The organism is Pedococcus sp. P2_E2 (genome assembly GCF_056403955.1).
Window position 1 is genome coordinate 283,401 of sequence record NZ_JBFUEM010000006.1, and the last position, 57,671, is coordinate 341,071.

At 69.3% G+C, this 57,671-nt stretch carries 52 protein-coding genes and 3 rRNA genes (2 of these 55 cut by a window edge); 48 read left to right on the forward strand and 7 right to left on the reverse strand.

The features are described from left to right. Nucleotides 1–218 carry the 5' portion of a DUF952 domain-containing protein gene (locus AC1DWR_RS14585; protein ID WP_477624709.1) on the reverse strand. The gene continues 112 nt to the left of window position 1, outside the view, so only the first 218 of its 330 coding nucleotides appear in the window; its start codon is at nt 216–218; its stop codon lies off the left edge, out of view. A 143-nt stretch (nt 219–361) separates the two neighbouring features. On the opposite strand from AC1DWR_RS14585, the gene AC1DWR_RS14590 reads away from it, so the two are divergent. Continuing rightward, a complete protein-coding gene (locus AC1DWR_RS14590; RefSeq protein ID WP_477624710.1) occupies nt 362–1,639 on the forward strand; it encodes an MFS transporter in 1,278 nt (425 codons plus the stop codon). A gap of 49 nt (nt 1,640–1,688) precedes the next feature. Here the strand turns inward: AC1DWR_RS14590 and AC1DWR_RS14595 are convergent, their stop codons facing one another. Further along, nucleotides 1,689–2,072: a DUF1844 domain-containing protein gene (locus AC1DWR_RS14595; protein WP_477612653.1), complete on the reverse strand. Its 384-nt coding sequence runs from the start codon at nt 2,070–2,072 to the stop codon at nt 1,689–1,691. A 354-nt stretch (nt 2,073–2,426) separates the two neighbouring features. On the opposite strand from AC1DWR_RS14595, the gene infC reads away from it, so the two are divergent. From infC to AC1DWR_RS14635, 8 genes are all read left to right on the forward strand, one after another. Continuing rightward, nucleotides 2,427–3,233: a translation initiation factor IF-3 gene (gene infC, locus AC1DWR_RS14600; RefSeq protein WP_477624711.1), complete on the forward strand. Its 807-nt coding sequence runs from the start codon at nt 2,427–2,429 to the stop codon at nt 3,231–3,233. Nucleotides 3,234–3,305: 72 nt separating this feature from the next. After that, nucleotides 3,306–3,500, forward strand: a complete 195-nt coding sequence (rpmI, locus tag AC1DWR_RS14605; RefSeq protein WP_179422513.1) for a 50S ribosomal protein L35 — start codon at nt 3,306–3,308, stop codon at nt 3,498–3,500. Nucleotides 3,501–3,577: 77 nt separating this feature from the next. Further along, entirely contained in the window at nt 3,578–3,964 is a 387-nt protein-coding gene (gene rplT / locus AC1DWR_RS14610) for a 50S ribosomal protein L20 (RefSeq protein ID WP_140737333.1), read from the forward strand. 62 nt (nt 3,965–4,026) lie between these two features. Beyond that, complete coding sequence (locus AC1DWR_RS14615) at nt 4,027–4,815, forward strand: TrmH family RNA methyltransferase (RefSeq protein ID WP_477624712.1); 789 nt, start codon at nt 4,027–4,029, stop codon at nt 4,813–4,815. A 10-nt stretch (nt 4,816–4,825) separates the two neighbouring features. Beyond that, nucleotides 4,826–5,941: a sensor histidine kinase gene (locus AC1DWR_RS14620; protein ID WP_477612656.1), complete on the forward strand. Its 1,116-nt coding sequence runs from the start codon at nt 4,826–4,828 to the stop codon at nt 5,939–5,941. 338 nt (nt 5,942–6,279) lie between these two features. Further along, nucleotides 6,280–7,386 (forward strand): phenylalanine--tRNA ligase subunit alpha, encoded by a 1,107-nt coding sequence (gene pheS / locus AC1DWR_RS14625; RefSeq protein WP_477612657.1) that lies wholly within the window; start codon nt 6,280–6,282, stop codon nt 7,384–7,386. Continuing rightward, nucleotides 7,386–9,941: a phenylalanine--tRNA ligase subunit beta gene (gene pheT / locus AC1DWR_RS14630; RefSeq protein ID WP_477624713.1), complete on the forward strand. Its 2,556-nt coding sequence runs from the start codon at nt 7,386–7,388 to the stop codon at nt 9,939–9,941. Before pheS ends, pheT begins: the two co-directional genes overlap by 1 nt. Next, entirely contained in the window at nt 9,938–10,675 is a 738-nt protein-coding gene (locus AC1DWR_RS14635) for an SDR family oxidoreductase (RefSeq protein WP_477624714.1), read from the forward strand. The genes pheT and AC1DWR_RS14635 overlap by 4 nt, the downstream gene beginning before the upstream one ends. Nucleotides 10,676–10,716: 41 nt before the next feature. Here AC1DWR_RS14635 and AC1DWR_RS14640 read toward each other — a convergent pair whose 3' ends face one another. Further along, nucleotides 10,717–11,094, reverse strand: coding sequence for a hypothetical protein (locus AC1DWR_RS14640; protein WP_477624715.1), 378 nt, complete (start codon nt 11,092–11,094; stop codon nt 10,717–10,719). A gap of 362 nt (nt 11,095–11,456) precedes the next feature. Between AC1DWR_RS14640 and argC the strand changes: the two genes are divergently transcribed. From argC to AC1DWR_RS14795, 31 genes are all read left to right on the forward strand, one after another. Continuing rightward, entirely contained in the window at nt 11,457–12,515 is a 1,059-nt protein-coding gene (gene argC / locus AC1DWR_RS14645) for an N-acetyl-gamma-glutamyl-phosphate reductase (protein WP_477624716.1), read from the forward strand. After that, complete coding sequence (locus AC1DWR_RS14650; protein ID WP_477612661.1) at nt 12,512–12,922, forward strand: ACT domain-containing protein; 411 nt, start codon at nt 12,512–12,514, stop codon at nt 12,920–12,922. Before argC ends, AC1DWR_RS14650 begins: the two co-directional genes overlap by 4 nt. Then, nucleotides 12,919–14,070 carry a bifunctional glutamate N-acetyltransferase/amino-acid acetyltransferase ArgJ gene (gene argJ / locus AC1DWR_RS14655; RefSeq protein ID WP_477624717.1) on the forward strand — a complete coding sequence of 384 codons (1,152 nt, stop codon included), beginning with the start codon at nt 12,919–12,921 and terminating at the stop codon, nt 14,068–14,070. The genes AC1DWR_RS14650 and argJ overlap by 4 nt, the downstream gene beginning before the upstream one ends. Continuing rightward, on the forward strand, nt 14,067–15,011 hold the full coding sequence (gene argB / locus AC1DWR_RS14660) for an acetylglutamate kinase (RefSeq protein WP_477624718.1): 945 nt from the start codon (nt 14,067–14,069) through the stop codon (nt 15,009–15,011). The genes argJ and argB overlap by 4 nt, the downstream gene beginning before the upstream one ends. Continuing rightward, nucleotides 15,011–16,216: an acetylornithine transaminase gene (locus tag AC1DWR_RS14665; RefSeq protein ID WP_477624719.1), complete on the forward strand. Its 1,206-nt coding sequence runs from the start codon at nt 15,011–15,013 to the stop codon at nt 16,214–16,216. Before argB ends, AC1DWR_RS14665 begins: the two co-directional genes overlap by 1 nt. Further along, the gene (argF, locus tag AC1DWR_RS14670; protein ID WP_477624720.1) at nt 16,213–17,166 is read left to right on the forward strand and encodes an ornithine carbamoyltransferase; all 954 of its coding nucleotides are present in this window, start codon (nt 16,213–16,215) and stop codon (nt 17,164–17,166) included. Before AC1DWR_RS14665 ends, argF begins: the two co-directional genes overlap by 4 nt. A gap of 4 nt (nt 17,167–17,170) precedes the next feature. Beyond that, nucleotides 17,171–17,683: an arginine repressor gene (locus tag AC1DWR_RS14675; RefSeq protein ID WP_477624721.1), complete on the forward strand. Its 513-nt coding sequence runs from the start codon at nt 17,171–17,173 to the stop codon at nt 17,681–17,683. Beyond that, nucleotides 17,680–19,107 (forward strand): argininosuccinate lyase, encoded by a 1,428-nt coding sequence (argH, locus tag AC1DWR_RS14680; protein WP_477624722.1) that lies wholly within the window; start codon nt 17,680–17,682, stop codon nt 19,105–19,107. Before AC1DWR_RS14675 ends, argH begins: the two co-directional genes overlap by 4 nt. 104 nt (nt 19,108–19,211) lie before the next feature. Then, nucleotides 19,212–19,502 carry a hypothetical protein gene (locus AC1DWR_RS14685; protein ID WP_477612668.1) on the forward strand — a complete coding sequence of 97 codons (291 nt, stop codon included), beginning with the start codon at nt 19,212–19,214 and terminating at the stop codon, nt 19,500–19,502. 1 nt (nt 19,503) lies between these two features. Then, nucleotides 19,504–20,319 carry a hypothetical protein gene (locus AC1DWR_RS14690; RefSeq protein ID WP_477612669.1) on the forward strand — a complete coding sequence of 272 codons (816 nt, stop codon included), beginning with the start codon at nt 19,504–19,506 and terminating at the stop codon, nt 20,317–20,319. Nucleotides 20,320–20,329: 10 nt separating this feature from the next. Continuing rightward, complete coding sequence (locus tag AC1DWR_RS14695) at nt 20,330–22,252, forward strand: fumarate reductase/succinate dehydrogenase flavoprotein subunit (protein ID WP_477624723.1); 1,923 nt, start codon at nt 20,330–20,332, stop codon at nt 22,250–22,252. Then, a complete protein-coding gene (locus tag AC1DWR_RS14700) occupies nt 22,249–23,001 on the forward strand; it encodes a succinate dehydrogenase/fumarate reductase iron-sulfur subunit (protein ID WP_477624724.1) in 753 nt (250 codons plus the stop codon). The genes AC1DWR_RS14695 and AC1DWR_RS14700 overlap by 4 nt, the downstream gene beginning before the upstream one ends. After that, entirely contained in the window at nt 22,965–23,627 is a 663-nt protein-coding gene (locus AC1DWR_RS14705) for a DNA-3-methyladenine glycosylase (RefSeq protein WP_477612672.1), read from the forward strand. Before AC1DWR_RS14700 ends, AC1DWR_RS14705 begins: the two co-directional genes overlap by 37 nt. A gap of 63 nt (nt 23,628–23,690) precedes the next feature. Next, entirely contained in the window at nt 23,691–24,953 is a 1,263-nt protein-coding gene (gene tyrS / locus AC1DWR_RS14710) for a tyrosine--tRNA ligase (protein WP_477624737.1), read from the forward strand. A 692-nt stretch (nt 24,954–25,645) separates the two neighbouring features. Then, nucleotides 25,646–27,171: ribosomal RNA gene (locus tag AC1DWR_RS14715) — 16S ribosomal RNA — on the forward strand. A 352-nt stretch (nt 27,172–27,523) separates the two neighbouring features. After that, nucleotides 27,524–30,636: ribosomal RNA gene (locus AC1DWR_RS14720) — 23S ribosomal RNA — on the forward strand. 78 nt (nt 30,637–30,714) lie between these two features. Then, nucleotides 30,715–30,831: ribosomal RNA gene (gene rrf, locus AC1DWR_RS14725) — 5S ribosomal RNA — on the forward strand. Together the 16S, 23S and 5S rRNA genes form the textbook arrangement of a ribosomal RNA operon. A 445-nt stretch (nt 30,832–31,276) precedes the next feature. After that, entirely contained in the window at nt 31,277–32,023 is a 747-nt protein-coding gene (locus AC1DWR_RS14730; RefSeq protein ID WP_477612673.1) for a tetratricopeptide repeat protein, read from the forward strand. A gap of 1 nt (nt 32,024) precedes the next feature. Beyond that, nucleotides 32,025–33,038 carry an HAD-IIA family hydrolase gene (locus AC1DWR_RS14735; RefSeq protein WP_477612674.1) on the forward strand — a complete coding sequence of 338 codons (1,014 nt, stop codon included), beginning with the start codon at nt 32,025–32,027 and terminating at the stop codon, nt 33,036–33,038. A gap of 48 nt (nt 33,039–33,086) precedes the next feature. Then, nucleotides 33,087–33,872 (forward strand): hypothetical protein, encoded by a 786-nt coding sequence (locus tag AC1DWR_RS14740; protein ID WP_477612675.1) that lies wholly within the window; start codon nt 33,087–33,089, stop codon nt 33,870–33,872. Next, the gene (locus tag AC1DWR_RS14745) at nt 33,869–34,180 is read left to right on the forward strand and encodes a hypothetical protein (protein ID WP_477612676.1); all 312 of its coding nucleotides are present in this window, start codon (nt 33,869–33,871) and stop codon (nt 34,178–34,180) included. Before AC1DWR_RS14740 ends, AC1DWR_RS14745 begins: the two co-directional genes overlap by 4 nt. Beyond that, nucleotides 34,177–34,983, forward strand: coding sequence for a TlyA family RNA methyltransferase (locus AC1DWR_RS14750; RefSeq protein WP_477612677.1), 807 nt, complete (start codon nt 34,177–34,179; stop codon nt 34,981–34,983). The genes AC1DWR_RS14745 and AC1DWR_RS14750 overlap by 4 nt, the downstream gene beginning before the upstream one ends. 25 nt (nt 34,984–35,008) lie before the next feature. Beyond that, entirely contained in the window at nt 35,009–35,971 is a 963-nt protein-coding gene (locus tag AC1DWR_RS14755; RefSeq protein ID WP_477612678.1) for an NAD kinase, read from the forward strand. Between the two features lie 55 nt (nt 35,972–36,026). After that, nucleotides 36,027–37,760 carry a DNA repair protein RecN gene (recN, locus tag AC1DWR_RS14760; protein WP_477612679.1) on the forward strand — a complete coding sequence of 578 codons (1,734 nt, stop codon included), beginning with the start codon at nt 36,027–36,029 and terminating at the stop codon, nt 37,758–37,760. A gap of 111 nt (nt 37,761–37,871) precedes the next feature. After that, nucleotides 37,872–39,056, forward strand: coding sequence for a putative cytokinetic ring protein SteA (gene steA / locus AC1DWR_RS14765; RefSeq protein ID WP_477612680.1), 1,185 nt, complete (start codon nt 37,872–37,874; stop codon nt 39,054–39,056). Continuing rightward, on the forward strand, nt 39,053–39,994 hold the full coding sequence (locus tag AC1DWR_RS14770) for a copper transporter (protein WP_477612681.1): 942 nt from the start codon (nt 39,053–39,055) through the stop codon (nt 39,992–39,994). The genes steA and AC1DWR_RS14770 overlap by 4 nt, the downstream gene beginning before the upstream one ends. A 5-nt stretch (nt 39,995–39,999) precedes the next feature. Further along, a complete protein-coding gene (locus tag AC1DWR_RS14775; RefSeq protein WP_477612682.1) occupies nt 40,000–40,827 on the forward strand; it encodes a hypothetical protein in 828 nt (275 codons plus the stop codon). 13 nt (nt 40,828–40,840) lie between these two features. Further along, complete coding sequence (gene murJ / locus AC1DWR_RS14780) at nt 40,841–42,493, forward strand: murein biosynthesis integral membrane protein MurJ (protein WP_477612683.1); 1,653 nt, start codon at nt 40,841–40,843, stop codon at nt 42,491–42,493. Next, complete coding sequence (locus AC1DWR_RS14785) at nt 42,490–43,629, forward strand: glycosyltransferase family 4 protein (RefSeq protein ID WP_477612684.1); 1,140 nt, start codon at nt 42,490–42,492, stop codon at nt 43,627–43,629. The genes murJ and AC1DWR_RS14785 overlap by 4 nt, the downstream gene beginning before the upstream one ends. 11 nt (nt 43,630–43,640) lie before the next feature. Continuing rightward, entirely contained in the window at nt 43,641–45,347 is a 1,707-nt protein-coding gene (locus AC1DWR_RS14790; RefSeq protein ID WP_477612685.1) for a CTP synthase, read from the forward strand. Next, a complete protein-coding gene (locus AC1DWR_RS14795; RefSeq protein ID WP_477612686.1) occupies nt 45,344–46,006 on the forward strand; it encodes an NUDIX domain-containing protein in 663 nt (220 codons plus the stop codon). Before AC1DWR_RS14790 ends, AC1DWR_RS14795 begins: the two co-directional genes overlap by 4 nt. A gap of 85 nt (nt 46,007–46,091) precedes the next feature. Here AC1DWR_RS14795 and AC1DWR_RS14800 read toward each other — a convergent pair whose 3' ends face one another. After that, the gene (locus AC1DWR_RS14800) at nt 46,092–46,304 is read right to left on the reverse strand and encodes a hypothetical protein (RefSeq protein WP_477612687.1); all 213 of its coding nucleotides are present in this window, start codon (nt 46,302–46,304) and stop codon (nt 46,092–46,094) included. On the opposite strand from AC1DWR_RS14800, the gene AC1DWR_RS14805 reads away from it, so the two are divergent. From AC1DWR_RS14805 to AC1DWR_RS14820, 4 genes are all read left to right on the forward strand, one after another. Next, nucleotides 46,303–46,611 carry a YchJ family protein gene (locus AC1DWR_RS14805; protein ID WP_477612688.1) on the forward strand — a complete coding sequence of 103 codons (309 nt, stop codon included), beginning with the start codon at nt 46,303–46,305 and terminating at the stop codon, nt 46,609–46,611. The two genes, AC1DWR_RS14800 and AC1DWR_RS14805, sit on opposite strands and share 2 nt — an antisense overlap. Before the next feature lie 90 nt (nt 46,612–46,701). After that, nucleotides 46,702–48,531, forward strand: coding sequence for an aspartate--tRNA ligase (aspS, locus tag AC1DWR_RS14810; RefSeq protein WP_477612689.1), 1,830 nt, complete (start codon nt 46,702–46,704; stop codon nt 48,529–48,531). Between the two features lie 22 nt (nt 48,532–48,553). Then, nucleotides 48,554–49,090: a helix-turn-helix transcriptional regulator gene (locus AC1DWR_RS14815; RefSeq protein ID WP_477612690.1), complete on the forward strand. Its 537-nt coding sequence runs from the start codon at nt 48,554–48,556 to the stop codon at nt 49,088–49,090. Further along, nucleotides 49,087–49,515, forward strand: a complete 429-nt coding sequence (locus tag AC1DWR_RS14820; RefSeq protein ID WP_477612691.1) for a VOC family protein — start codon at nt 49,087–49,089, stop codon at nt 49,513–49,515. The genes AC1DWR_RS14815 and AC1DWR_RS14820 overlap by 4 nt, the downstream gene beginning before the upstream one ends. Before the next feature lie 22 nt (nt 49,516–49,537). Here AC1DWR_RS14820 and AC1DWR_RS14825 read toward each other — a convergent pair whose 3' ends face one another. From AC1DWR_RS14825 to AC1DWR_RS14835, 3 genes are all read right to left on the reverse strand, one after another. Then, a complete protein-coding gene (locus tag AC1DWR_RS14825) occupies nt 49,538–50,362 on the reverse strand; it encodes an alpha/beta fold hydrolase (RefSeq protein WP_477612692.1) in 825 nt (274 codons plus the stop codon). 82 nt (nt 50,363–50,444) lie between these two features. Then, a complete protein-coding gene (locus AC1DWR_RS14830; protein WP_477612693.1) occupies nt 50,445–51,194 on the reverse strand; it encodes a GNAT family N-acetyltransferase in 750 nt (249 codons plus the stop codon). Continuing rightward, a complete protein-coding gene (locus AC1DWR_RS14835; protein WP_477612694.1) occupies nt 51,191–53,416 on the reverse strand; it encodes an MMPL family transporter in 2,226 nt (741 codons plus the stop codon). Before AC1DWR_RS14835 ends, AC1DWR_RS14830 begins: the two co-directional genes overlap by 4 nt. A gap of 82 nt (nt 53,417–53,498) precedes the next feature. On the opposite strand from AC1DWR_RS14835, the gene AC1DWR_RS14840 reads away from it, so the two are divergent. The 4 genes from AC1DWR_RS14840 to alaS form a co-directional block, all read left to right on the forward strand. Beyond that, a complete protein-coding gene (locus AC1DWR_RS14840; RefSeq protein ID WP_477613410.1) occupies nt 53,499–54,833 on the forward strand; it encodes a replication-associated recombination protein A in 1,335 nt (444 codons plus the stop codon). 38 nt (nt 54,834–54,871) lie between these two features. Then, nucleotides 54,872–55,255: a DUF948 domain-containing protein gene (locus tag AC1DWR_RS14845; RefSeq protein ID WP_477613411.1), complete on the forward strand. Its 384-nt coding sequence runs from the start codon at nt 54,872–54,874 to the stop codon at nt 55,253–55,255. 5 nt (nt 55,256–55,260) lie between these two features. Beyond that, nucleotides 55,261–55,575, forward strand: a complete 315-nt coding sequence (locus tag AC1DWR_RS14850) for a DUF6167 family protein (protein WP_477612695.1) — start codon at nt 55,261–55,263, stop codon at nt 55,573–55,575. A 112-nt stretch (nt 55,576–55,687) separates the two neighbouring features. Then, nucleotides 55,688–57,671 carry the 5' portion of an alanine--tRNA ligase gene (gene alaS, locus AC1DWR_RS14855; RefSeq protein ID WP_477612696.1) on the forward strand. 761 nt of this gene lie beyond the right edge of the window, so only the first 1,984 of its 2,745 coding nucleotides appear in the window; it begins with the start codon at nt 55,688–55,690; the stop codon falls past the right edge of the window.

Genomic DNA, 57,671 nt, shown 5'->3' on the forward strand with positions numbered 1-57,671 from the left:
GGGGGCTCGGTGAGTCGGGACGGGTCGATCTCGAGCAGCAGCAGCGTCCCCGGGTAGTCCGCATAGAACGAGCGGCGCACGACGGGCCACTGCTGCTCGGAGGAGCAGTGGATGAAGCCTTCTTGCGCCAGGGTCCGAGCTCGCGTCGACTCGGTGTAGCTCCCCGACCTGCGGGCCTGCTCCCACTTCTCCGGCTCGGCAAGGTGGTAGATCGTCATGGTCGGCAACCTAGTCGTCGGCAGTGGCCCGGGGGAGCGCTGCGCGGGTCTGCCGCCTGCGGACTCCCGCCGCTGGGCGACAGGTTCATGACAGGAGCAAAAAGGGTTTGGCCACTGTCAGTGCGGGCTGGCACAGTGGGTGGGTGCAGCTCGCCAACGCCCGTTACCGCCGCGTCCTCGCCAGTGCCGCCCTGCGGCGGGCGCTGGTGCTGGGCTTCCTGGTGCGCATGCCCATCTTCGCCGGCGGAGTGGTGCTGACCCTGCACGTCGTCTCCCACCTCGGGCGGTCCTACGCAGCAGCCGGTCTGGTGTCGGCCGCGGCGACCATCGCCATCGCCATCAGCGGGCCGTGGCGTGGCCGCCTCCTCGACCGCAGAGGCCTGCGCCGCGTGGTCCTGCCCTCCATCGTCGTCGCGGCCGTCTGCTGGTCCATCGCGCCCTTCGTCTCGTACTGGTGGCTCCTGGGGCTCGCGGCACTGGCCGGGCTCTTCGTCATCCCCTCGTTCTCGATCATCCGCCAGGCGGTGATCGCCGCCGTGCCCGAGGACGACCGGCGCACGGCCATCTCCCTGGACTCCGTGGCCGTCGAGCTGTCCTTCATGGTCGGCCCGGCTGCCGGGGTCTGGGCCGCCACGCTCTGGCCGACCCAGTGGGTGCTCTTCGCCATCGAGATGCTCGGGGTGCTGGCCGGTGTGCTGCTCTGGTTCGCCAACCCCGTCATGCACGACGAGGCGGCCGAGCCGATCGACGAGGGACTGGTGGACGCCCGGCTGGTGGACGCTGGGCTCGTGGACGACGAGGGCGTCGGCGCTGCGGTGCCGCGCGTGGCGCGATCGGACTGGTTCCGTGCACCCTTCATCGTCATCTGCCTGGCCGCCGCGGCCACGACCGTCGTGCTCGGCGGTACCGACATCGCCATCGTTGCCGCGCTGCGAGACTTCGACGCCCAGTCCTCGATCGGCTGGGTGCTGGCCGTCTGGGGCTTCGGCTCCCTCCTGGGCGGCCTGGTCTACGGCGGGCTGCAGAAGTCGGTCTCAGCCTTCTGGCTGCTCGGCGGGCTCGCGCTGGTCAGCGCACCGATGGCGCTGGCCCACGGCGTGCCCTCGCTGGCAGTCCTGTCCTTCGTGGCCGGGTTGTTCTGCGCCCCGACCATCACGGCGACCGTGGACCAGGTCAGCCGGGTGGTCCCGGGGGCCGCGCGCGGCGAGGCGATGGGGTGGCACGGCTCGTTCATGACCGGAGGCATGGCGCTGGGCGCACCGATGGCGGGCGTCGCCATCGACCACCAGGGCTGGCAGGCGGGCTTCCTCGTCGTCGCGGTGATCGGGCTGCTGGTCGCCCTCGTCGGCGCCGTGGCCACGTCAGGGCGAGCCTCGCAGCGCCGCGCCGCTCAGCGGCTGAGCGCCACCGCCGACGCCTGAGCGCTCGGGCTGGCGGTCCCGGCCCTTCGTCGGGGAGGGCCGGCCCGGGTCACACGACCGAACCGGTGAGCTTCTCGCCCGGCCCCTGGCCCGGCGGGTCCTGGATCACCGAGGCCTCGCGGAAAGCCAGCTGCAGCGACTTCAGCCCGTCCCGCAGCGGGGCGGCGTGCTGGCTGCCCAGGTCGGGGGCTGCCGCGGTGATGAGCCCGGCCAGGGCGCTGATCAGTCGCCGCGCCTCGTCCAGGTCGAGGTGCTCGCCCGCGTCCGGCCCCTCGGCCAGCCCGCACTTGACCGCAGCTGCGCTCATCAAGTGGATGGCCGCGGTGGTGATGACCTCGACAGCCGGCACCTCGGCGATGTCGCGGGTGGCCTGCTCGTGACTGGTGGCGGCGAGGTCGGGGCCTTCGGGGGAATTGGGAGATTCGGTGCTCACGCTGGTAGCCTTGCAGATCGACCGGCCGTGTCCATCGTCGGGTGACCTGAGAGGGTGACCCAGCACCGGGCCCGGTGTGCAAGTGAAGCAGCACCTGCTTCCACCCGCGTCAACCTCACGGTTGCCGGGTCAACGAGGTCACGCAGGGCGTATGCCGTGGGCGCGAGCCACGCGGCATACCTGCCCTTGGTGAACTCGTGAACCGGATCAGGTGAGGCTTCCCGCGCAACGGCGACGGGGAGCCTTTCTTCGTTGCAGCGGCCGGACAGTGAACTTTCACGGGCAGTGAACTTCCAACAGAGGAGCACCAACATCAGCGAACCTCGCATCAACGACCGCATTCGGGTTCCCGAAGTGCGGTTGGTTGGCCCCAACGGAGAACAGGTCGGCATCGTGCGCGTCGAAGACGCGCTGCGTCTGGCCGCCGAGGCTGACCTCGACCTCGTCGAGGTTGCCCCGATGGCCAAGCCTCCGGTCGCCAAGCTCATGGACTTCGGCAAGTTCAAGTACGAAGCGGCACTGAAGGCTCGCGAAGCGCGCAAGAACCAGGTCAACACGGTCATCAAGGAGATCAAGCTCCGCCCGAAGATCGACCCGCACGACTACGGCACCAAGAAGGGCCACGTCGAGCGGTTCCTCAAGGGCGGCGACAAGGTCAAGGTGACGATCATGTTCCGCGGACGCGAGCAGTCGCGCCCGGAGCTCGGTTTCCGGCTGCTGCAGCGCCTCGCTGAGGACGTCATCGAGCTGGGCACGGTCGAGTCGGCCCCCAAGCAGGACGGCCGCAACATGATCATGGTGCTCGGCCCGACCAAGAAGAAGTCCGAGGCGATGGCCGAGCAGCGCCGCGCCCGGTCGGCCACCCCCGCTCACGCGGACGACGCCGCCCAGGTGCACGACGCCCCGCCGGTCGACCAGGTACAGGACGTCTCGGTCGAGACAGCCGCGGAGCCCGCCGCCCCTGAGGCTGAGGTCCCCGCCCCCGAGGCAGAGGCCCCCGCCGCCCCCGAGGCAGAGGCCCCCGCCGCCCCCGAGGCTGAGGTCCCGGCCCCTGAGGCAAAGCCCGCTGCGAAGCCGGCCGCCACGGCGAAGCCCGCTGCGAAGCCGGCCGCCACGGCCAAGCCCGCGGCCAAGCCAAAGGCCACCGAGCCGACCAGCTGAGGCCCGTTCCACCCCTGATCCACAACGCACGAACGACACACGGCTACACACCAACACAAGGAGATCGGCCCCATGCCGAAGATGAAGACGCACTCTGGCGCGAAGAAGCGCTTCCGCCTCACCGGCACCGGCAAGGTCATGCGTGAGCAGGCCAATGGCCGTCACCTGCTCGAGCACAAGTCCTCGCGGTACACCCGCTCGATCGCGAACGACGTCGAGGTGTCCAAGCCGGACGCCAAGAAGGTCAAGAAGCTCCTCGGCAAGTAGCCGAGCCCACCCATCCCATTGTTTGGCCGGGCTCAGCAAGCAGCCTCGCAAGCAGTTAGACAGCAAGGAGAACTCACGTGGCACGCGTGAAGCGGGCAGTCAACGCCCAGAAGAAGCGCCGGGTCGTCCTCGAGCGCGCCAGCGGTTACCGCGGACAGCGCTCGCGGCTCTACCGCAAGGCCAAGGAACAGGTCACCCACTCCCTCGGGTACGCCTACCGTGACCGTCGCGCCCGCAAGGGTGACTTCCGTCGCCTGTGGATCCAGCGCATCAACGCCGGCGCCCGCGCGAACGGCATGACCTACAACCGGTTCATCCAGGGCCTCAAGGCCGCGGAGATCGAGGTCGACCGTCGCATGCTGGCCGAGCTCGCCGTCAACGACGAGGCGGCGTTCACCGCCCTTGTCGAGATCGCCCGGGCCAACGTGCCGGCGACCACGGAGACCGCGGCCGCGTCGGCCTGATCGACCAAGCACCCTCCGAGCGCCGGGACATGCCCCCGCCGACCCACCGTGAACCTCCCGTGATGACCAATCCGGGAGCCGACCGGGTGAAGTCGGTGCGGGCACTGTCCCGGCGCTCCGTGCGTGACAAGACCGGCCGGTTCCTCGTCGAGGGGCCGCAGTCGGTCCGCGAGGTGGTCGTCCACCACCCCGAGCGGGTGGTGGACCTGTACCTCACCGCCGAGGCCCGCGCGCGACACGCCGACATCGTGGCCGGAGCCGAGGAGGCGGACCTCTACCTCCACGAGGTGACCGAGGACGTCCTCGCAGCGATGTGCGACACCCCTGCCCCCCAGGGGATTGCCGCGGTATGCCGCGTGGTCACCGCCAGCCTTGACGAGGTCCTCGCTCGGAGGCCCCGACTACTCGTCCTGCTGACGAATGTCCGGGATCCGGGCAACGCGGGGACGGTGATCCGCGGCGCGGACGCGGCTGGTGCCGACGCCGTCCTCGTGAGTGACGCGTCGGTCGACGTGCACGCGCCCAAGGTGGTGCGGTCGACCGCCGGCTCACTGTTCCACCTGCCCCTGGTGACCGGGCTGCCGGTGGAGGAGACGCTGGCCAGGCTTCGCGCGGCCGGCATCCGTGTGCTGGCAGCCGACGGCGTCGGCACGACGATGCTGCCGGACGTCGACCTCCTGCCTGCCCACGCCTGGGTGATGGGCAACGAGGCCTGGGGGCTCGAACCCGAGATCCGCGACCTGTGTGACGAGGTCGTGCGCGTGCCGATCTACGGCAAGGCCGAGTCGCTCAACCTCGCGATGGCCGCCACGGTCTGTCTCTACGCGTCCGCGGGCGCCCAGAACCACTAGGGTCGGCGGCATGGACTTCCGGCCCGGTTCCATCCTGCCGCCCGAGCAGGCTGCATTGGCCAGTGAGCTCCTGCCTGACGGCATGGTCGCGGCCGAGGCGGATGCGAAGGTGAGCTTCGTCAACCGTCGAGCCGTCCAGATCCTCGGCATCGCCCGCAGCGAGCTCGTGGGCCGCGACATCCGCACCGCGCTGGTGCTGCGCGACAACGACGGCACCGACTGGTGGGACGTCACCGACCCCTGGAACGGCCTGGACATCCGGACCGGCCATCGCGAGAAGTACCTCATGGTCGACGGTGGCGCCGAGGTGCTCGTCACCGCGAAGTACCTCAGGCCGGGGCGCAACAAGCCGGTCAACCGCGTCATCCTCATGCTGCGTGATGCGGAGGCACGCCGACGGCTCGAGGCCGACCACGCAGCGCTCATCTCCACCGTCGCCCACGAGCTGCGCTCGCCGCTCACCTCGGTCAAGGGATTCTCCTCGACGCTGCTGCGTCGGTGGGACCGCTTCACCGACGACCAGAAGCGACTCATGCTCGAGACCATCGAGGCCGATGCCGACCGGGTGACCCGCCTGATCACCGAGCTGCTCGACGTGTCCCGCATCGACTCGGGACGACTGCAGATCCGGCCCCTGCCGATCGACGTCGCCGCTGTCTACGGCCGCCACGTGGAGCGAGCCGTGGCCAGCGGCCAGGAACGGGACCGCTTCTCCATCGAGGTACCCGAGACCCTGCCCGAGGTGTGGGCGGACCCAGACCGGCTCGACCAGATCCTCTCCAACCTGATCGAGAACGCGTTCCGACACGGCGACGGCATGGTGACCCTCGGGGCGCAGCCCACGACCGGAAACGGCCAGGAGGCGCTGGAGTCCAAGGGGCACAGTGCCACCGGTGTCGACCTGGTCGTCAGCGACGAGGGAAAGGGCATCGCGGCCGACCACCGGGACCTGGTGTTCAGCAGGTTCTGGCACGGTTCGGGCAGGGGGAGCACGGGGCTCGGCCTCTATGTCGTCAAGGGTCTGGTCGAGGCGCACGGCGGGCGGGTCCAGGTGGAGTCGGCGCCGAGTGGTGGCGCGCAGTTCCGTCTCAGCCTGCCATCCGAGCCGCCCGACTACCTCGCCTGAGGGTGTTCCGAGAACCAGCCTGGGCCGCGACCGTCAGCAGTGCTCGGTCGCCGAAACCAGGTTGCGCGGACCGTGTGCCGCAGGTCAGGCTGGACCCGTGAGCCACCTCGTGCAGCGATTTACCGTGCCTTCGGGCGCGGTCGCACCGCTGCACTGAGGGCCACCGACGCAGCCGTCCCGGTGCGTCACCACGCCGGCCGACCGGCATACCTCATCGCAGTTGCCGCTCCGTCCCGAAGGCCGAACCCAGCCCCGAGGGCGCAGCCATGCGGCCCCTAGACTTCGGTGCGCCGCCTCCGGTGCGCCGTGCTGACCAGCCGATGAGCAGAGTGGAAGACATGTCAGGACCGAACAAGCAGTACGACCCCGTCGAGGTCGCAGCGCTCGATCCCGCCGTGGTGGAGCAGGCCGTCGCCGATGCCCGGCAGGCCATCGCCGCCGCCGCGGACCTCGACGAGCTGAAGGCCGCTCGACTGGCGCACCAGGGCGAGAAGAGTGCCCTGGCGCTGGCCAACCGCGAGATCGGTGCGCTGCCACCCAGTGCCAAGGCCGAGGCCGGCAAGCGCGTTGGCCAGGCCCGCGGCCAGGTGGCCCAGGCGCTCGCCGCACGGCAGGCGGAGCTCGAGGCCGAGCGCGACGAGCGCATCCTGGTGGACGAGACCGTCGACGTGACGGTGCGGGTGCCGCGCAGGCCGATGGGGGCCCGCCACCCGATCAGCCTCGTCTCCGAGCGCGTCGAGGACATCTTCGTCTCCATGGGCTGGGAGATCGCCGAGGGACCCGAGGTCGAGTCCGAGTGGCTGACCTTCGACGCCTTGAACATCCCGGCCGACCACCCTGCCCGTCAGGAGCAGGACACCTTCTTCGTCGAGCCGGCCGGCTCCGGGCTCGTCCTGCGCACCCACACCTCGCCGGTGCAGGTCCGCACGATGCTCGACCGCGAGCCGCCCATCTACGTCCTGTGTCCCGGCAAGGTGTTCCGCACCGACGACCTCGACGCGACCCACACGCCGGTGTTCCACCAGTTCGAGGGACTGGTGGTCGACGAAGGCATCACGATGGCCCACCTCAAGGGCACCCTGGACGCGTTCGTCCAGCGGCTGTTCGGCGAGGGCATCGTGACCCGGCTGCGTCCCAACTACTTCCCGTTCACCGAGCCGAGCGCCGAGATCGACTGCCGTTGCTGGATCTGCGGCGGGTCGGGCTCGCTGGACGGCGACAAGTGCCGCACCTGTGGTGGCACCGGCTGGATCGAGCTCGGCGGATCGGGGATGGTCAACCAGCGCGTGCTGCGGGCGGCGGGGGTCGACACCGACCGCTACACCGGCTTCGCGTTCGGGCTCGGCATCGAGCGCTCGCTCATGCAGCGCCACAACGTCGCCGACATGCACGACATCGTCGAGGGAGACGTCCGCTTCTCCCAGCAGTTCGGAATGGAGATCTGATGCACGCGCCCGTGTCCTGGCTGCGCGAGCTCGCCGACGTCCCCGCGGACGCCACCGGTGAGGACATCGCTGCTGCGCTCGTGCGCGTCGGCCTCGAGGAGGAGGGCCTGCACGGTGGCGACATCGCCGGTCCCCTCGTCGTCGGCCGGGTGCTGTCGGTCGAGCCCGAGCCGCAGAAGAACGGCAAGACGATCAACTGGTGCACCGTCGACGTCGGCGAGCACGGCCAGCGCGTCTCCGAGGGCAAGGCCCAGGAGATCGTCTGCGGGGCGCACAACTTCACCGTCGGTGACCTCGTCGTCTGCGTGCTCCCCGGGGGGGTGCTGCCGGGCGGGTTCGAGATCTCCGCACGGAAGACCTACGGCCACGTGTCCAACGGCATGATCTGCTCGGCCCGCGAGCTCGGGCTCGGTGAGGACCACGACGGCATCATCGTGCTGTCGGAGCTGTTGGGTGCCGAGGCTGCCGCCACCCTCACCCCTGGTGACGACGCCATCGCGTTGCTCGGCCTGGCCGACGAGGTCGTGGAGGTCAACGTCACCCCCGACCGCGGCTACTGCTTCTCGATGCGTGGCATCGCGCGCGAGTACGCGTTGTCGACCGGCGCGACGTTCCGCGACCCCGCCGAGATCACGTCCCCGGAGCCCACCGACGCYGGGTATGCCGTGGAGCTCGCCGATGCCTCGCCGCTCGAAGGCGTGCCGGGCTGCGACCGCTACGTCGCTCGCGTCGTGCGCGGCGTCGACGTCACGGCGTCGAGCCCCCGCTGGATGCAGAAGCGGCTCACGCAGGTCGGGATGCGACCGATCTCGCTGGCGGTCGACGTCACCAACTACGTGATGATGCTGCTGGGCCAGCCGCTGCACGCCTTCGACCTCGACACCCTGTCGGGTTCGATCGGGACCCGTCGCGCCCGGCCGGGGGAGAAGCTCACCACGCTCGACGACGTCGCGCGCGCGCTCGACCCCGAGGACCTCCTCATCGTCGACGGGGCCGACACCCCGCTGGCCATCGCGGGGGTCATGGGTGGCGCTGCCTCGGAGGTCACCGAGAGGACCACCAACGTCCTGATCGAGGCGGCCCACTTCGACCCGATCACCGTGGCCCGGTCCTCGCGTCGGCACCGCCTCACCACCGAGGCGTCCAAGCGGTTCGAGCGCGGCGTCGACCACGCCGTCGCCGCAGCTGCCGCGCAGCTGGCGGTCGACCTGCTGGTCGAGCACGGAGGTGGCACGGCTGACGCCGGCGTCACCGACGTCGACCACCGCGCGCCGGCCCAGCCGTTCGACTTCGACACCACCCTGCCGACCCGCTACATCGGGCTCGACTACCCCCGTGAGGAGGTGCTCGCGACGCTTCGCGCCATCGGCTGCGTGGTGACGGCAACCGAATCCGGCGCCGGCGCCGGCGCAGACCTCGTCAGCGTGCTGCCGCCCTCCTGGCGGCCCGACCTCACCAACGGACCCGAGCTGGTCGAGGAGGTCGCGCGGGTGCGTGGCTACGACCAGATCCCGTCGGTCCTGCCCCAGCCCAAGGCAGCCGGCCGCGGCCTCACCCATGGCCAGCGAATCCGTCGGGTCGTCGCCACGACCTTGGCCCACCAGGGACTCACCGAGGTGCTGAGCTATCCGTTCGTCTCCCGGTCGCTGTTCGACCGGCTCGGCCTGCCCGCTGACGACGAGCGCAGGCACGTGGTCTCGCTGGTCAACCCGCTGTCCGACGAGGCGCCCGTCATGCGCACGTCGGTGCTCGACACCCTGCTCGAGACCCTGCGCCGCAACGTCGCTCGTGGTGCGCGAGACATCGCCGTCTACGAGATCGGCCTCGTCACCCGCGCCCAGCAGGACCCCACGAGCGCGCCGGTCCCCGGCATTGAGTCGCGTCCCGACGACGAGACGCTCGCCGCCATCCTCGGTGCCGTGCCGGCGCAGCCCCGCCACGCGGCATACGCGGCTGCTGGTGAGGTCGAGCACGGAGGGCCTTGGGGGCCGGGTCGCAAGGCCGACACCTCGGACGCCGTGGCGTGGGCGCTGGCGGTGGGCCGGTCCGTGGGCCTGGACCTCGTGGTCGCGTCCGTCGTCCGTGCCCCGTGGCACCCCGGGCGCTGCGCCGAGCTGGCCCTGGCCGACGGCACAGTGGTGGGCTACGCGGGTGAGCTGCACCCCAAGGTGACGGCCGCCCTCGAGCTGCCCGCGCGCACCGTCGCCGGCGAGCTCGACGTCGACGTGCTCGTCGCGGCGACGGGCACGCCCCTGCAGGCGAGTGCCCTGTCGACCTATCCGTTGGCCCACACGGACGTCGCCCTCGTGGTCGACGAGACCGTGCCGGCAGCCGCCGTGGAGGCAGCCCTGCGCGAGGGCGCGGGGGAGAGCCTCGAGTCCGTGGCGTTGTTCGACGTCTACCGCGGCGAGCAGGTCGAGTCGGGCAAGAAGTCGCTGGCCTACCGCCTGACCTTCCGTGCCACCGACCGGACGCTGACCACCGACGAGGTGAGTGCGCTGCGCGACAGGGCCGTCGCCGCGGCCGCGGCCCGCACCGGCGCGATCCAGCGGTGAGCGCTGCTCCCGTCGCCGTGGTGACCGGCGCCTCCCGCGGCATCGGTCAGCACCTCGCCACCGCCCTCGAGCAGGCCGGGTATGCCGTGGAGCGCGGTTCGCGTTCGGTCGCGCCGGTCACCGACCGGTCGGCCGTCGAGCGTTGGGTGGCTGAGATCATCGCTCGCCGTGGGCGGATCGACCTGCTGGTCAACAATGCGGGTGTGATCGACGCCGAGGTGTCGCTGGCCGACAGCGACCCGGACGAGTGGTGGCAGACCGTCGAGGTGAACCTGCGCGGTCCCTACCTCATGACCCACGCGGTGCTCCCGCACATGGTGGCGGCGGGGTCGGGCCGGATCGTCAACATCAACTCGGGGGCGGCCTACCGCAACGGCGACAGCGCCACCGCCTACAACGTCGGCAAGGGGGCCCTCGCCCGCCTTACCGCCGCGACGGGCCTGAGCTCCGTCCACGGCGTGCGCGCCTTCGACCTGGCCCCCGGCGTGGTTCGCACCGACATGACCGAGGCGATGGACGCCCATCGCGACCGCACCGACTGGACCGAGCCGGCTGTCGTGGCGGAGCTGCTGCTCGCCATCGCTGCTGGCGAGCTCGACGACTGGAACGGTCGCATGGTCCGCGCCGGCGTCGACACCCCTGAGTCCCTGCGCGCCCGAGCCGGTCGTGGGCTCGGCGAGGCCGACCGCACCTTGGGCCTGCTGCGCTGGGGCGAGGACGATCCGCTGACCTGAACGAGCCGGGGTCGTCCATGCTTCGCGGTAGACCCGAGCCCCTAGCCGGGAGGGCCGCACGTGCAGAGTGACACCCTCGGCGTCAGGGTGAGAGTGCCGGACTGCTCGCTATCTCGGAGCGCGAGGGTCGCAGTCGGAACCTTGACGGGTTCGTCACCGGTCACCGCAAACCGCCCGACGACCTGGACCGTGCTGCCAGCAGCGACGCGGAACGGCTCGAACGGGGGCAAGGCCCGAGGCGACGAGGCCACGGCGGCGAATACCTGATCGGGACGAAGGGCGACAGACGCCCCCTGTCCCGCAACTCCCATCGCTGCGCCGAGCTCCACCCCCACGACGTCGATGGCGTGGGCGCAGGGGTTCTGGAGCATCCCCAGGGTGACGTCCCAGAACCGGGCCTTCCTGACGCTGTACTGCACGAACGCAGCGGAGTCGGAAACGTCGACGAATCCGCGGCATGGTGTTGCCTGCGGAGGTCTGGTATCGGCGCCGCGCCCGCCCGCCATGAGGACCGCCAGGAGTGCGAGCCCCGCTACGTGATGCCGCACGTTGACCCCCAGCCGCTGAACGCGGGCGAGTCATCGCGGGCAACGCAGTAGGTGCTGTTGGCAGTGGGCACTCATGCGCACCCCTCCGTTCGTCAGCCTCCCCCCTTGGGCGACTCGAGACAGCACCGTACGAGAAGGTGGCTAGACAAGCCAGAAGACTGGTCAGACCTTTACCCGTCATTCGCCGCCCACGAGTTGTGCATGAGTGTGCACGCTCGTGTATGTTTATGCACATGGTGAGAGCGGCAGTGGCAGGGGCGAGCGGGTATGCCGGAGGCGAGATCCTCCGGTTGCTGCTCGGGCACCCCGAGGTCGAGATCGGCGCGCTGACGGCGGGTTCCAGTGCCGGTCAGCGTCTGGGGGACGTCCACCCCCACCTCACCCCGCTCGCCGACCGGGTCATCGAGGACACCACGCTCGAGGTGCTCGCCGGGCATGACGTGGTGTTCCTCGCCCTGCCTCACGGCCACTCGGCCGCGCTCGCCGCGCAGCTGCCCGACTCGGTCACGGTGATCGACTGCGGCGCGGACTTCCGGTTGCGCGACGAGTCGGCGTGGACGACCTTCTACGACACCCCCTATGCCGGGTCGTGGGCCTACGGCCTGCCCGAGCTGCCCGTGGGCGGTGGCAGCCAGCGCGAGGCGCTCGTGGGGACCAGCCACATCGCAGTACCAGGCTGCTACCCGACTGCCGTCTCGCTGGCCCTCGCCCCCGGGTATGCCGCCGGGTTGCTGTCGGGGGAGGACGTGGTCGTCGTGGCGGCATCCGGCACCTCGGGCGCCGGCAAGTCCCTGAAGCCACACCTGCTCGGCGCCGAGGTGATGGGGGCGATGTCCCCCTACGGCGTTGGTGGGGTCCACCGGCACACCCCCGAGATCGAGCAGAACCTCACGGCGGCCGGGGGAGTGGACAGCACCGACGTCCGCGTGTCCTTCACGCCAACGCTCGCGCCGATGCCACGGGGGATCCTCGCGACCTGCACCGCCCGCCTGGCCGACGGCGTGAGCGACACCGACGCACGCCGCATACGGGAGGCGTGGGCGAAGGCCTATGCCGACGAGCCGTTCGTCCACCTCCTGCCCGAAGGGCAGTGGCCGTCCACCGCGAGCGTCCTGGGCAGCAACTGCGTGCACATCCAGGTCACGTTCGACGACAGGACCGGGCGGGTCATCGCCGTCGCGGCGGTGGACAACCTCACCAAGGGAACGGCAGGTGCCGCTGTGCAGTGCATGAACCTCGCCCTCGGGCTGCCCGAGACAACCGGCCTGCCGATCGCAGGGGTGTCGCCATGAGCCTGCCGTTGCACCTGATGCGGCACGCCGAGCCGGTCGCCTTCGTCCGGCTGCCGGCCGGCCAGGAGCCCGCGTGGGACTGGCGGACCGGCCCGCTGGCCTCGATCACCTACACCGACAGCGAGACCTCGGTGGTCTGCGCGTTCGACTCGGTGCCCAAGGACGCTCGGGTGCAAGGACCGCTGACCGCGTTCGAGATCGCCGGGCCGCTGGACTTCTCGACGGTCGGTGTCCTGTCGGGCCTGCTCGAGCCGCTGGCCAAGCAGGGCATCAGCATCCTCGCGCTCTCGACCTACGACACCGACTGGATCCTCATCGGTTCCGAGCACGCCGACGAGGCGATGGCCACCTGGAAGCGTGGGGGCAACACCGCGGCACCGGCCAGGCTCTCGGGAGGCACCTCATGAGCGTGACCGCAGCGCAAGGTTTCCGGGCGTCCGGCGTCGTCGCCGGCCTCAAGGCCAGCGGAAACCCTGACCTCGCACTCGTCGTCAACGACGGCCCGGACCACCACGGCGCGGCAGTGTTCACCAGCAACAGGGTCGAGGCCGCCCCGGTCACCTGGTCGCGCCAGGTCGTCGGTGACGGCCGGGTCGATGCGGTGGTGCTCAACTCCGGTGGTGCCAACGCGTGCACGGGTGCCCAGGGCTTCGCCGACACCCACGCCACGGCCGAGAAGGTCGCCGAGGTCCTCGGCGTCTCCGCTGGTGACGTCGTCGTCTGCTCGACCGGTCTGATCGGCGAGCTGCTGCCCATGCCGTCACTGCTCGAAGGAGTCGAGCGGGCAGGTGGCGCGCTCGCACCAGAAGGTGGGGTGGACGCCGCGATCGCCATCAAGACCACGGACACGGTCCACAAGGTGGCGCAGGCACAGCGCGACGGCTGGGTCGTGGGCGGGATGGCCAAGGGCGCCGGCATGCTCGCTCCGGCGCTCGCCACGATGCTCGTCGTCGTGACGACCGATGCCGTCGTCGCGCCCGCGGAGCTGGATGGCGTCCTGCGCGCCGCCACGGCCGTGACCCTTGACCGCATCGACTCCGACGGCTGCCAGTCCACCAACGACACGGTCCTGCTGCTGGCGTCGGGCGCCTCCGGCGTCACCGTCGATGCAGCCGAGCTCAGTGCGGCCGTCACCGAGGTCTGCGCGAGCCTCGCCAGGCAGCTCATCGCCGACGCCGAGGGCGCCCGCCACGACATCGCCATCGAGGTGCGGACCGCTGCCTCTGTGGACGACGCGCTCGAGGTGGCTCGCTCGATCGCCCGCAACAACCTGTTCAAGTGTGCGGTCTTCGGCAACGACCCCAACTGGGGGCGCGTGCTCGCCGCCGTGGGCACCACCAAGGCTGCCTTCGCCCCCCACCAGCTCGACGTGTCGATCAACGGCGTCGAGGTATGCCGCGCGGGCGGCGTGGGCGAGGACCGCACCCTCGTGGACCTCACCCCCCGCGAGGTCCACGTGGTCGTCGACCTCCACGCCGGAGACCGCTCGGTCACGGTCTGGACCAACGACCTCACCCACGACTACGTCCACGAGAACTCGGCCTACTCCTCATGACCCCACCGCCCAGCCGTGCGACCAACACCGTTCGCGGCCACATCGGGGCCGCCGCCCTGCGCGTCGCCCAGGGCAAGGCCCAGACGCTCGTCGAAGCGCTGCCCTGGCTCGAGCAGTTCCGAGGCGCCCTCGTCGTCGTCAAGTACGGCGGCAACGCGATGGTGGACGACAAGCTCAAGGCCGCGTTCGCGCAGGACGTGGCCTTCCTGCGGTACGCCGGACTGCGCCCCGTGGTCGTCCACGGCGGCGGTCCCCAGATCGCGACCATGCTCGACCGGCTGGGTCTGCAGAGCGAGTTCCGGGGCGGCCTGCGCGTCACGACGCCCGAGGTGATGGACGTCGTGCGGATGGTCCTCACGGGTCAGGTCGGTCGCGAGCTCGTCGGGCTGCTCAACCAGCACGGTCCCGTGGCCGTGGGGCTGTCCGGCGAGGACGCCGCCCTCTTCGGCGCCCGCCGCCGCGGCACCCGCGTCGACGGTGAAGAGGTCGACCTCGGACTGGTCGGGGACGTCGAGACGGTCAACCCCGGGGCGGTGCAGGACATCCTGGACGCCGGGCGCATCCCCGTCGTGTCCACCGTGGCTCCCGACCTCGACGTCGAAGGCCAGGTCCTCAACATCAACGCCGACACGGCCGCCGCAGCACTGGCCGTCGCGCTCAAGGCCCACAAGCTCGTCATGCTGACTGACGTGGAGGGCGTGTACGCCGACTGGCCGGACCGCGACTCGCTGCTGTCGTCGCTGACCGTGAGAGGGGCGCAGGAGCTGCTCGCCAACGTGGACGCGGGCATGATCCCCAAGCTCGAGGCGTGCATCCGGGCGGTTGAGGGTGGCGTCCCCCAGGCGCACGTCATCGACGGACGCCAACCCCATTCCCTCCTCCTGGAGGTCTTCACCTCCGAGGGGATCGGCACGATGATCGTCCCGGACGAGGAGTCCTGATGGGGGCGCGCAACGACGAGCTGTTGGCCCGCTACCAGCGCTCGGTCATGGGTGTCTTCGGACTTCCGCCTCTGGTGCTGTCGCACGGCAGCGGGTGCCACGTCTGGGACGTCGACGGCAACCGCTACCTCGACCTCGTCGGCGGCATCGCCGTAAACGCGCTGGGCCACGGCCACCCGGCGCTGGTGAGTGCGATCAGCAAGCAGGCTGGCGAGGCGATCCACGTCTCCAACCTCTTCACCTCCGAGGGGCAGATCGCCCTGGCGGAGCGGCTGATCGAGCTCGCCGGCGCCCCAGAGGGCTCCGCCGTCTTCTTCGCGAACTCGGGGGCCGAGGCGATCGAGGCCGCGATCAAGCTGAGTCGCCGCACCGGCCGGTCGGGCATCGTCGCCGCCGAGGGAGCCTTCCACGGACGCACGACGGGTGCCCTGGCGCTGACCCACAAGCCCGCGTACCGCGAGCCCTTCGAGCCACTCATCGCCGGCGTCAGCCACGTCCCGTTCGGCGATGAAGCCGCCCTCCGTGCCGCCGTCACGTCCGAGACCGCCGCCGTCGTCCTCGAGCCGGTGCAAGGTGAGGCCGGCGTGCTGAGCCCCGGCACGGCATACCTCCAGCTGGCCCGTGAGCTGACCCGGGAGCATGGCGCCCTGCTCGTCCTGGACGAGATCCAGACGGGCATCGGCCGCACCGGGACGTGGTTCGCCTTCCAGCAGGCGGGCATCGTCCCCGACGCCATCACCCTCGCCAAGGGGCTCGGCGGGGGAGTCCCCATCGGCGCGCTCGTCGCCTTCGGTCCCGAGGTGGCGGGGCTGCTCACGGCCGGTCAGCACGGCAGCACCTTCGGCGGGAACCCGCTCGCGGCGGCCGCCGGGCTGGCGGTCCTGGAGACCATCGAGGACCAGGGGCTGCTCGCCCACGCCGCGCAAGCCGGACAGCACCTCGCGGATTCCGTTCTCGCGCTTGGTCATCCGCTCATCACGGAGGTGCGCGGGGCCGGACTCCTGCGCGCCATCGTGCTCTCCCGGCCGGTGGCCGCGCAGGTGGCGTCCCTAGCACGCGACGCGGGGTTCATCGTCAATCCCGTTGCGCCGCAGGCGATCCGGCTTGCGCCACCCTTGGTCATCAGCACCGAGGAGCTGGACTCCTTCGTCAACGCCCTGCCCGCGCTGCTCGACGCAGCCACCAACTCCGAGGACACCGCATGAGCCTTCGTCACTTCCTGCGCGACGACGACCTGACCGCCGAGGAACAGGCGCTGGTCCTCCAGCGGGCGCTCGAGCTGAAGGGAGCGCCGTTCTCCCGACGTCCGCTCGAGGGCCCGCGCACCGTGGCCGTGGTGTTCGACAAGCCGACGCTGCGCACCCAGGTGTCCTTCGCCGGCGCCATCACCGGGTTGGGCGGCTACCCCCTCGTGGTGGACGGCAACCTCGCGCAGATCGGGGTCCGCGAGTCCATCGCCGACACGGCGAAGGTACTGGGCCGTCAGTCCGCAGCCATCGTGTGGCGCACCTTCGGCCAGGACCGCATCGAGGAGCTCGCTGCCCACGCCGGTGTCCCGGTCGTCAACGCGCTCACCGACGAGTTCCACCCGTGCCAGATCCTCGCCGACCTCGTCACCGTCCTCGAGCACAAGGGCGCCCTGCCGGGCCTCACGCTCGGTTATGTCGGGGACGGCGCCAACAACATGGCCCACTCCTACCTCCTCGGCTGCGCCCTGGCCGGCATGCACGTCCGCATCGGGACGCCCACCAGTCACCAGCCCGACCCAGCCATCCTCGCGCGGGCGACCGAGATCGCCGCCGCGCAGGGTGGCTCGGTGCTGGTCACCGACGACGCTGCGGCAGCGGTCAAGGGTGTCGACGTCGTGGTCACCGACACCTGGGTCTCGATGGGGATGGAGGGGGAGAAGGGCGAGCGTCAGGGGGCGGCCAGCCCGTTCACGCCGTACGCCGTGACCCAGGAGCTCATGGCCCAGGCGGCGGCCGACGCCATCTTCCTCCACTGCCTGCCGGCCTACCGGGGCTTCGAAGTCGAAGCGGCGGTCATCGACGGACCCCAGTCCGTGGTCTGGGACGAGGCCGAGAACCGCCTCCACGCACAGAAGGCCCTCCTGTCGTTCCTCCTCGAGGGCGCCGAAGGCACAGAGGAGGCCTGAGCCGATGAGCCTCGCTGCCACCCGGACCGGTCGCCAGCAACGGATCGTGACCATCCTCGGGCGCACCGAGGTCCGGTCGCAGAACGAGCTGCTCGACCTGCTCGCCGACGACGGGATCGACGTCACCCAGGCCACCTTGTCGCGTGACCTCCTGGAGCTCGGGGCCGTCAAGGTCCGCTCCGGACGCACGCTCGTCTATGCCGTGCCGGGGGAGGGTGGCGACCGCACCGCTCGTCCGGCGCCCGACCGCACCCAGCTCACCGCCCGACTACGGCGCGTGTGCGAGGAGCTGCTCGTGACGGCCGAGCCGTCGCACAACCTCGTCGTGCTGCGCACTCCTCCGGGGGCGGCGAACTACCTCGCCTCGGCCATCGACCACGCGGCACTGGCGGGGGTGCTGGGCACCATCGCGGGCGACGACACCATCATGGTCATCACCACCGGGACCGCGGCCAGCCGCAAGGTTGCCACCGACCTGCTCGGCCAGGCCACCCCCCACACGGAGGAGAACGAGTGAGCGAGCAGAAGGTCAGCCTCTGGGGCGGACGCTTTGCGGGAGGGCCGGCCGATGCGCTGGCCGCGCTCAGCAAGTCCACCCACTTCGACTGGCGGCTCGCGCAGTACGACATCGCCGGGTCACGAGCCCACGCCCGGGTGCTGCACTCCGCGGGCCTGCTCGACGATGACGGCCTCGACGCCATGCTCGCGGGGCTGGCCCAGCTGGCCGACGACGTGCGCTCCGGGGCGTTCCGGCCGGCCGAGGACGACGAGGACGTGCACACCGCCCTCGAACGCGGCCTGCTCGACCGGGCGGGAGCCGACATCGGTGGGCGGCTGCGCGCCGGCCGGTCCCGCAACGACCAGGTGGCCACCCTGTTCCGGATGTACCTGCGCGACCACGCCCGGTCGGTGGCGGCGTTGGTGCTCGACGTCGTCGACGCGCTCGTCGGCCAGTCCACCAGGAACGCCGACGTGCCGATGCCGGGGCGCACCCACCTGCAGCACGCCCAGCCGGTGCTGCTCGCACACCACCTGCTCGCCCACGCCTGGGCCCTGTTGCGCGATGTCCAGCGGCTCCAGGACTGGGACGCGCGGGCTGCGGTCTCGCCATACGGCTCCGGCGCCCTCGCTGGCTCCTCGCTCGGCCTCGACCCCGAGGCGGTCGCCGCAGACCTGGGGTTCACCACATCGGTCGAGAACTCCATCGACGGCACCGCCTCCAGGGACTTCGTCGCCGAGTTCGCCTTCGTCGCCGCCATGACCGCGGTCGACATCTCACGGCTCGCCGAGGAGGTGGTGATCTGGGCGACCAAGGAGTTCTCCTTCGTCAGGCTCGACGACGCCTACTCGACCGGGTCGAGCATCATGCCGCAGAAGAAGAACCCCGATGTCGCCGAGCTGGCGCGCGGCAAGGCTGGTCGCCTCGTCGGCGACCTGACCGGCCTGATGACCACCCTCAAGGCGTTGCCGCTGGCCTACAACCGCGACCTCCAGGAGGACAAGGAGCCGGTGTTCGACGCCGTCGACACCCTCGAGGTCCTCCTGCCGGCGTTCAGCGGGATGGTGGCGACGATGGTGTTCGACACCGACCGGCTCGCCTCGCTGGCGCCGCAGGGCTTCTCGCTGGCCACCGACATCGCCGAGTGGCTGGTCCGTGAGGGAGTGCCGTTCCGGGTGGCCCACGAGGTCGCCGGCGCGTGCGTCAGGGTCTGCGAGGACCGGGGGATCGAGCTGTGGGACCTGACCGACGCCGACCTGGCGGAGGTCTCGGAGCACCTGACGCCGGGAGTTCGCAGCGTCCTGTCCGTCGAAGGCTCGCTGGCCTCGCGGAACGCCAAGGGAGGCACCGCACCGGAGCGGGTCGCGGAGCAGCGGAACCGGGTCGTGGAGGCAGTCAACGCTGCCCGTGCGTGGGCCAGTGAGCCCATCGTGGTGCGCTGACGGCATACCCATCGGCCGGCTTCCGAGAAATCTCGGGAGCCACGCGATAGGTTCGTGACGCGGGTCACAGGCGATCCGCATCCTCCTTGCGAAGGGAAGGTGTCATGGGCGTCAGCGACGACCTCACGGCGGCTGCGGGACACGTGGCCGGGCTCCGACGGGCGGTGACCGCGCTCTCCAAGGAGCTCGGCAACACCATCGACATCCAGCGGCTGCGCGACGACGTCGTGCGCCTTGCCGACGACGTCGACCTCGTGGCCCGAGGTGCCGGAGTGGGCTCCCAGGACCGCGCCGGAGGCCCGGGCGAGATCGTCTTCATCACGGACGAGGAGTACGACCCTTCGCTGTGGTCCGACGCCGAGGACGAGGGCGTCGGCCCCTCCAGGGACCACTGAGGTGGCCTACGTCCCCTTCAGCGGAGGCGTTCATGCACCAGGCCGGGCCCGCATCGCGGCTCGCACGCTGCGCGAGGACCGCTGGTGGCTCCAGCCGTTCGTCACCTTCGTCTGCTTCACGGCCTGGCTCCTCTATGGCCTGGTTCGCGCGAGCCTCCAGAAGGACTACTTCGTCGCCGACTACGGCTACCTCACGCCGTTCTACTCGCCCTGCCTGTCCACCTCGTGCGTCCCCGGGTCGACGCACTTCGGCACGCCCTTCGGCGAGTGGCCCGCGCTCATCCCGTTCGCTGCGCTGACACTGCCGTTCCTGCTGCTCTTCCGGCTGACCTGCTACTACTACCGCAAGGCCTACTACCGCTCGTTCTGGGTCAGCCCGCCCGCGTGTGCGGTTCCCGAGGCGCACCAGGCCTACTCCGGGGAGACCCGGTTCCCGCTCATCATGCAGAACCTGCACCGCTACTTCTTCTACGCCGCCGTGGTTATCTCGCTCATCAACACCTACGACGTGCTGCACGCGTTCCGGGGCAGGGACGGCGGCTTCGGGCTGGGTCTGGGCACCTTGATCCTGCTGGCCAACGTCGTGCTGCTGTGGTGCTACACCCTTGGCTGCCACTCGTGCCGCAACATCGTCGGAGGGCGGCTCAACCACTTCAGCAAGCACCCGCTCCGCTACAAGGCCTGGGGCCTCGTGGGCAAGCTCAACGCCCGCCACATGACCTTCGCCTGGGTGACCCTCGGCAGCCTCGTGGTGACCGACGCCTACATCGCGCTGGTGGCTTCCGGCTCGATCTCCGACCTCCGCCTCATCAACTAAGGGACCGCCTGTGACCGACCTCGAACGCCACGAGTACGACGTCATCGTCATCGGAGCCGGCGGTGCCGGGCTGCGGGCGGCGATCGAGGCTCGCGAGCAGGGGCTGCGGACCGCTGTGATCTGCAAGAGCCTGTTCGGCAAGGCGCACACGGTCATGGCCGAGGGCGGCATCGCGGCGTCGATGGGCAACGCCAACGCGAAGGACAACTGGGAGACCCACTTCCGCGACACGATGCGTGGCGGCAAGTTCCTCAACAACCCGCGGATGGCCGAGCTCCACGCCAAGGAAGCCCCCATGAGGGTGTGGGAGCTCGAGACCTACGGCGCGCTCTTCGACCGCACTCCCGACGGCAAGATCAGCCAGCGCAACTTCGGGGGCCACGAGTACCCCCGGCTCGCGCACGTCGGCGACCGCACCGGCCTGGAGCTGATCCGCACCCTCCAGCAGAAGATCGTCAGCCTCCAGCAGGAGGACCACCGCCAGACCGGCGACTACGAGAGCCGGCTCCGGGTCTTTGCCGAGCTCACCATCAGCGACATCCTCAAGGGCGAGGACGGCGCCGTCTCGGGTGCGTTCGGCTACTGGCGCGAGTCAGGCCGCTTCGTGCTGTTCTCTGCGCCGGCCGTCATCCTCGCCACGGGGGGTATCGGCAAGTCCTTCAAGGTCACCAGCAACTCGTGGGAGTACACCGGCGACGGCCACGCGCTGGCCCTGCGCGCCGGCGCCTCGCTCGTCAACATGGAGTTCATCCAGTTCCACCCCACGGGCATGGTCTGGCCGCCTTCGGTCAAGGGCATCCTCGTCACCGAGTCGGTGCGCGGCGACGGCGGAGTGCTGCGCAACTCCGAGGGGAAGCGCTTCATGTTCGACTACGTCCCCGACGTCTTCCGTGGCCAGTACGCCGACACGGAGGAGGAGGCGGACCGCTGGTACAAGGACCCCGAGAACAACAAGCGACCCCCAGAGCTGCTGCCGCGTGACGAGGTGGCCCGCGCCATCAACAACGAGGTCAAGGAGGGGCGCAGCTCACCCCATGGTGGCGTCTTCCTGGACGTGTCCACGCGCCTGCCCGCCGAGGAGATCCGCCGCCGGCTCCCGTCGATGCACCACCAGTTCAAGGAGCTGGCCGACGTCGACATCACGGCCGAGCCCATGGAGGTCGGCCCCACGTGCCACTACGTCATGGGCGGCGTCGAGGTCGACGCCGACACCGCGGCCACCAGCGTGCCCGGACTGTATGCCGCGGGCGAGGTTGCCGGGGGCATRCACGGTTCCAACCGCCTCGGCGGAAACAGCCTGTCGGACCTGCTCGTCTTCGGCCGCCGGGCGGGTGTTGGCGCGGCGGAATACGTTGGTGCACTGGGGAACTCACGTCCCGCCATCAGCGACGCCGACGTCGACCAGGCCGCCGAGACGGCACTGGCGCCGTTCCGGGAGGCCTCGGAGAATCCCTACACGCTCCACCAGGAGCTCCAGCAGAAGATGAACGACCTCGTCGGGATCATCCGGCGTGAGGGTGAGGTGCGCGAGGCCCTCGACATGCTTGACGACCTTGACGAGCGCGCCAAATCCGTTGGGGTGGAAGGCCATCGGCAGTTCAACCCCGGATGGCACCTCGCACTCGACCTCCGCAACATGCTCGCGGTGTGCCGCTGCGTCGCCCTCGCGGCACTGGAGCGCACCGAGTCCCGCGGTGGACACACCCGCGAGGACTTCCCGGCCATGGACCCGCAGTGGCGAGGGGTCAACCTGATCTGCACGCTCGACGAGTCCGGCGGCGTGCAGCTCAAGCGGCAGCCGGTGCCCGAGATCCGCCAGGACCTGCTCGAGCTCTTCGAGCGCACCGAGCTGTCCAAGTACCTCACCGAACCCGAACTGTCCCGCCTCGACGCGGGCGGAGCCGACAGCGCGCAGGGGAGTGATCAGTCATGAGCTACGAGGCGAAGTTCAAGGTGTGGCGCGGCGACGCCACAGGCGGTGGTCTGGAGGACTACGCGGTCGAGGTCAACGAGGGTGAGGTCGTCCTCGACATCATCCACCGGCTCCAGGCGACCCAGACGCCCGACCTCGCGGTGCGCTGGAACTGCAAGGCCGGCAAGTGCGGGTCGTGCAGCGCCGAGATCAACGGCATGCCGCGGCTGCTCTGCATGACCCGGATGAGCACGTTCACGGAGGACCAGACCATCACGGTGACGCCGCTGCGGACCTTCCCGGTGATGCGCGACCTGGTGACCGACGTGTCCTTCAACTACCAGAAGGCGCGTGAGGTGCAGGCGTTCTCCCCACCCGCGGACCTGCAGCCCGGCGAGTACCGCATGCAGCAGGTCGACGTGGAGCGCAGCCAGGAGTTCCGCAAGTGCATCGAGTGCTTCCTCTGCCAGGACGTCTGCCACGTGGTGCGCGACCACGAGGACAACAAGACGAACTTCGCGGGCCCGCGCTTCCTGATGCGGGTCGCGGAGCTCGACATGCACCCGCTCGACACGGCAGACCGCCGTCCGGCGGCCAAGGAGGAGCACGGGCTCGGCTACTGCAACATCACCAAGTGCTGCACCGAGGTCTGCCCCGAACACATCAAGATCACCGACAACGCGCTCATCCCGCTCAAGGAGCGCGTCGTCGACCGTCACTACGATCCCGTCGTGTGGCTCGGCAACAAGATCCGTCGACGCGGCGCCTGACGAGGTCCTTCTTCGCCGGCGACGTGCTCGACGTCGCCCCGGCGCTGCTCGGGGCCACCATCACGCACGCGGGCGTCACCGTGCGGCTTACCGAGGTGGAGGCGTATGCCGGGACGGCCGACCCCGGGTCGCACGCCTTTCGTGGGCCGACGCCGCGCACGGAGGTGATGTTCGGCCCGGCCGGCCACCTGTACGTCTACTTCACCTACGGCATGCACTGGTGCGCGAACATCGTGTGCGGCCCGCGCGGTGAGGCCAGCGCAGTCCTCCTGCGCGCCGGTGAGGTGGTGGCAGGCGAGGACCTCGCGGCTTCCCGACGCGTCGGGGTGGCGCGTCGCGACTGGGCGAGGGGTCCGGCCCGCCTCGCGACGACCCTCGCGCTGCGCGGCGAGCAGTCCGGCCTCGACGCCTGTATGCCGCGTGGCCCCGTCACGCTGGAGGGTCCGGCCCGCGGCGAGTGTGACTACCCCGTCCGGTCCGGTCCCCGCGTCGGGGTGTCGGGTGCAGGGGGTGACGACGCGGCATACCCCTGGCGGTTCTGGCTGGACGGTGACCCCACCGTCTCGGCGTACCGACCGGCACGGGATCGACCAACCACGTCCCGTGCACGCCGGCCACCGGCATAGGGCAGGCTGTGCGACGTGCCGCGACAGCGCGGCACGTCGTGCGACGCGAAGGAGCGACCCACCGTGAGCAACATCCTCGACGAGCTGCAGTGGCGGGGACTGGTGGCCCAGACCACCGACGAGTCCGCGCTGCGCGACGCCCTCGCCGACGGGCCGATCACGGCGTACTGCGGCTTCGACCCCACCGCACCGTCACTGCACTTCGGGAACCTCGTCCAGCTGGTGGTGATGCGACACCTGCAGCGAGCAGGCCACCGGGTCATCTGTCTCGTCGGTGGGTCGACCGGGCTGATCGGGGACCCCCGACCCTCGTCCGAACGTGTCCTCAAGACGAAGGAGCAGACCGCCGAGTGGGTGGCGAACATCGAGCGGCAGGTGCGTCCCTTCCTGTCCGTCGAGGGCGACAACCCCGCGATCTTCGTCAACAACCTCGACTGGACCGCCCCGATGTCGGCCCTGGACTTCCTGCGTGACATCGGGAAGCACTTCCGGGTCAACCAGATGGTGAAGAAGGACGCGGTGGCGGCCCGGCTGAACTCCGAGGAGGGGATCTCCTACACCGAGTTCAGCTACCAGCTGCTGCAGGGCCTGGACTACCTCCAGCTGTTCCGCGACTACGGCTGCACGCTGCAGACCGGTGGGCAGGACCAGTGGGGCAACCTCACCGCGGGGTCCGACCTCATCCACCGGGTGGAGGGCGAGTCGGTGCACCTGCTGACGACGCCCCTGCTCACGGATGCCGCCGGCAACAAGTTCGGCAAGAGCGAGGGCAACGCCATCTGGCTGTCCCCCGATTTGACCAGCCCCTACGCCTTCTACCAGTACTGGATCAACACCGAGGACGCCTCGGTGGTCACGCTGCTCAAGGTCTTCACCGACAGGTCGGCCCCTCAGATCGCGGGGCTCGAGAAGTCGCTGGCGGAGAAGCCGTTCCTTCGTGAGGCGCAGAAGGCCCTGGCGRCCGATGTGACGACGCTCGTCCACGGAGCGGCGGCGACGGCCGCTGTGCAGGCTGCCTCCGAGGCGCTGTTCGGCAAGGGGGACGTGTCGGCGCTCGATGAGCAGACCCTCGTCGACGCGACCGGCGAGCTGCCCGGGGGAGAGGTGGCCGTGGGGATGTCGGTCACCGAGGCCCTCGTGGCGGTGGGACTGGTGGACTCCCGCAACGCAGCCCGCCGGGCGATCGGTGACGGCGGCGCCTCGCTCAACAACGTCAAGCTGGCTGACCCGGAGCAGGTGCTGCAGGAGTCCGACTTCCTGCACGGGCGGGTGGCGCTGCTCCGCCGGGGCCGCAAGTCCCTGGCCGCAGGGCGACGGCGTTCCTGAGGCCCACAGGCCGCTGACCAGCGGATTTGTGTTTTGCAGCAGGCGCCGTCTACTGTTCTCGACGTCAGCCCGACAGGGAGGAACGGACACCACCGCGGTGAACGAAAGTTCACGCGAAGTAGGCCGGTCCCGGGGCAGACCCCACCGAACAGCAACTGGGAAACCAGGACGCTTCGGAGCGCCCGCAAGGGTGGTCAGGAGCGGGTCGAGAGACTGCTACAGTGGGCGCCCCGCCGCAAAGCAAGCGCTTCGCCGGAGGGCATCCGCACCGCCTGAAAGGGCAGTCGGACGCCGGACAGCGAGTTTCTGGAAACAGAGACAGCCTGCTAGAGTGGGACACCTCGCGGAGAGCCAAGCGCGCTCGATCCACCGCTTCCTGCTGGAAGCGCAAGGATTTGACGCCCAAGAGCGATGCGAGTAACTTTGAAGGGTTGCCCCGGAGACGGACCGAAAGGTCAGTCGATGGTGCGCGTCCGAACCTTGAGAACTCAACAGCGTGTCAAAAATCGATGCCAATTACCTCGTCTCGAGGTGGCAGCGAACCAGGCCTACGGCTTGGGGATGCAGTCACGTCGAACGAAAATCCTTTGGTTGACAATGAATTTCTAGCAATAGCTAGTTGTTCTTGCTCAGTCAGTGAAACAACCCTTCTTGGGTAGCAGTTTCGTGGTCTTCGGACCACGAGCTAAACATCAATGGAGAGTTTGATCCTGGCTCAGGACGAACGCTGGCGGCGTGCTTAACACATGCAAGTCGAACGGTGACGGTGGGAGCTTGCTCCTACCTGATCAGTGGCGAACGGGTGAGTAACACGTGAGTAACCTGCCCCAGACTCTGGAATAACCCCGGGAAACCGGAGCTAATACCGGATACGAGACGAAGCTGCATGGCTATCGTCTGGAAAGTTTTTCGGTCTGGGATGGACTCGCGGCCTATCAGCTTGTTGGTGAGGTAATGGCTCACCAAGGCGACGACGGGTAGCCGGCCTGAGAGGGCGACCGGCCACACTGGGACTGAGACACGGCCCAGACTCCTACGGGAGGCAGCAGTGGGGAATATTGCACAATGGGCGAAAGCCTGATGCAGCGACGCCGCGTGAGGGATGACGGCCTTCGGGTTGTAAACCTCTTTCAGCAGGGAAGAAGCGAAAGTGACGGTACCTGCAGAAGAAGCACCGGCTAACTACGTGCCAGCAGCCGCGGTAATACGTAGGGTGCGAGCGTTGTCCGGAATTATTGGGCGTAAAGAGCTTGTAGGCGGTTTGTCGCGTCTGCTGTGAAAATCCGGGGCTCAACCCCGGACTTGCAGTGGGTACGGGCAGACTAGAGTGTGGTAGGGGAGACTGGAATTCCTGGTGTAGCGGTGAAATGCGCAGATATCAGGAGGAACACCGATGGCGAAGGCAGGTCTCTGGGCCACTACTGACGCTGAGAAGCGAAAGCATGGGGAGCGAACAGGATTAGATACCCTGGTAGTCCATGCCGTAAACGTTGGGAACTAGGTGTGGGTCTCATTCCACGAGATCCGTGCCGCAGCTAACGCATTAAGTTCCCCGCCTGGGGAGTACGGCCGCAAGGCTAAAACTCAAAGGAATTGACGGGGGCCCGCACAAGCGGCGGAGCATGCGGATTAATTCGATGCAACGCGAAGAACCTTACCAAGGCTTGACATATGCGAGAACGCTGCAGAGATGCAGAACTCTTTGGACACTCGCATACAGGTGGTGCATGGTTGTCGTCAGCTCGTGTCGTGAGATGTTGGGTTAAGTCCCGCAACGAGCGCAACCCTCGTTCTATGTTGCCAGCACGTAATGGTGGGGACTCATAGGAGACTGCCGGGGTCAACTCGGAGGAAGGTGGGGATGACGTCAAATCATCATGCCCCTTATGTCTTGGGCTTCACGCATGCTACAATGGCCGGTACAAAGGGCTGCGAAACCGCGAGGTGGAGCGAATCCCAAAAAACCGGTCTCAGTTCGGATTGGGGTCTGCAACTCGACCCCATGAAGTCGGAGTCGCTAGTAATCGCAGATCAGCAACGCTGCGGTGAATACGTTCCCGGGCCTTGTACACACCGCCCGTCAAGTCACGAAAGTCGGTAACACCCGAAGCCGGTGGCCCAACTCTTTGAGGGGGAGCCGTCGAAGGTGGGACTGGCGATTGGGACTAAGTCGTAACAAGGTAGCCGTACCGGAAGGTGCGGCTGGATCACCTCCTTTCTAAGGAGCACTGGTCGCGAAAGCGATCCAGAGCCTGGTCTGTAGGCGTACGTCCTACACCAGGAGCTCAAGGGTGGAACATCGATTATTTGGCGCTGACATCAACTCGCAAGCAAGTACAGGTCTTCGGACTGGGAACGCGACCGAGAGGGTGCCGGCGCCTGACACGTTGTTGGGTCCTGAGGGCTTCGGGCGAAAGCTTGAACCTCAGGCCGGTAGATCGGCCAGGACCCTTCCCACGGATGAACCACCGCACGGTGCTGTTGAACAGACACACTGCGGTAGGCACCGACACGGGGAAGGGGCCGCCCGTACCTTGAGAACTACACAGTGGACGCGAGCATCTTTGTAAACTCAAGTTTATAAGGGCAAACGGTGGATGCCTTGGCACCAGGAACCGAAGAAGGACGTAGGAATCTGCGATAAGCCTCGGGGAGTCGATAACCAGACTGTGATCCGAGGATTTCCGAATGGGGAAACCCGGCTGGAGGCAAGTCCAGTCACTCCCGCCTGAACACATAGGGCGGGTAGAGGGAACGTGGGGAAGTGAAACATCTCAGTACCCACAGGAAGAGAAAGCAACCGCGATTCCGTGAGTAGTGGCGAGCGAAAGCGGAACAGGCTAAACCGATCATGTGTGATAGCTGTCAGGCGTTGCATGGTCGGGGTCGTGGGACTTTTCAGTCAGTACTGACATTCTGACATGGAGTCAAAAATGCGCGTTATAGTCGAAGGGCATTGAAAGGCCCGGCACAGAGGGTGCGACCCCCGTAGACGAAATGATGTGCACTCCAGAGAAGTATCCCAAGTAGCACGGGGCCCGAGAAATCCCGTGTGAATCTGGCGGGACCACCCGCTAAGCCTAAATATTCCCTGGTGACCGATAGCGGACAAGTACCGTGAGGGAAAGGTGAAAAGTACCCCGGGAGGGGAGTGAAATAGATCCTGAAACCGTTTGCCTACAATCCGTTGGAGCCTCCTTGTGGGGTGACAGCGTGCCTTTTGAAGAATGAGCCTGCGAGTTAGTGCTCAGTGGCGAGGTTAACCCGTGTGGGGAAGCCGTAGCGAAAGCGAGTCCGAATAGGGCGATTTAGTCGCTGGGTCTAGACCCGAAGCGGAGTGATCTACCCATGGCCAGGTTGAAGCGACGGTAAGACGTCGTGGAGGACCGAACCCACTTAGGTTGAAAACTGAGGGGATGAGCTGTGGGTAGGGGTGAAAGGCCAATCAAACTCCGTGATAGCTGGTTCTCCCCGAAATGCATTTAGGTGCAGCGTCACGTGTTTCTTACCGGAGGTAGAGCTACTGGATAGCTAATGGGCCTCACCAGGTTACTGACGTTAGCCAAACTCCGAATGCCGGTAAGTGAGAGCGTGGCAGTGAGACTGCGGGGGATAAGCTCCGTAGTCGAGAGGGAAACAGCCCAGACCACCATCTAAGGTCCCTAAGCGTGTGCTAAGTGGGAAAGGATGTGGAGTTGCATTGACAACCAGGAGGTTGGCTTAGAAGCAGCCACCCTTTAAAGAGTGCGTAATAGCTCACTGGTCAAGTGATTCCGCGCCGACAATGTAGCGGGGCTCAAGCACACCACCGAAGCTGTGGCATTGACACTTTGCCCGGCCGTGACATCTGAGGATCCACGGTCCAAGCGTGTTGATGGGTAGGGGAGCGTCGTGTGGCCAGGGAAGCGGCGGAGTGATCCAGCCGTGGAGGCCACACGAGTGAGAATGCAGGCATGAGTAGCGAATGACGGGCGAGAAACCCGTCCGCCGAATATCCAAGGGTTCCAGGGTCAAGCTAATCTGCCCTGGGTAAGTCGGGACCTAAGGCGAGGCCGACAGGCGTAGTCGATGGACATCCGGTTGATATTCCGGAACCGGCGAAGAACCGCCCATGACGAACCTAGTGATGCTAAGCGCCTGAAGCTCGATGACGTCTTCGGACTGATTCGAGTGGAGCGCGCGACCCGATCTAGTACTAGTCAAGCGATGGAGAGACGCAGGAAGGTAGCTGAGCGTGGCGATGGTAGTCCACGTCTAAGGGTGTAGGGAGTGAGATAGGCAAATCCGTCTCACACATATCCTGAGACCTGATGGGTAACCCGTATGGGTGAAATCAGTGATCCTATGCTGCCAAGAAAATCTTCTAGCGAGGTTCGAGCCGCCCGTACCCCAAACCGACTCAGGTGGATAGGTAGAGAATACCAAGGCGATCGAGTGAATCGTGGTTAAGGAACTCGGCAAAATACCCCCGTAACTTCGGGAGAAGGGGGGCCCTGATCGTGACGGCACTTGCTGCCCGAGCGTGATCGGCCGCAGAGACCAGGGAGAAGCGACTGTTTACTAAAAACACAGGTCCGTGCGAAGTCGCAAGACGATGTATACGGACTGACGCCTGCCCGGTGCTGGAAGGTTAAGAGGACGGGTTAGTTCTTCGGGACGAAGCTCAGAATTTAAGCCCCAGTAAACGGCGGTGGTAACTATAACCATCCTAAGGTAGCGAAATTCCTTGTCGGGTAAGTTCCGACCTGCACGAATGGCGTAACGACTTCTCCACTGTCTCAACCACGAACTCGGCGAAATTGCACTACGAGTAAAGATGCTCGTTACGCGCAGCAGGACGGAAAGACCCCGGGACCTTTACTACAGCTTGGTATTGGTGTTCGGTACGGCTTGTGTAGGATAGGTGGGAGACTTTGAAGCCGGCACGCCAGTGTCGGTGGAGTCAACGTTGAAATACCACTCTGGTCGTTCTGGATATCTAACCTCGGTCCGTGATCCGGATCAGGGACAGTGCCTGGTGGGTAGTTTAACTGGGGCGGTTGCCTCCTAAAAGGTAACGGAGGCGCCCAAAGGTTCCCTCAGCCTGGTTGGCAATCAGGTTTTGAGTGTAAGTGCACAAGGGAGCTTGACTGTGAGACAGGCATGTCGAGCAGGGACGAAAGTCGGGACTAGTGATCCGGCGGTGGCTTGTGGAAGCGCCGTCGCTCAACGGATAAAAGGTACCCCGGGGATAACAGGCTGATCTTGCCCAAGAGTCCATATCGACGGCATGGTTTGGCACCTCGATGTCGGCTCGTCGCATCCTGGGGCTGGAGTAGGTCCCAAGGGTTGGGCTGTTCGCCCATTAAAGCGGTACGCGAGCTGGGTTTAGAACGTCGTGAGACAGTTCGGTCCCTATCCGCTGTGCGCGTAGGAAACTTGAGAAGGGCTATCCCTAGTACGAGAGGACCGGGATGGACGAACCTCTGGTGTGTCAGTTGTTCTGCCAAGAGCACGGCTGATTAGCTACGTTCGGAAACGATAACCGCTGAAAGCATCTAAGCGGGAAGCGTGCTTCAAGATGAGGTTTCCATGGACTTAGGTCCGAGAGGCTCCCAGCTAGACTACTGGGTTGATAGGCCAGACGTGGAAGTGCAGTAATGCATGTAGCTGACTGGTACTAATAAGCCGATAACTTGATTACAAAGATGCTACGCGTCCACTGTGTGGTTCCCGAGATACGGTCGGGAAACTGAACCACTGATTGATATCTCCATAGAGTTTCGGCTGTCATAGCGAAGGGGAAACGCCCGGCTCCATTCCGAACCCGGAAGCTAAGCCCTTCAGCGCCGATGGTACTGCACTGGTTACGGTGTGGGAGAGTAGGACGCAGCCGGACATACTTTCAAAAGGGCCATCCCCATCGGGGATGGCCCTTTTGCATTCCCTTTTGCCTTTGATTCCCGGGGCATGAGCCCCGGCCCAGGGCCCGCAGCCCGTGGGCGGTGGTGCCCCGGGATGACCGCAGTCCGTAGACTGCGACCGATTACGTGCATAGCGAGGAGCAGATCGTGCCCGAGAACCAGCCAGGCCGAGGTGGCCAGGACCGTCGTCCCTCATCGGGTGGTGGTCGTCCCACCGGTGGTGGCCCCTCCAACGGACGCCCTGGCAGCGACCGCGGTGGTCGAGGTGGATCGAGCCCGCGTGGCGCGTCCGCGTCCCGCGGCGGTTCGGCACCTCGCGGTGGGTCACGGGATGCCAGTGCGTTCGACAATGGCGAGCGCGGCGGTCCACGTCTGGCCCCGAAGAAGCCCAAGCTGCCGGAACCTCGCATCGCCGATGGTGTGACGGGCAAGGAGCTGGATCGTTCGGTGCACCAGCAGCTGCGCACCCTGAGCAAGGAGAATGCCGAGGGGGTCGCGCAACACCTGGTGATGGCCGCGGCCCTGCTCGAGGTGGACGACCTCGAGAGCGCTGAGGCCCACGCCGAGACAGCGGTTCGTCGGGCTGGACGAGTCCCGGCCGCCCGCGAGGCGCTCGGCCTGGTGGCGTACCGCAAGGGGGAGTGGGCACGGGCCCTCAGCGAGTTCCGCACCGCGCGCCGACTCAGCGGCTCCTCGCACCTGCTCGCGCTCATGGTCGACTGCGAACGCGGTCTCGGCCGGCAGGAGCGCGCCCTCGAGCTCGCCATGTCTCCGGAGGCGAAGACCCTGGCCGTGGAGGACCGGGTCGAGCTGGCCATCGTGATCTCCGGCATCCGTCGCGACCTCGGTCAGCTGGAGGCTGCCCAGCTGGCGCTGGAGATTCCCCAGCTCAAGGCGGGGCGCAAGCCCTGGACGGCGCGGTTGTCCTATGCCTACGCCGAGACACTCCTGGCCCTCGGCCGTGAGGACGACGCCCGAGAGTGGTTCGCGCGGGCGGCCGACGCTGACGACGACCTGGAGACCGACGCCGCCGAGCGTCTCGCCGAGCTGGACGGCGTCATCCTGACCGACCTGCTCGAGGGTGAAGAGGACGACGCGGACGAGGGCGAGAGCGCCGCAGACACCCCGTCCGCTGGCGGAAGGGCTCCCCGCGAGGACGCCCGCTAGCGTGCCCGGGTTGGTGGAGCGGTATGCCGCGGTGGTCTGTGACCTCGACGGGGTGGTCTACCGCGGACCCGAGGCGGTGGACCACGCTGTCACCGCGTTGACCGCGTTGACCGTGCCCATCGTGTACGCCACCAACAACGCCTCGCGCCCGCCCGAGGAGGTCGCGGCGCACCTCACCGACCTCGGCCTCCACGTGACCGGACGCGATGTCGCGACCAGTTCGCAGGCCGGTGCCGTCGCCTTGTCAGGGCTGCTGCCCGCAGGATCGAGAGTCCTGGCGATCGGCGGTGTGGGTGTCCGCGAAGCACTCCAGAACCAAGGCTTCACGGTGGCGACGCCCCAGCAGACGCGCGACGAGCCGGACCTCGCGGTGGCCGGCGTGCTCCAGGGCTACGGGCCGTCCGTCACCGCGGCGGACCTCGCGGAGGCTGCCTATGCCGTGTCTGCGGGCGCTGTCTGGGTGGCGACCAACACCGACGGCACCCTGCCAACCCACCGCGGGACTGCTCCGGGGAACGGCACCCTCGTCTCGGCGGTGCAACGTGCTACGGGCCGCGACCCGCTCGTGGTCGGCAAGCCGCATGCGCCGTTGTACCAGCTCTGCGCGCAACGCCTCGACCGGTCGCCGGCCCAGGTGCTGGCCGTCGGTGATCGCCTGGACACGGATGTCGCCGGGGCCGTGGAGGCAGGAATGGACTCGGCACTGGTGCTGACCGGGGTCGACACGGTGTCCAGCCTGGCCGTGGCGCCGGCCGCGTTGCGTCCCACGTATCTTCTCGAGGACCTGCGCGCACTCACGGAGCCCTACCAGTCGGCGGAGACCGACTACGTCTGGTGGGTGTGTGGCGCGGACCGCCGTCGCATCATCGACGGTGCGTGGGACGTTGCCAGCGTCGGGAGTCCCATCGAGTCCGCTCGAGCGGGAACGGCCTGCCTGCACGAGGCGCTCGACCACGAGGAGCTCGATCTCGACGCGGTGCGCAGACTCGTTCCCGAGATCGACGCGTGGCAGTAGCGTGAGGGGCGCGAGCGGCATCCCGCCGCTCCGTCGAGGAGGACCATCGTGGCTTTCGAATCAGTGCGCAACTATGTGCAGCTCGCCAGTGGGCTGGGCGAGATGACCAAGGCCAGGGCGATGGAGGCAGCCCAGGGGCTGCTGGCGCTCCCCGGAGCCGACGAGGTCACCCGCCGGGCAGTCCAGGCCTCGACACTCGCCGACCAGCTGCTCGAGGCTGCGCGCGCCAACCGGGCGAACCTGCTCACCCTCGTGCAGGGTGAGGTGGAATCTGCCCTGAAGAGGGCAGACGTAGCCCGCGTTGCCGACGTGGATGCTGCCAGGGCGGCGTTGACGCTGGTCACCAAGGAGCTGGCCGAGCTGCGGGCGATGCTCACCGCCACCGGTGCGGCTGCGGTCGCCGGAGCCTCGCGCAGTCCGCTCGCTCGCTCGGTCGGCGTGTCGGGAGCGGTGACGACGGCCCACCGGGCACCGGCACCCGCCGCTGAGCCGGCATCTGTGTCGACGTCCGCCGCGCCCGCACCTCCCGCTACTCCCGCCCCCAGGAAGTCCGCAGCCAAGAAGACCGCCGCCACGGGGGCTGCGCGCAGCGCCAGTGCGCGGACCGTGAAGAAGGCTGCGGCGAAGAAGACCACCGCGACCACGACTGCGCCGGCCGTGAAGAAGGCCACCGCGAAGAAGGCCACAGCCACGAAGGCCACGGCGAGGAAGGCGACCGCGAAGAAGGCCACCGCCACGAAGAGCACGGCCACGAAGAGCACGGCGACGAAGGCCGCCACCAAGAAGTCCACGACCGCGAAGACTTCCACGACTGCCAAGAAGGCCTCAGAGTGACCGACCAGAACCCTGACGAGACCGTCGCGGCCGTCGAGCCCGATGCACCGAGTGACGTCCAGGCTGAAGCACCGGACACCAGCCATCGTGCCGAGGTTGCCCGCGCCTCCCGGCACGAGAACCCGACCGACCGCGCCGAGTCACTCGGCACCGGTTTGGGCGACCAGGCCACCGGCGACATCGTGATCGACGCGTCCTTGCAGGACCTCAAGGACGCACCCAGCGACGACCTCGACGCCCAGATCGAGGCAGGCCAGCGGGTGCAGCAGACCCTCCAGTCGCGGCTGTCCGACCTCGGCGGCGAGTGAGCGACCCGGCCCGGCTCGACCTCGAGCTCGTCCGGCGTGGACTGGCGCGGTCCAGGGGGCACGCCCGTGCCCTGATCGACGCTGGTGACGTGAGCATCGGGGGCAAGCCCGCTGCCAAACCTGCCACCCCGGTCGGCGCCGACCAGCACATCGAGGTGCGCGAGGAGGGACCGCGGTGGGTGAGTCGCGCGGCATACAAGCTCGTGGGTGCGTTGGAGGCCTTCGGACCCGCAGGGCTCACGGTGGCAGGCAAGCGATGCCTCGACGTGGGCGCGTCGACCGGCGGGTTCACCCAGGTGCTGTTGCACCACGGCGCCGCCCATGTGACGGCGCTCGATGTCGGGCACGGTCAGCTGGTGCCCGAGCTGGCCGCCGACGCGAGGGTCACCGACCGGTCGCGCACGACCGTCCGCGGCCTCTCCGCTGACGAGGTCGGGGGAGCGGTCGAGCTGCTCGTCGCCGACCTGAGCTTCATCTCGCTCACCCTGGTCCTCGACACTTTTCGCGGGCTGCTCCTCGACACCGGCGACGCGATGGTGCTGGTCAAGCCCCAGTTCGAGGTGGGTCGCACCCGGCTCGGCAAGGGTGGCATCGTCCGCACCCAGGGTGATCGGGCCTGGGCCGTCACCGAAGTCGCCCGCGCAGCCGTGGCGGCCGGGCTGCATCCGCGAGCCCTGGCCAGGAGCCCGATCGAGGGCAGCGAGGGCAACGCGGAGTACCTGTTGTGGCTGACCCCCCGCGACGCCGAGTCGATGGGGTGGGAGGCTCTGGTGAGCAGAGCCGACGAGGTGACCGCACCGTGACCGACGACATCGTGGGGAGAGCACCGTGAGCCCAGGGAGTACCACGCAGCGCCGCAAGGTCCTGCTCGTGGCCCACCCGCGTCGCCAGGAGGCCCAGGACGTCGCGGCGGAGGTCGTCAAGCGCCTCTACGCCGCCGGCATCGAGGTGGTCGTCCAACGTGACGAAGCCACCGCCGTGAAGCTGTCCCAGCACCCGGGCGTCACCCTGGTCGACGACGGCAACGCCGCGGCAGTGGGGTGCGAGCTGGTCTGCGTGCTCGGTGGGGACGGCACCATCCTGCGCGGGGCCGAGGTGTCGCGGGGGACCGGGGCGCCGCTGCTCGGCGTCAACCTCGGCCACGTGGGCTTCCTCGCCGAGGCCGAGCGCGAGGACATCGACGCCACGGTGGAGCACATCGTCGCCAGGACGTACTCCGTCGAGGAACGCATGACCCTCGAGGTGACGGCGCACGTCAACGGCGATCCCGTCTACACGAGCTGGGCGCTCAACGAGGTCACCGTCGAGAAGGCCAACCGCGAACGCATGTTGGAGGTCGTCGCCGAGATCGACGGTCGTCCCCTCACCACCTGGGGGTGCGACGGTGTGGTCGTCGCGACGCCCACCGGGTCGACGGCCTACGCGTTCTCCGCCGGAGGGCCGGTGGTCTGGCCCGACGTCGAAGCCCTCCTGCTGGTCCCGATCAGCGCGCACGCCCTGTTTGCCCGGCCCATGGTGCTCGGACCCAACTCGCACCTCGCCCTCGAGGTCGTCCCCGACACCCTCGGCACCGGGGCGCTCTGGTGCGACGGCCGACGCGCCGTCGACCTGCCACCGGGCGCCCGCATCGAGGTGGTGCGGTCGCAGACACCTGTCCGGCTGGCCCGGCTCACCACCTCACCGTTCACCGACCGGTTGGTGGCCAAGTTCGACCTGTCCATCCACGGCTGGCGCGGCGAGGCACGGCGCGAGGATGCCGCCCGAGCAGGCCACCTTCCCCAGCAGGGGTGAAGCCCCACCGCCAGCCTGACCGTCGGCGTCGGTCGTGCGTGAGAGGCTGTGCACCGTGCTGTCCGAACTGAGGATCCAGGGACTCGGCGTCATCGACGACGCCGTCCTCGAGCTGCACCCCGGGCTCAACGTCGTCACGGGTGAGACCGGCGCCGGCAAGACCATGGTGGTGACCGGTCTGGGACTGCTCCTCGGCGCCCGCGCGGACGCCGGGCTCGTGCGCGCCGGTGCAGGCACCGCCGTGGTCGAGGGTGTCGTGGACGTGGCGTCCGACCATCCCGCGGCGGTGCGGGCTGCCGAGGCAGGAGCCGACGTGACAGACGGCCTGGTGCTGGTGCGTTCGGTGTCAGCTGAGGGCCGGTCGAGGGCCCACGTCGGTGGGCGGACGGCTCCCGTGGGTGTGCTCAGCGAGATCGGCGAGCACCTCGTGGCCGTCCATGGCCAGGCCGACCAGTGGCGGCTCCGGCAGAGCGACCAGCACCGCGCCGTCCTCGACCAGTTCGGGGGAGCGCCCCTGCACAAGGTCCTGCAGCGCTACACCGACGTCTATGACGCGCATCAGGCGGCGGCGGCCGAGCTAGCCGGACTGCGCGAGCAGGCCCGCGACCGGGCTCGCGAGATCGAGGTGCTTCAACACGGGCTCGAGCAGCTCGAGCAGGTCGACCCGCAGTCTGGCGAGGATGGCGATCTGCGCGTCGAGGACGAGCGCCTCGGCCACGCCGAGGGCCTTCGCCGGGCCGCGTCCCTCGCCCACGACCACCTCGCGGGCGAGGAGTATGCCGCGGAGCCGGCCCCCAGCGCGGTCGAGAGGATCGCCGCGGCGCGTCAGGCCCTCACGGGCGAGGTCGAGCACGACCCAGCCCTGCGTGAGCTGGACCGTCGGCTGGCCGATCTGGGCTACCTGGCGGCCGATTTGGCGGCCGACCTGAGCGCGTACCTCACCGACGTGGAGGTCGACCCCGCCCGGATGGCGTGGGTGCAGCAGCGCCGCGCCGACCTCACGGCGCTGACCCGCAAGTACGGCGAGACGATCGACGACGTCCTGGAGTGGGGCCGCCTCTCGGCGCAGCGGCTGGACACCCTCATGGGCTCGGACAGCCGGATCGAGGCCCTGGAGCCCGAGGTGGTCCGGCTGACCCAGGAGCGCGCAGACGCGGCACGAGCTCTGACCAAGGCACGGGGTGCCGCGGCCAAGCGCCTCGCTGGCGCAGTGACCGGAGAGCTCGCCCACCTGGCGATGGGTCAGGCGACGGTCGACGTCGCCGTGCGCCCCCGGTCCGCCGGCCTGGCCGGCCACGGCGGCGACGACGTCGAGATCCTGCTGGCGGCCAACCCCGGCAGTCCCGCCCGGACTGTGGCCAAGGCGGCCTCCGGCGGTGAGCTGTCGCGGGTGATGCTGGCCCTCGAGGTGGTCACCGGCGCTGCCGGGGGGACCGACGTCCCCACCTTCGTGTTCGACGAGGTCGATGCCGGGGTCGGAGGGGCTGCCGCGCTCGACGTCGGCGCGCGGCTGGCCGCGCTCGCCCAGCACGCCCAGGTCGTGGTGGTGACCCACCTGCCACAGGTGGCTGCCTACGCCGACCGGCACCTCGTGGTCCGCAAGTCCAGCGACGGGCACATCACGTCCAGTGGCGTGCACGCGCTCGACGGCGACGAGCGGCTCCGCGAGCTGGCGCGGATGATGGCCGGGGTCGACACCGGCACGGCTCTCGACCACGCCCGCGAGCTCGTCGAGGAGACCGCCTCCCGGCGGGCGGCTGCCGCCCCCACCTCCACTGTCCGCGTCTGACCACCGGGCCCGCGCAGCAGCGGGCTGACCGTCGGCGTGATCGAAGTCGCCCTCGGGCTCCCGCGTGGGGGCTCGCGGCAGACGCAAGGGCCCATGGGAGGATGGAACACCATGCCTTTGAAGTTCCCCCGCCAACGCGCCCGCGACCCCGAGACCCCGGGGGTACGCGGGCTGGTCCGCGTGGACGCCCGCACCAAGAACCTCACCAAGCGCCTGCGACCTGGTGAGATCGCGGTGATCGACCACCAGGACATCGACAAGGTCAGTGCCGAGGCGTTGCTCGCCTGTCGGCCGGCCGCGGTGATCAACGCGGCACCGTCGATCTCCGGGCGCTACCCCAACCTGGGGCCCGAGATTCTCGTGGACGCGGGCGTCCCGCTGATCGACAACGTCGGCAAGGACGTCATGCACGACCTGCACGAAGGTCAGCAGGTCCGCATCGAGGGCGACCAGATCTGGGTGGGCGACGAGGTCGTCGCCAAGGGCCAGGCCTTCGACCACGAGCTGGTCGCGTCGTCCATGGTCGAGGCCAGGGCTGGGCTGGCCGTCCAGCTCGAGGCGTTCGCAGCCAACACGATGGAGTACCTCCGCCGGGAGCGCGACCTCCTGCTCGACGGTGTCGGTGTCCCCGACATCACGACCAAGATCGACGGTCGGCACGCGTTGATCGTCGTGCGCGGCTACCACTACAAGGAAGACCTGCGCATGTTGCGCAGCTACATCCGCGAGTACCGTCCGGTCCTCATCGGCGTGGACGGGGGTGCCGACGCGCTCCTCGAGGTCGGGCTCAAGCCGGACCTGGTCGTCGGCGACATGGACTCGGTGTCCGACTCGACATTGCGCTGCGGCGCCGAGATCGTCGTCCACGCCTACCGCGACGGCAATGCCCCCGGGCTGGAGAGGGTTCGGCGGCTGGGCGTCGAACCTGTCGTCTTCCCCGCCACCGGGACCAGCGAGGACGTCGCCATGCTGCTCGCCGATGACAAGGGTGCCGAGCTGATCGTGGCCGTCGGCACCCACGCCACCCTGGTCGAGTTCCTCGACAAGGGTCGCAGCGGGATGGCCAGCACCTTCCTCACCAGGCTGCGCGTGGGTGGCAAGCTCATCGACGCCAAGGGGGTCAGCCGACTCTACCGCTCGCGCATCTCCAATCTTGCCCTCACGCTCATGTTGCTCGTGGGTCTCAGCGCCCTGCTCGCCGCGCTGTGGTCCACGACGGGTGGGCGCGCGTTCCTCCAGGTGCTCGGCGCCCGCTGGGACGACTTCTGGTCCTTCGTCGTAGGAATCCTCACGTGATCGACTTTCGCTACCACCTCGTCTCGATCGTCTCGATCTTCATGGCCCTGGCTGTGGGCATCGTGCTCGGCGCCGGCCCGCTCAAGGAGGACATCGGCAACACGCTCACCTCAGAGGTGAAGAACCTGCGAGCCGACAAGGCTGCGCTGCGGGGTGAGCTCGACGTGGCCGAGAAGGGCACCAAGGCCCGTGACGAGTTCACTTCCGCGAGCAACCGCAGCCTGCTCGCGGAGCGGCTCAAGGGCACGACGGTGACTGTCGTCGTGCTGCCCGGTGCGGACGCGAACCTCGTCAAGACGACGCAGGGCACGCTGGCCATTGCAGGTGCCGTGGTCGGCTCGACGATCTCGGTGCAGGACAACTGGATCGACCCCGACAAGGCCGCGTTCCGGGCGACCCTCGGCCAGCAGCTGGCCAGCCAGGTCGGGGTGCCTGTGGACCAGTCCGGCGGGGACGTCGTCAACGACGTGCTCGCGCGGTCGGTGCTGGCCAAGGCGGGCTCGACGTCGGCGGGCGCCGCCGCAGCCCTCGAGGGTCTGCGCACGGGCGACCTCATCCGCTACACCCCCGACCAGGTGGGGGTGTCCTCCATCGCCGTCATCGTGGCGGGACCGGTGACCGGTTCCGACGCCACGGCCCGCGAACAGCGCGCGACGGGCCTGAGCCGACTGGCGGGTGCGCTCGACGGGGCGGGGGCCGGAGCGGTCCTCATCGCCCAGAGCGCAGCGTCGGGAGGGACCAACGCCACCTCCGTGATCAGCACCGCCCGTGAGGACGGCGACCAGGCCAAGGTGCTGTCCACCGTCGACAACGCCGAGCTCCCCATGGGTCAGGCCAGCCTTGTCTTCGGACTGCTCGAGCAGGAGGCCGGCAAGTCGGGACAGTACGGCCTCGCGTCCGACGCCGCGGCCGCGTTCCCCCAGCTGGCGACCAAGTAGCCGCCGTGCGTGCACTGGTGTCCGGCGCCGTGGCAGGCGCCCTCGCGGCCGCCGCCCTGCGTCTGCTGCGCGAGCGCCCGCCGGGCGGGTCAGTCACCTGGGACCGCACCAACCACGCAGGGCGCACGGTCACCCTCCTCGAGGGTCCTGCGTATGCCGTCGGAGCCGCGGGCGCGTCAGCCCTGCTGGGTGCCGGCCCAGGCCCCGTGGTGGCCGCCGTGGCCTCGGCTGGACTCGGCGGCCTCGACGACCTGGCCGGCGACTCCAGCAGCAAGGGTCTCAAGGGTCACTTGAGCGCCCTGGCCCGCGGTGAGGTCACCACCGGCGCAGTGAAGATCGTGGGCCTCGGCATCACCGGCCTGGTGTCGGCCGCGCTCATCGACCGGGCCTCGCGCGCTGCCGACGCCAACGGGGCACGCGGCATACCCGGGGCTGTCGACACGCTCGTGGGCGGCGCCGTGATCGCGGGCACGGCGAACCTGCTCAACCTGCTCGACCTGCGCCCCGGCCGCGCCCTCAAGGCCACGATCCTGCTCGGCGCGCTCACCGCGACGTCACGGCTTTCAGGGGCTGCCGCGGGCGCCGCGGCCGGCGCCGCCGTGGGGCTTCTGGGTCCCGATCTCTCCGGTGAGGCGATGCTGGGTGACACCGGGGCCAACAGCGCCGGAGCACTGCTCGGCACCGCACTCGTCCAGCGCACCGGCAGGCGGGGGCGATGGGTCGCACTCGGCGCCCTGACCGCCCTGACCCTGGCCTCCGAGAAGGTGTCCTTCACCCAGGTCATCGAGTCCACCCCGGTGCTGCGCCAGCTGGACGCCCTGGGTCGTCGATGATGCGGTGCCGCCGATGACGGCGAGGTCGGTCGGCACCTCGGTCGCCAGGGCCGCGGCAGTGATCGCGGTCGTGACGCTGCTCGCCCGGCTGGCTGGTTTCGGGCGCACCATCGTGTTCTCGCGCACCGTCGGCGCCGGTGGGGTGGGCGACACCTACCAGACCGTCAACATGCTCCCGAACGTCGTCTACGAGGTCGCCGCCGGTGGGGCCCTGGCGGCCGTCGCCGTGCCCCTCATCGCCGGACAGCTCGCCTCCGGTCGCAGCGAGGACGCCGACCGCACCGCGTCGGCCCTCCTGACCTGGGCGGTCTCCGTGCTGGTGCCCCTGTCGGCCCTGCTGGCGCTGTCGGCACCGTGGATCAGCGACCTCCTGTTCCGCAAGAGCAGGGTGGCCGGCGCCGCCGAGCTCGGCACCACGATGCTCGTGGTGTTCGCGCCTCAGGTGGCGCTCTACGGTGTCGGCGTCGTGCTGGCGGGGGTGCTGCAGGCCCACCGCAGGTTCCTCGCCGCAGCACTGGCGCCCCTGCTGTCCAGCCTCGTGGTCATCAGCGCCTACGTCGCCTACCGGTTCGCGGCCGCGCCCGGGACCACCCCCGCGGACCTGTCCACCGGTGCGATGTGGGTGCTGGCGGGTGGCACCACGCTCGGCGTAGTCGTGCTGAGCCTGCCGCTGCTCGTGCCCGCCGTGCGGGCCGGGGTACGCCTCAGACCCACGTTCACCTTTCCCGCCGGCGTGGCCCGCCGCGCCGGCTCGCTCGCCGCTGCGGGCGTCCTCGCCCTCGTCGCACAGCAGACCGCGGTCGCGGCGACGTTGTGGCTCACCCACGCGCCGCGCACCATCGACACCGGTGTCGTCAACGTCTACACCTACGTCCAGGCGGTCTACCTGCTCCCGTATGCCGTGCTGGCCGTCCCGATCGCGACGTCTGCCTTTCCCGCGCTGGCCCACACCAGCGCCGCCGAGGAGCTGCAGGAGCAGGTCGGGACCTCCGCGCGCGACACCCTGGCAGGCGCCCTCAGGGGGATCCTGCTGCTCACGGCCGGCGCGGTCACCGTGCTGATGGCCGTCGCCCGCCCGGTCGGGGTGTTCTTCGGTTCGTTCGACAGCGCGGCCAACGCCGGTGGGGCCGCCGCCCTGGCAGCGTTGCCCGGTGCCCTGTCGGCCTACGCACCCGGACTCGTGGGCTTCTCGGTGGCCGCGCTGCTGACCCGCGCTCTCTATGTCCGAGGCCGCCCGCTCCATGCGGCCCTGGCCGTGGCGGCCGGGTGGGCCCTGGCCGCACTCATCCCCATCGCGCTCATCCCTGAGAGCTCGGGTGCCGGCACCACGTTGGGCCTGCTCGGCGTCGGCTCGACCCTCGGCATGACCGTCTCGGCCGTCCTGCTGGCCCTGCTGGTCCGCAGGGCCTGGGGCGCCGAGGCCGTCCAGGGCTCGGGCCGGACGCTCGGGGCTGCCGTCGTGGCGGTGGCGGTCGGCCTCGCAGTGGGCGACACCGTGGCGAGAGGCCTGTCGCCGGACTCCCTGTGGTCGGCCCTGGGCAGCGGTCTGCTGACCGGGCTGGTGACGCTGGTGGCCTACCTGGGCGTGATGATGGTGGCCGACCGCAAGGCCATGCAGGCACTGCGCGAGCGTGGCCGCAGTCGGCGCCGAGGGAGCGAGCTGTGAAGGTCGTGATGCTCATCGGGCGCAGCACCGGCGGCATCGGGACCCATGCTGTCGACCTTGCGCAGGGGCTGCGCCAGCTGGGCGACGATGTCAGCCTCGTCACCGACCAGCTGACCGCCGACAGGTTCGGCATCGCGCAGGCACGGCTGTGGTGGCCTGGCCGGGCAGCCGGGGTGATCGGCTCACTGCGCCACCTGTGGCGGCTGCGCCGCCTCATCCGGGGTGCCGAGGTCGTGCACGCCCACGGGCACCAGGCTGGTCTGGTGGCGACCCTGGTCGCCGTCGGGACGCGCACCCCGGTGGTGGTGAGCCAGCACAACGCCGTCCTGACCACGGGCGGTCTGCGTGGTCGCGTCTCGACGACGGTCCAGCGCTTCGTCGCTCGTCGTGCCACCCTGGTCACCGGCGCCAGCGGCGACCTCGTCGACGAGGCTCGACGCCATGGCGCGCACCAGCCACGCCTCGCGCCGGTGCCGTCGCCGCGGGTGCCCGGGCTGCTCACCCACGAGCCGCCGGGCGATGACGAACGCGGAGCGTTGGCGGTGGATCTGCTGCGGGACAACGGAATCGAGACCGCGGCTGGCGTCCCGCTGATGGTGACCATCGCCAGGATCGCCCCGCAGAAGGACCTCGAGACCCTGGTCGACGCCGCGGCCTCGGTATCGGTCCGAATGGGTGAGAAACCTGCGCCACCTGCGGTGTGGGTGGTCGTGGGTGATGGTGAGGACGGCCTGCTCCGCGGGCTGCGGCTGAGGGCCGAAGCCGTCGGTGCGCCGGTCCACTTCGTCGGGTCGCAGGCCGAGCCCGAGCGCTGGCTGCGTGCGGCTGAGGTCTTCGTGCTCCCGAGCCGCTGGGAGGCACGCGCCCTGGTCGTGCAGGAGGCCATGGCGGCGGGCGTGCCGGTCGTGGCCACCGACACCGGCGGCCTCAGGGACCTCGTGGCGGGCGTGGGCACCCTCGTGCCCGTGGGCGACCCCTCGGCCCTCGCAGGCGCCGTGGAGCGCTATCTCACGGACCCAGCCGCACGGCATACCGCCTCCAGGGCCGGCCGGGAGCGCGCCACATCGTGGGACGACGGCAAAGCCACGGCGAGTCGCTGGCACGACTGGTACTCAGCCCTGCCCGGGATGACGTAGGCTTGAACCCCGTGGTGGAACAGACGAAACACATCTTCGTAACCGGCGGCGTTGCCTCTTCTCTGGGCAAGGGACTGACCGCCTCCAGCCTCGGACATCTGCTCCGTGCTCGCGGTCTGCGGGTGACGATGCAGAAGCTCGATCCCTATCTCAACGTGGATCCGGGCACGATGAACCCGTTCCAGCACGGTGAGGTCTTCGTGACCGACGACGGCGCCGAGACGGACCTCGACATCGGTCACTACGAGCGCTTCCTCGACAGCAACCTCGTGGGCAGGGCGAACGTCACGACGGGGCAGATCTACAACCAGGTGATCGCCAAGGAGCGGCGCGGGGAGTACCTCGGCGACACCGTCCAGGTGATCCCGCACATCACCAACGAGATCAAGGAGCGCATGCGGGCCCAGGCGGCCGGCAGCCCCGGGGTCTCGCGGTCCGAGGCTCCCGACATCATCATCACCGAGATCGGCGGCACGGTCGGCGACATCGAGTCGCTGCCCTTCCTCGAGGCCGCTCGCCAGGTCCGCCATGACGTGGGCCGCGACAACGTCTTCTTCCTGCACGTCTCGCTGGTGCCCTACCTCGCCCCGAGCGGCGAGCTCAAGACCAAGCCCACCCAGCACTCCGTTGCCGCGCTGCGGCAGGTCGGCATCCAGCCTGACGGGCTCGTGCTGCGTGCGGACCGCGAGATCCCGGACGGCATCAAGCGCAAGATCTCGCTGATGTGCGACGTCGACACCGAGGCCTGCGCCGCGGCCGTCGACGCCCCGAGCATCTACGACATCCCGAAGGTCCTGCACAAGGAGGGGCTCGACGCCTACGTCATCCGTCGCCTCGGCCTGAACTTCCGTGACGTCGACTGGCACGACTGGGACGAGCTGCTGCGGCGGGTGCACAGCCCCGAGCACACCGTCGAGATCGCCCTCGTCGGCAAGTACATCGACCTGCCGGACGCCTACCTGTCGGTCACCGAGGCCATGCGGGCCGGCGGGTTCCACCACGACGCCAAGGTCTCGATCCGCTGGGTCGCCAGCGACGAGTGCCAGACCGAGTCCGGCGCCCAGAAGGCCCTCGGCGGGGTCGACGCCGTCCTCGTGCCGGGCGGCTTCGGAGTTCGCGGCATCGAGGGCAAGCTCGGTGCCCTCCGGTGGGCCCGCGAGCGCCAGGTCCCGACGCTGGGCATCTGCCTCGGGCTGCAGTGCATGGTCATCGAGTACGCCCGGAACGTCGCCGGCATCGCCGGCGCCAGCTCGACCGAGTTCGACCCCCAGACGCCTGCTCCGGTCATTGCGACGATGGAGGAGCAGAAGGCTTTCGTCGAGGGCGCGGGAGACCTCGGCGGCACCATGCGCCTCGGTTCCTACCCGGCCAAGCTCGCCGAGGGATCAGTCATCGCGGAGGCCTACGGCGCCGTGGCGGTCGACGAGCGGCACCGGCACCGCTACGAGGTCAACAACGGCTACCGAGCTCAGCTCGAAGAGGCCGGGCTGGTCTTCTCCGGCCTGTCGCCGGACGACAACCTCGTCGAGTTCGTGGAGCTGCCCCGCGAGGTGCACCCCTACTACGTCTCCACGCAGGCGCACCCCGAGTTCAAGTCCCGACCGCACCGGGCCCATCCGTTGTTCGCGGGACTGGTCGAGGCCGCCATCAACGCCCAGCGTGCGGCGCGGCTGGTCGAGGTCGAGCGACCGCGCAGCACGGTCGACGCCTCCGCGTGAGCGAGGGACACGGGGGGTCCGGCGCCCCGGGAGAGCTCGCCGACCGCCACGAGGCCCTGCCGGTGCGCCACTCCGAGGTGGTCATGCACGGGCTGGTCTGGGACGTCGTGCGCGACCGCGTCGACCTCGGTGAGGCCGGCGAGGTGACCCGCGAGTACGTCCGTCACCCCGGCGCAGTGGCCGTGGCCGCCCTCGACGACGAGGGTCGGCTCTGCCTCATCCAGCAGTACCGGCACCCGGTGCGGTCCTTCGAATGGGAGATCCCGGCCGGGCTCCTCGACGTCGCGGGGGAACCGCCCCACGTGGGTGCCGCTCGCGAGCTGCACGAGGAAGCCGACCTGACCGCCGCGACCTGGCACGTGCTCGCCGACTACGTCAGCTCACCAGGCGGCCTCGACGAGGCCCTGCGGATCTACCTCGCGCGCGACCTCACCCGCGTTCCCGAGTCCGAGCGCCATGCCAGAGATGGCGAGGAGCTCGGTATGCCGGTGCGCTGGGCCCCGCTCGAAGAGGTGCGCGACGCGGTCCTCGCCGGCCGCGTCACCAACGCCACGATCGCGATCGCGGTCCTCGCTGCCCTCGCGGCACGGGACCTGGACTGGGCCACGCTCCGGGCGCACGACGCCCCGTGGCCGAGCCACCCGGCATTCCGGGGGTAGTCGGATCGGCCGGGTGTGGTGAGCGGTCCGGTGCAGGGCCTCGTGACGTGGCCCGGCGGCAAGAGGCCAGCGGGATCGCGCTGCGTTAGCGTGACCCCATGACCCACCCGATCCCGGCTCCCTGCCGCAAGCGACCGTTCGCGACCAGCCGCGCCTGCGCACAGCCGGTGGCCTGAGTGGGCGTCTTCGGGACGGGCGCCACGACCGGGTGCCCCTGCGGGAGCGGCCGGCCGTATGCCGGCTGCTGCGGGCCACTGCACGACGGCCAGCGGGCGGCCACGACCGCGGTCGAGCTCATGCGCAGCCGCTACTGTGCCTTCGTGGTGCGGGACGAGGCCTACCTCACGCGCACCTGGCACCCCCGAACGCGTCCTGCGGCCCTCGAGCTCGACCGGGGACCGCAGTGGCTCGGGCTGACCGTGCTGGCAACTGCCGACGGCCGCGAAGGGGATCAGAGCGGCGAGGTGGAGTTCGAGGCGGCCCACTCCGAGGGGGTGCTGCGCGAACGCAGCCACTTCGTGCGGCGGGCTGGCCGCTGGGTCTATGTCGACGGGGACATCGTGGGAGACGTCGAGAGGGACGTCGAGAGGGACGTCGCGGGCTGAGCTGCCGACGCAGCAAACCGATTCGTATGCCGCGTGGCCCGGTCCGTAGGATGGCCGGGTTCACCACCCGCTCGAATCGAAGGATCTCTCGTGCTCCGCACCCATGAGGCCGGCACCCTGCGTGCCGACCACTCCGGCCAGACCGTCACGCTCACGGGCTGGGTTGCCCGTCGGCGCGATCACGGTGGAGTGGCGTTCCTCGATCTGCGCGACGCCAGCGGCGTGGCCCAGGTGGTCGTCCGCGACGAGGTTCTCGACGAGGGGGGAGCCCACGACCTGCGCAACGAGTACTGCGTGCGCGTCGTGGGTGAGGTCAAGGCACGCCCGGAGGGCAACGCCAACCCCGACCTGCCGACAGGTGAGATCGAGGTCATCGCCGGTGAGATCGAGGTGCTCAACGCCTCGGCCCCTCTGCCGTTCCAGATCGACGAGCGCGTCACGGTGGGCGAAGAGGCCCGCCTCAAGCACCGCTACCTCGACCTGCGTCGCCCCGGTGCCTCCTCGGCCGGCAGCGCCATCCGGCTGCGGTCGCGCGTCAACGCCGCCGCCCGCTCCGTGCTCGGCGCTCGCGACTTCATCGAGATCGAGACGCCGACCCTGACGCGCTCCACGCCCGAGGGCGCCCGCGACTTCCTGGTCCCCGCGCGCCTCGCACCGGGGTCCTGGTACGCCCTGCCGCAGAGCCCCCAGCTGTTCAAGCAGCTGCTCATGGTCGCGGGGATGGAGCGGTACTACCAGATCGCGCGCTGCTACCGCGACGAGGACTTCCGCGCCGACCGCCAGCCCGAGTTCACCCAGCTCGACATCGAGATGTCGTTCGTCGAGCAGGCGGACGTGCTCGAGCTCGGCGAGGAGGTCGTCCGCGAGGTCTGGAAGCTCATCGGGGTGGAGCTCCAGACGCCGTTCCTTCAGATGACCTACGGCGAGGCGATGCGTCGGTTCGGATCCGACAAGCCCGACCTGCGGTTCGGCACCGAGCTCGTCGAGTGCACCGACTACTTCAAGGACACCCCCTTCCGGGTGTTCCAGTCGGAGTACGTCGGCGCCGTCGTCATGCCCGGCGGAGCCTCCCAGCCGCGCAAGCAGCTCGACGCCTGGCAGGACTGGGCCAAGAGCCGCGGCGCCAAGGGTCTGGCCTACGTCCTCGTCCAGGAGGACGGGGAGCTCGGCGGGCCGGTCGCCAAGAACCTGTCCGACTCCGAGCGTGCCGGCCTCGCCGCCCACGTGGGTGCCCAGCCCGGCGACTGCATCTTCTTCGCCGCGGGTGCGACCAAGTCCTCCCGCGCCCTGCTCGGTGCCGCGCGCCTCGAGATCGGCCGGCGCTGCGACCTCATCGACGAGGACGCCTGGTCGTTCCTGTGGGTGCTCGACGCCCCGCTGTTCGAGCCGTCGTCCGAGGCGGTCGCCGCCGGCGACGTCGCAGTGGGCGCCGGCGCCTGGACCGCGGTGCACCACGCGTTCACCTCGCCCAAGGCCGAGTTCCTCGACACCTTCGACACCGACCCCGGCCCCGCGCTGGCGTACGCCTACGACATGGTCTGCAACGGCAACGAGATCGGCGGCGGGTCCATCCGTATCCACCGCCGCGACGTGCAGGAGCGGGTGTTCAAGGTCATGGGTCTGTCGCAGGAGGAGGCGCAGGAGAAGTTCGGCTTCCTGCTCGACGCGTTCGCCTTCGGCGCCCCGCCGCACGGTGGCATCGCCTTCGGCTGGGACCGCATCGTCTCGCTGCTGGCCGGCACCGACTCGATCCGCGACGTCATCGCCTTCCCCAAGTCCGGTGGCGGCTACGACCCGCTGACGGCGGCTCCCGCGCCGATCACGCCCGAACAGCGCAAGGAGGCCGGGGTCGACGCCTCGCCCGAGGCCAAGGCGGTCGACGCGAAGGTCGACACGGACAAGGTCGGCACGGGGTCCTGAGGTCTCACCACGCACTATCCGGATGCCGCCCGCTCACCTCGAGCGGGCGGCATACCAGCACAATGGCCGCGTGGGCGACAAGGCACTGCGGGCCCCCGGCGACGTGCTCGTGCACCTGCGCCGGGCGCGGGACCACGCGGACCGCTGCTACGCCGACCCGGTCGATGTCGAGTCCCTTGCCGCCGTGGCGGGGCTGAGCAAGTACCACTTCCTGAGGCTGTTCAAGGCGACCTACGGGCTCACGCCGGGGGAGTACGTCTCCCAGCGTCGTATCGAGCGCGCCCAGGACCTGCTGCGGGCGACCGGCCTGTCGGTGACCGAGGTCTGCTTCGCGGTCGGGTTTGCGTCCCTCGGCTCGTTCTCGAGCCGGTTCAAGGCGGTTGTGGGGGAGACGCCGTCGCAGTTCCAGGCGCGGTATGCCGTCGCCGGCGCGCCGCACATCCCGGGCTGCTACGTCTTCATGTGGGGCCTCGCGGAGCGGTCGACCGTCACGGTGGCAGAGCAGTCCGCAATCGAGGAGAAGCACCCCGACCCGACGGCTCCTAGGCTCCGAGCATGATCAACAACATCGCCATCGTCAGTGTCTTCGTCAAGAACCAGGACGACGCAAAGAAGTTCTACACCGATGTCCTCGGATTCGAGGAGAAGGACGACATCACCCTCGGCGACGGCTACCGCTGGTGCACAGTCATCCACCCGTCGCAGCCCGAGCTGCTCGTCAACCTCGCCATCCCCGGCCCGCCGATGGATGCCGACCTGGTCGAGGCGATGAAGCGGGCCCAGGACGCCGGTGGCCTCAACGGCCTCGGGCTCAACGTCGACGACTGCCGCAAGACCCACGAGGAGCTGGTCGCCAAGGGGGTCGAGTTCATCCAGCCGCCGACCGACCGCCCCTACGGTGTCGAGGCCGTGTGCCGCGACAACTCTGGCAACTGGATGGTCCTGGTCGAGCAGAAGATGTACGACCCCGCCAACGTCACCTGACCTGGACGCGAGTGGTGGTGGGCTACTTCGCGAGGAAGGCGACGACGGCCGCGTTGAACTCCTGCGTGTGGCTGGCGAAGATCCCGTGGGGCCCACCCTCGAGGACGACGAGCTCGCTGCCCGTCACGGCCTCGTGGGTGCGGTGACCCGAGACCTCGAACGGCACGATGGCGTCGCTGTCGCCGTGGAGGACGAGGGTGGGGACGCTGACCCTGGACAGGTCGGGCGAGAAGTCGGTGACCCATGAGCGGATGCACTCGGCCGCGGCATGGACGTCGGCCTGGGCGGCGAGGGCGAGCGCCTCCTGGCGCTGTTCCTCGGTGACCTTGAGGTCGCCGTCGGCGCTGAAGAAGTTCGTCAGGAACCCGTCGAGGAACCCGCTGGGGTCTTCGCGGAGCTGGCCCTGCATGCCGCTGACCGTGTCGAGGTCGAGGGCGCCGTCAGGGTGGTCGTCGTCCTTCAGCAGGCACGGGGGGATGGCCGCCGCGAACACGACGCTGTGGACGCGGTCCTCGCCGTTGGTCCCGACGTACCGCGCCACCTCGCCGCCGCCCATCGAGAACCCCACGAGGCTGGCGTCCTGCAGGTCGAGCTCGGTCATCAGGACGTCGAGGTCGCCGGTGAGGGTGTCGTAGTCGTAGGAGGAGGCGGGTCCTGGCTTGCCGGACTGGCCGAAACCGCGGCGGTCGTAGGTGATCACGCGGTAGCCCTCGTCACTGAGAGCCGGCGTCAGCGTGGACCACGAGGCACCGCTGAGTGGCCAACCGTGGATCAGGACGACCGGACGGCCGGAGCCGCCGCTGTCCTCGTAGTGGATCTCGACGTCGCCGTTGGACACGGTGGCCATGTCAGTCCTCTCGTCAGCGCTGCTGGGTCAGGACGAATGTAGGCACATCAGCAGCGTTCGCGCAGGTCGAGGCCCGGTGTGGTCAGTCGGCCAGCCGGCGGCTCGACCACTCGTGCACGTCGCCGTAGCCGAGCCCGGTGTAGAGCCGGCGCGCCACGGCGTTGTCGGAGTACATCCCGAGGGTGCAGACTCCGCGCTCGCGGACCGCCTCCCGGGTGAGGTATGCCGTGACGGCTAGTCCCAGCCCGGTCCCGCGGTGGTCGGGGTGGACGGTGATGCCGGAGAGGACGGGCCAGCCCGCGACGTTGGGTTCGCTGACGCCGCACGCGACGAGGCGACCCGACCCGTTGCGGGCCCCGACCCAGTGCTGGTCGGGGAACTCGAAGGGCCGCGCGTCGGTGCCCGGGTTGGCCACGTCGAGGAGGTCGCGGATCTCGCCGAGGTCTGTGTCCTCCAGGGTGACCAGACCGGACTCGGCGGGGACCTCCAGCGGTGCGCTTGCGGCACACAGCCACTCCCACTCGTTGCCCTCGGTGAGCCGCAGGTGTGCGGCAACGGCCGCCAGGGACCCCCTCTGGACCGTGACGGACCGCAGCTCTGGGGGAAGGACGCCCTCGGTGAGCATCTCGCCGACGAGTCGCCCGACGTGCGAGGTGGGTCCCAGGACCAGCATCCCGAGCCGGCGGGTGTGGGTGCGCCGGGGGAGGGCCACGGCGTCACCGAGCGAGTAGCCGGTCCCTTCCAACGGCGACGGGATGTCGTAGCGGATGAACGCGCTGCCACCGGTGGCGTCGAGGAGGGCATCGTGGGACGTGATCTGCCGCAACGTCATTCGGTGATCCCGAAGCGGGCGTGCCAGCGCCGCAGCCCCCGGGGCGCCCACCAGTTCCAGTCTCCGAGCAGCGCCATCGTGGCGGGCACGAGCAGCATCCGGACGAGGGTCGCGTCGAGCAGCACCGCCACGGCGAGGCCGACGCCGGTCTCCTTGATGACGAGCAGCTGCCCGGCGACGAACCCGGAGAAGACAATGACGACGAGCACCGCCGCGGACGTGATGATCCGTCCCGACCGCTGCAGACCCGCGATGACGGCCTGGTCGTTGCCGACGCCTCGCTCGTGCAGCTCGACGATGCGGGACAGCAGGAAGACCTCGTAGTCCATCGACAGCCCGAATCCGAAGGCCAGCACGAGCATCGGGATCGTCGACTCGATCGCCCCGACCGAGTCGAAGTGCAAGAGCCCCTCGAGGTGAGCCTGCTGGAAGATCCACACGACGACACCCAGGCTGGCGCCGAGTGACACGACGTTCATGAGCAGGGCCTTGATCGGGATGACGACCGACCCGGTCATGAGGAACAGCAGGACGAGGGTGGCGAGGGCCACCAGCGCGAAGGCGATGGGCGCGCGTTCGCGCAGTGAGTCGGTGAAGTCCCGCAGGCCCGAGGCCTCACCGATCACCGTGGTGGGGAAGTCCGGGCGGTCGGCCCGCAGCGCGGTCACGGCGTCACGCGCGCCGTCGTCGAGCGCGCCGCCCGGGGTGTCGATCTCGACGACGGTCAGACCGGCGTTGACGCTCTCGACCCGGCCGGTGAGGCGCTGCCCGTCGACGACGGGGAGCGAGGCGGCATACGACTGGGTCTGCTGGAGCCCCGCCTGGGCGACCACCTCGACGTCGGGACCGGACAGCTGGGGGTAGTGGCGTTCGAGCGCCGTGAAGAACTCACGCTGCGGTGCGCTGACCGGCAGCAGCTCCTTGCCGGAGGAGGTCAGGCGGAGGTGGAGGGCGGGGGCGGCAAGGGTTCCGAGGACGGCGAGCACGGCGACGATGACGAGCAGCGGATGACGGAACACGCGGGTGGCGAGGCGGGAGAAGACGCCCTCGTCGGGGGCCTGCTCGGTGCCGCGCCTCAGCAGTCGTCGCGCCCCGACGACGCAGAGCGCAGGGACCAGGGTGAGGGCCACGAGCATGGCCACGAGGACCACCGAGAGGCCGGCGGAGCCGATGGCCTTGAGGATCGACGCCTCGAACACGAGCAGGCCGCCGAGGGAGATCGCGACGGTCAGGCCGGAGAAGACGACGGTCCGGCCGGCCGAGTCCACGGTGCGGGCCACCGACGCGAGAACCTCGTCGCGCGTGATCTCGGCCGCAGGGCGACCCTGCACCCGGCTGCGCAGCTCCTCGCGGAAGCGGCTGACCGTGAGGAGCCCGTAGTCGATGCACAGGCCCAGCCCGAGGACCGTGACGACGTTGACGACGGTGGCGTCGAGGTCGATGACGTGCGAGAACCCGAGCAGCGACCCGAGCGCGCCGGCGATGGAGGCGATCGCGCCGATGATCGGCATCCCGGCTGCCACGAAACCACCGAAGACGAGCACCATCACCAGGAAGCTGATCGGTAGCGCGATCCCCTCGCCGGCCCGCAGGTCGACCTCCACCTGGGACGTGATCGCCTCGATGAGGTCGGACAGCCCACCCGTCGTGCCCTTGGCGCCGGGCACGGAGGCGACGAGGGAGTGGAACTGCTTGTCGACCTGGGTCTGAGTCCGGTCGCGCTCCTCGCCCGTGAGCCCGCGCTCGAAACTCACCACCACTGCGAACCCGTCCCCGGAGGTCGGCAGCAGCGCCTTGGAGGCGGGGCTGTCCAGCCCTGTGGGCACGAGCTGCGGCGCGGCGACCGAGGCCACCCCGTCGATGCGACCGATCGCCTCGGCTGCGGAGCGGACGGCCGCGACTGCCGAGGGCGCGGCGGCATCGGCCCCGGTCACCTGGAGGATGTAGGTCGACGTGGCCGACCGGCCCGCGGCCACGAGCTGGTCGCGACCCTGGAGGTTCTCCCCGGCGACGGACGGCTCGCCGGACTGCAGGCGGTCGAACAACGACTGGTTCCCGAAAGCACCGGTGGCCCCCGCGAAGGCCGCGACGACGGCCACCAGCCAGACCACGATGACGGTCTTCGGGTGGCGCCCCACGAGGCCGCCGAGGTGGGAGAGGGCGGACGCGGATCGGTCGGGGTGACTGGTGGCCGGGTTGGCGTGGTCGGGCGCGTCGGTCACGGGGGATAGCCTGCCACCCGTGGGAACTGGTGCCGACGACGACCTGTTCGGTGTGGCCGCGTCCGTTCGGGACGGCGACGGCATGCCGTCGGGTGCCTCCCTGCCACCCCTGGCCGTCCGCATGCGGCCGCGATCGCTGGATGAGGTCCGCGGTCAGTCCGACGTGCTTCGGCCCGGGAGCCCGTTGCGTCGGCTGATCGAGGGGTCCGGCGGATCGGCGGGGGCGCTCAGCGCGATCATCTGGGGCCCGCCCGGCACGGGCAAGACGACCCTCGCGCACCTCGTCGCGACGGCCGCAGACCGCCGGTTCGTCGAGCTGTCGGCCGTGACCGCCGGCGTCAAGGACGTCCGTGCCGTCATGGACCAGGCCGCGCGGGAGCGCGACCTGTACGACCGCCAGACGGTGCTCTTCCTCGACGAGATCCACCGGTTCACCAAGGCCCAGCAGGACGCCTTGCTGCCCGGCGTCGAGACCAGGCAGGTCATCCTCGTCGCGGCCACCACGGAGAACCCGTCCTTCTCGATCATCGCGCCGCTGCTGTCCCGCTCGATGCTCATCACCCTGACGTCCCTGTCCGACGAGGAGGTGGCCGACGTCCTCGCGGCCGCGATCGCCGACGAGCGTGGGTTGGCGGGGGAGTACGCCCTGGCCGACGACGCGACGGCTCACCTCGTGCGGATCTCCGGCGGTGACGCCCGACGAGCCCTCACGGCGCTGGAGGCGGCTGCGGGAGTGGCGCAGGACGGCATACCCGCTGGCGCCGAGGTGGACGGCCCTGTCGAGATCACGCTCGCGCACACCGAGCAGGCGGTGGCGTTCGCGAGCGTGCGGTACGACCGCACCGGCGACCAGCACTACGACGTCGCCTCGGCCCTGATCAAGTCCATGCGGGGCTCAGACGTGGATGCCGCGCTGCACTACCTCGCCCGCATGCTCGAAGCAGGGGAGGACCCGCGGTTCATCGCGCGCCGCATCGTCATCGCAGCGTCGGAGGACGTCGGGATGGCCGACCCCACCGCGCTGCAGACCGCCGTTGCCGCCATGCACGCTGTCGCGCAGATCGGGATGCCGGAGGCGCGGATCATCCTCGCCCAGGCCGTGGTCCACAACGCCCTCGCACCCAAGAGCAACGCGGCGTACACCGGCATCAACGAGGCCATCGCCGACATCCGCGCCGGCCGAGGTGGGGCGGTGCCGCCCTCGCTGCGCGGCAGCGGGTATGCCGGTGCGACCCGGTTGGGGCACGGCGACGGCTACGTCTACGCCCACACCGAGCCCGACGGGGTCGCGCGTCAGGACTACCTGCCCGACGACCTGCAGGGCGGGACCGACTACTACCGGCCGACCGACCGCGGTTTCGAGGAGCGCCTCGGCCCCCGGTGGGAGTGGCTGAAGTCCCGCATCCGCCGCTCGTGACGCCGTCGGGTGCGGGGTAGGGTGCCCGCATGGATTCAGTGAGTTTGGGCGACATCGCGGGCACCATCGCGGCGCTGGCCTTTGCGTTCCTCGTCTTCCGACTGGGCAGCGTCATCGGCAAGGCCGGCAAGATCCTCGACGAGACGAGGGTCAGCCTGCGCAGCACCACGGAGAACGTCCAGCCGACCCTGCTCAAGCTCACCGACACCGTCAGCCTGACCAACGAGCAGCTGGCCCGGGTCGACGGCATCACGACCAACGTCTCGGCGATCACCACGAACGCCAGCGCGCTCACCGCCCTGTTCGCGGCCACGCTCGGCTCGCCGGTCGTGAAGGTCGCAGCCTTCACGTACGGGGTCCGATCGGCCTTGGGTGCCAAGAACACCCGCAGCGCTGGCGGCCGTCGCCGCCGCAGGGGCTGATCACCGTGGCACGTCTGTTCTGGGTGGCGCTGGGCGCCGCAGCCGGTGTGTATGCCGTGCGCAAGGTCAGCAAGGCCGCCGAGGCCTACACGCCGACCGGGGTCGCGCACGGGCTGGCCGACTTCGGCGACGGCCTGCGCGAGCTCGCAGCCGCCGTCCGCGAGGGCATGGCCGAGCGCGAGGGCGAGCTGCGTCTGGCGCTGGGCATCGATGCCGGCACCGCCGACGACCCCGAGGCGAGCGCGGCACGCCTCGACGCTGCCTCGGCGCGGGCCCTGCTGGACGACCCCACGGGCCCCCGGGGCGGACGAGCTTCATAGGGGCGTTGGCGCACCCGCGCCGTCGCCCCGGCACACCCCTGTTGTTTGCCCGTACGATTCGTCATGCCGGCCCGTCGGTGGCCCCGCATGCGCCTAAGGACTGAGTACTTTCATGGAAACCGCCGAGATCAGGCGCCGCTTTCTCTCGTTCTACGAGAGCAAGGGCCACACGATCGTCCCCTCGTCGCCGCTCGTCTATGACGACCCCAACCTGTTGTTCGTCAACGCCGGCATGGTGCCGTTCAAGCCGTACTTCCTGGGACAGCAGGCTCCGCAGTGGGACCGCGCCACGTCGGTGCAGAAGTGTGTCCGCACGGGGGACATCGAAGAGGTCGGCAAGACCTCCCGCCACGGCACGTTCTTCCAGATGAACGGCAACTTCTCGTTCGGCGACTACTTCAAGGAAGGCGCCATCCAGTTCGCGTGGGACCTCATCACGACGCCCCAGGGGCAGGGTGGCTACGGCCTGGACCCCGACAAGATCTGGCCCACCGTCTACGAGGACGACGACGAGGCCTACGACCTGTGGCACCGGATGATCGGCATCCCCGCGGAGCGGATCACCCGGCGCGGCAAGCTCGACAACTACTGGCACATGGGTGTGCCCGGCCCTGGTGGCCCGTGCAGTGAGCTCTACCTCGACCGCGGGCCGGAGTACGGGCGCGAGGGTGGCCCGGCCGTCGACGAGGACCGCTACCTCGAGTTCTGGAACCTCGTCTTCATGCAGTACGAGCTGTCCGCGGTCCGCGCCAAGGACGACTTCGACATCTCCGGTGAGCTGCCGAAGAAGAACATCGACACCGGCATGGGTCTCGAGCGGATGGCGACCCTGCTCCAGGGGGTCGACAACCTCTACGAGATCGACGAGGTCTACCCCGTCCTCGACCGCGCGGCCGAGCTCACCGGCAAGAAGTACGGCGCGCACTCCGGCCACGCGGCCAGCGAGTCGCACCCCGACGACGTCCGGCTGCGGGTCGTCGCCGACCACGTGCGGTCGTCGCTGATGCTCATCGGTGACGGCGTGACCCCCGGCAACGAGGGCCGCGGCTACGTGCTGCGCCGCATGCTGCGCCGAGCGGTGCGTTCGATGCGCCTGCTCGGGTATGACGAGCCCAGCCTGCCGCTGCTGCTGCCGGTCTCCGTCGAGCGGATGAAGAACTCCTACCCCGAGCTCGAGGCGGGCTTCGACCGCATCTCCCAGATCGCGTATGCCGAGGAGGAGGCCTTCCGTCGCACCCTCGCCTCCGGCACGACCATCCTCGACACCGCGATCGCGAAGATCAAGGCCGGCGACACCGGCACCCTCTCCGTCGAAGAGACCGCCTCGATTGTGAAGACGGACGAGCTGCCCGCGGACCAGGCGTTCCGACTTCACGACACCTACGGCTTCCCCATCGACCTGACTCTGGAGATGGCCTCCGAGCAGGGCCTCACGGTGGACCGTGCGGGCTTCACCCGGCTGATGGAGGAGCAGCGCAACCGAGCCAAGGACGACGCCAAGGCCAAGAAGGGCGGCCACGCCAACACCGAGGTCTGGAAGGACCTGCGAGCGCTCGGCGCGACCGACTGGCGTGCCTACCAGGAGCTGACCAGCGACGCGAGGGTGCTCGGGATCGTCGTGGACGGCGAGCGCGTCGAGGAGCTCGAGCCGGGCCAGCGGGGCCAGGTCGTGCTCGACCGCACCCCGTTCTATGCCGAGTCCGGTGGCCAGATCGCGGACGAGGGTGTCATCACCGCCGACGGCGCGCACCTCAAGGTCGTCGACGTCCAGCGCCCCGTCAAGGGCCTGGTGGCGCACACCGTCGAGGTGCTCACCGGTCCGCTGCGGACCGGTCAGGACGTGTCTGCCGAGGTGGACGCCGACTGGCGCATCTCGGCCTGCCAGGCCCACTCGGGCACCCACGTCGTGCACGCGGCCCTGCGTCAGGTGCTCGGCCCCACGGCCCTCCAGTCCGGCTCCTACAACAAGCCCGGCTACCTGCGGCTCGACTTCGCGTGGGGGCAGGGCCTGTCGCCCGAGACCCGCAGCGAGATCGAGGAGGTCGCGAACCTCGCCGTCCGCCAGGACCTCCCCGTCTCCGCCCAGTACATGACCC

Coding starts and splice junctions, on each gene's coding strand:
- rpmI (WP_179422513.1), top strand. CDS start 3,306: ATGCCGAAGATGAAGACGCACTCTGGCGCGAAGAAGCGCTTCCGCCTC.
- AC1DWR_RS14615 (WP_477624712.1), top strand. CDS start 4,027: ATGACCAATCCGGGAGCCGACCGGGTGAAGTCGGTGCGGGCACTGTCC.
- AC1DWR_RS14620 (WP_477612656.1), top strand. CDS start 4,826: ATGGACTTCCGGCCCGGTTCCATCCTGCCGCCCGAGCAGGCTGCATTG.
- pheS (WP_477612657.1), top strand. CDS start 6,280: ATGTCAGGACCGAACAAGCAGTACGACCCCGTCGAGGTCGCAGCGCTC.
- argC (WP_477624716.1), top strand. CDS start 11,457: ATGGTGAGAGCGGCAGTGGCAGGGGCGAGCGGGTATGCCGGAGGCGAG.
- AC1DWR_RS14650 (WP_477612661.1), top strand. CDS start 12,512: ATGAGCCTGCCGTTGCACCTGATGCGGCACGCCGAGCCGGTCGCCTTC.
- argJ (WP_477624717.1), top strand. CDS start 12,919: ATGAGCGTGACCGCAGCGCAAGGTTTCCGGGCGTCCGGCGTCGTCGCC.
- argB (WP_477624718.1), top strand. CDS start 14,067: ATGACCCCACCGCCCAGCCGTGCGACCAACACCGTTCGCGGCCACATC.
- AC1DWR_RS14665 (WP_477624719.1), top strand. CDS start 15,011: ATGGGGGCGCGCAACGACGAGCTGTTGGCCCGCTACCAGCGCTCGGTC.
- argF (WP_477624720.1), top strand. CDS start 16,213: ATGAGCCTTCGTCACTTCCTGCGCGACGACGACCTGACCGCCGAGGAA.
- AC1DWR_RS14675 (WP_477624721.1), top strand. CDS start 17,171: ATGAGCCTCGCTGCCACCCGGACCGGTCGCCAGCAACGGATCGTGACC.
- AC1DWR_RS14685 (WP_477612668.1), top strand. CDS start 19,212: ATGGGCGTCAGCGACGACCTCACGGCGGCTGCGGGACACGTGGCCGGG.
- AC1DWR_RS14700 (WP_477624724.1), top strand. CDS start 22,249: ATGAGCTACGAGGCGAAGTTCAAGGTGTGGCGCGGCGACGCCACAGGC.
- steA (WP_477612680.1), top strand. CDS start 37,872: ATGCCTTTGAAGTTCCCCCGCCAACGCGCCCGCGACCCCGAGACCCCG.
- murJ (WP_477612683.1), top strand. CDS start 40,841: ATGACGGCGAGGTCGGTCGGCACCTCGGTCGCCAGGGCCGCGGCAGTG.
- AC1DWR_RS14805 (WP_477612688.1), top strand. CDS start 46,303: ATGCGCAGCCGCTACTGTGCCTTCGTGGTGCGGGACGAGGCCTACCTC.
- AC1DWR_RS14800 (WP_477612687.1), bottom strand. CDS start 46,304: ATGAGCTCGACCGCGGTCGTGGCCGCCCGCTGGCCGTCGTGCAGTGGC.
- AC1DWR_RS14815 (WP_477612690.1), top strand. CDS start 48,554: ATGCCGCCCGCTCACCTCGAGCGGGCGGCATACCAGCACAATGGCCGC.
- AC1DWR_RS14820 (WP_477612691.1), top strand. CDS start 49,087: ATGATCAACAACATCGCCATCGTCAGTGTCTTCGTCAAGAACCAGGAC.
- AC1DWR_RS14825 (WP_477612692.1), bottom strand. CDS start 50,362: ATGGCCACCGTGTCCAACGGCGACGTCGAGATCCACTACGAGGACAGC.
- AC1DWR_RS14830 (WP_477612693.1), bottom strand. CDS start 51,194: ATGACGTTGCGGCAGATCACGTCCCACGATGCCCTCCTCGACGCCACC.
- AC1DWR_RS14840 (WP_477613410.1), top strand. CDS start 53,499: ATGCCGTCGGGTGCCTCCCTGCCACCCCTGGCCGTCCGCATGCGGCCG.